A 57,671-nucleotide genomic window follows, 5' to 3' on the forward strand; every position below is an offset into this window, starting at 1 on the left:
GGCAAGAAAATCGGCGATACGGTGAGCTTTGCCGCCAACGATGCGAGCTCGTCGAACCAAAGCGCCAAGGACCAGTTTGCCGATGGGGACTACACCATCACGGCAGAGGTTCTCGATCCCACCGACGTGAGCTCCGACTCGACGGTCAACGCCTTCCGTGCTGCTTCGACTGCGGACTACAAGTTCTACGTGAGCGAGGATGCCGCGACATCTTCTTCCTACTCCGCTGTCCACGTGGTCGTCGAGGGAGCCAAGAGCCTCAACTCCTATTCGGATGCCTACTCGGCAAAGATCAATGAGGTCAAGGGCAATATCGAGAAGATCCGCGAGGAGCGTGAGAAGGCGCGCACTCAGGAGCTGACGGTCGACACACCGGCGAGCTTGGACGCGGCTGAGCGTCAGGCGAATATGGTCTTTGGGATCGAGCAGGACAACATCAATCGCATGGCCGAGGGCAGCGACGAGCGTGCGCAGGCGCAAGCCGACCTGGACCAGCGCCGCGCCGCCGCCGACCAGCAGTTTGCCGATGCCCGCGCCGAGCTCTCTGACCTGGGCGAATGCACCTGGTACATCCAGGACCGCGGCAATATCGCAAGCTACTCGAGCGTCGAGAGCGATAGTTCTTCGATCGAGGCCATCGCCACGGTGTTCCCGTTCATCTTCTTTATCGTCGCCGTGCTTATCAGCCTCACCACCGCCACCCGCATGGTCGAGGAGGAGCGCACGCTTATTGGCCTGTACAAGGCGCTCGGCTATTCACGCGGGCGTATCCTGTCCAAATATGTGGACTACTCGCTGTGGGCGTGTCTGATCGGTGGCGTGCTCGGCAATATCATCGGATTTGTGGGTCTGCCGCTGTTCTTGTTTACGGTGTTCGACGACATGTACTCGCTGCCCCAGATGCTACTTTCGTACGACATCGTGTCCTCGATCGTTTCGGTGGCGCTGTTTGCCGTGGGCGTGGTGGGAGCCACGATTATCGCCTGCCGCCACGAGATGGCCGAGACCCCTGCCTCGCTCATGCGTCCCAAGGCTCCGCCCGCCGGCTCGCGCATCCTGCTCGAGCGTATCGGATTTATCTGGCGCCGCATGGGCTTCTTAAACAAGGTGGCGGCGCGTAACCTGTTCCGCTACAAAAAGCGCGCCTTTATGACCATCTTTGGCATTGCGGGCTGCACGGCGCTTGTGATTTGCGGTATGGGCATCCGTGATACGTCGGTCGCGCTGTCGCCCAAGCAGTACGGGCACATCACACGCTACGATTTGCTGGCGGTCGCCAATCCCGATGATTTTTCGCAGACGTGCGCGGCGTTGGATGAGCGCAGTGCAGCCAAGGATTCCAACGTGACCGTGACTTCGACGCTGCCGATTATGACCGACAACGTTACCTTTACATTCGGCGGAAAGAGCGAGACCGTGCAGCTGATCGTGGTGCCCGATGACCGCACGAACGACCTGGATGACTACGTGCGCCTAGAGGACGAGTCCAAAGAGCCGCTGTCTTTGCGTGACGGAGACGTGTATCTGAGTAAGAGTTCACAGCTGGTGCTGGGGATTCAGCCGGGCGATACGGCATACGTCCAGGATTCGTCGCTCAATGTTGCCAAGGTCAAAGTCAGTGACATTTCGCTTAACTATCTTGGCAACACGCTTTACATGACGCAGGGCACCTATGAGCGCGCGTTCGGTCGAAGCGCACGCCTCAACGGCGTCTTTGTGCTGCTTAAGGGCTCGTCGGCCGACCAGATTGCGTTTAGCAAGAAGCTTAAGAGCGACGGTTGGCTCACCATCTCGAGCACGGCCGAACATTGGCAGAACTACGAGGCGAACTTTGCGATCATCAATTCGGTCGTGGTGCTCGTGACTTTTATGGCGGCATGCCTGTCGTTTGTGGTGGTGTTTACGCTGTCCAACACGAATATCTCCGAGCGCGAACGCGAGCTGGCGACCATCAAGGTGCTGGGCTTCCGCCGTGGCGAGGTGCACCATTACGTCAACAAGGAGACGTTGATCCTCACGGCAATTGGCGCCGCGCTGGGCGTGCCACTGGGCGGCTTGCTGGCCGAGAGTTTTACGTACATTTTGCAGATGCCGTCGCTGTACTTTGACGTCGAAGTCGAGCCGCTAAGCTACGTGCTCGCCGTGGTGCTTTCCTTTGGCTTTACGTTTATCGTCAACCTAGCCACCAATCGTACCCTCAACAAGATCGACATGGTCGGCGCCCTCAAGAGCGCCGAGTGACCTGCCAAAAAGGGACAGGTTTATTTTGGCAGGTTTTATCTGCGCAAACGCCGGGCACCTACGAGCGACCCGGCGTTTGTTGCTTTGCTATCTTTTGCCCGCAGGCGTGGATGAGAGGCTTTCTTTAGCCTTCGAGATTGGGCTTGAATGGGTCGTATGCCACAAAACGGGCCTATCTACTACGTTTAATTGGACACCCTCAACCATGCCGGGAAAACGAAAAATAAAACCGCAGGTAGAAGGCCTGTCGATTTTCGAAAAAGGCGGTCATGGTTGGCCCCATCGAGTTAAACGTAGTAGATGGCCCCTTTTCGTGGCGCGCGGTCAGCTCAATGCTAATCTCCGTGCCGGAACTGACCCAGTTGTTTGTAAGTTGCGGTGATATACGGACTGTTTGGCGCTTTGGAGCTTCAAAACAGTCCCTATCTCACCGCAACTTAGGAGAAGGGCGGGGGTGGTTGGGTGCTGGTGGGTCGGAGCGTGTTAGGCCTGTTGGCGGTGCTTCCATTGTTTGCGGCACCAGCGCATGAGCGCTTTGATGACGGGAATCGTGATGAGGATGATCCATGCAGGATGGGGCTGTCCCAAACAGAGCCACATGTAGAGGAACCAAGCGATGGCGGCTGCCGGGTAGATGACCTCGATCAGCTTAGATAAGTGGCGTTGGTCGATAAAGTCGCCAAGAGCGTAATAGACGGGAATCAGAAAGACGAGGAAGAGTCCCGTAGCCCATGTGCCGTAGACAATGCCGAGCACCAGATAGGCGAGGGCGACAAGCGCAGGGAAGGGGAATTTGTTCCATGCACGTCCGACCTTGGTGTGGAAATGCTTGCCGTGATGGTCGAGCTTGTCGTGTGCTTCCTTCCAGCTGGAAAACGTCTCGCCGTCGATGGTGACGGTGCCGTCGTCATTGGTATGCACACTATGTCCATCGTCCTCAAGCGTATCGATATGCAATCCGCCTGGCCCCACATGGACCTCTTCACCCTTGCGCTCGTTAGCCACATGGATGCCATTCCAGCCAACATGAACCTCTTCGCCTTTGTTGGGGTCAATAACGTGGATGCCGCGCGCGAGGGAAATATCGACAAGTGGCTTATCGCTGCAATCAGCGTGTTCAGTAGAAGCCTCAGCCTCCTCAGCCTTATCTGAAGCTTTGGTGCCGGCGTTGCTGTTCTGCGCCTCATCATCAGCCTGCGAGTCGTCAGTGCTATCCACCGCCTCCCCATACAGCAGCTCATCCAGCGACACGCCATACAGCGCGGCGAGCGCAATAAGGTTATCGGTATCGGGAGAGGATTCGCTGCGCTCCCATTTACTGACAGCCTGACGACTCACACCCAGCTGGGCGGCAAGCGCCTCCTGAGAAAGCCCGGCAGCCTTGCGGCGATCGACGAGCCGCTGTGCCATCGCAAGATCCATGACAGTTCCTTTCATGTGGTGACCGTAATCGAATGAGCCGAGTATGCCGAGAACAACCGGTAGCGACCACCATTTCTAGTTAGAATCTGCCCCAACCCTACCGCAACTACCGGTAGCAACCCCTAACGACCAGCCATTTCAGGACAAATGTCAGTGCAAGTAGCAGCCAAGAGCCCCCACTCAGTAAGTTGCGGTGGAATAGTTTTTGGATTCAGCCATTTGCGGACTAAGCAGGAACTATTTCACCGCAACTGAATTTCAGACCAGGCACCCGCAGCAAGAAGACGAATAGCCTCGGCGAGTATGTAAACGCAGGGCCCTCCGACCCCGCCCGACGATTTCGATTGGCGACCTTTGACGGAGTCAAGGGAGGAGCCAAATCGAAATACGTCGGGCGGGGTCGGAGGGCCCGATGGGGTGGATTCCAGCCGAGGCTATTCGTCGCCGAAGCTGATGCCCAACGCCTTGGCCTCGCGCACCAGATCGCTCTGGGGGTCGACATATTTGAGCTTGCCGGCGACCTCCTCGAGCGGCATGTGGCACATCTTGCCGTCACGCAGGGCAATCATGTAGCCAAACTCGCCGCGTAGGCAGCCGAGCGCTGCCTCGACGCCGCACTGGGTCGCAAAGATGCGGTCCTGGGCGTCGGGCTGGCCGCCGCGCTGCGTGTGGCCGGGGATGGCGACGCGGGTCTCGCGACCGGTCTTGGCCTCGATCTCCTTGGCGATGTCGTACACGATTGACGGGCTCGTACGCTCGGCGAGCTTCTTCTTGTACTCCTTCTTGGACAGTGCCGCGTCATCCTTGGAGATGGCGCCCTCGGCGACGGCTACGATCGTAAAGCGGCTGCCGGTTTCCATGCGATGCTCGATGGTCTTGATGACGTTATCCATGTCGTAAGGGATCTCGGGAATCAGGATGACGTCCGCGCCGCCCGCGACGCCGGCATACAGCGGAATCCAACCGACCTTGTGGCCCATGATCTCGATGACAAACACGCGGCCGTGACTCGAGGCAGTGGTGTGGATGTCGTCGATGCACTTGGTGGCGACGTCGATGGCGCTCGTAAAGCCAAACGTCAACTCGGTGCCCCAGGTGTCGTTGTCGATGGTCTTGGGCAGGGCGATAACGTTGAGGCCCTCTTCGCGCAGGCGGTTGGCGGTCTTGGTGGAGCCGTTGCCGCCCAGCATAAACAGGCAGTCGAGCTGCAACTTGTGATAGGTGTGGACCATCGCGGGCACCTTCTCGACGCCGTCGGCCTCGGGAGTATCCAGGCGCTTGAACGGCGTACGGCTCGTGCCCAGGATGGTGCCGCCGCGGGTGAGGATACCGCTAAAATCGGCGGGCGTCATGACGCGGAACCTGCTGTAGATAAGGCCCTGGTAGCCGTCCTCAAAACCGTAGATCTCGATAGGCTCTTCGCTATTGGTCATGAGTGTTTTGACGATGCCGCGCATGGTGGCGTTGAGCGCCTGGCAGTCGCCGCCACTGGTAAGAAGACCGATCCTGAGCATGATGAATCCTTCCGGGCAAGTTATAACATGCGCATAAGTTTACCCCCGCACACTGTTGATACGGGGGTAAAACGTGTTAGCTCAAGCGTATAGAAATGTAAGCAACGTCAGGCGAGCGTAAGGTCGACGGGCCTGGCTCCTTACAGTGCGAAGGCGTCGGCGTCGCCCCAGTGGCGGCGCAGCGTAATAGCGGCGGCGGGTTCGGTATTGTCAAAGACGACCGACCACTGCGTGTTGCTGGTGATGTCTTCCGGATTGGGCTCTTGCGCTGCAGCGCGTAGGGCCTTCCAAGCGACTGCCTCGTCTTGGGCACCGACATGGGCGTCAAGGACATCGGCGATTGCGACGGCGCGCTCTTTACCATGGCCCAGCTCGCCATTCTTTTGGTTGGGGAGCACCTCGTCGCCATAGCAGGTGTAGAAGTTCGTAACCTGGCGTACGGGAGTCGCTTTGAAAGCGCGGTCCGGATCGTGCGGATCCCACTCTACTACGCGCGCGTCACCGGCGGCGTCGTTGATAAAGAAGTGGTAGTCGCGTCCGGCCATGGCGTGCATGTCATAGGCAGAAAGCAGGTCGACGGCCTCCTGTGTGGTAGCCGCGCGGTCGAGCACCAAGCGGATGGCGAGCGAGGTATTGATGACGGGGCGCTGCGTGTCCTGGTCACAGGGCTTGGAATCCAGAGTGAGTACGGCAATGGACACGCCGCATTCGTTAACACCGTCGAGCTGGGCAAACGGGCCCATCAACGCCGCGGCGCGTCCGGCGATGGAGTCAAGCGGAGTGTTATCGCCCAGGTTATTGAGGGCCGCAAAGCCGATGGAGGCATAGCCGTCACGCGGGTGATTGCGCACCAGCAGCGCCGAGGTGTCGTCCTTAAAGTCGTAATTGCGACCGGTGCGCACGCGGCCTTCGGCATCTACGGCGACAAAAGCGCTGCAGGCAAACTGGGGTGCCTGGACATGTGTCGGCACACCGGGCAGCACCTGCGCCACCACGGCATCGATGTAGGCCTGGTCGTCGCGCACGCCAGCAGCGATGATGCGATCAAGATCGTAGTCGTAGGCGATGTCGATTGCGTACAGGTCATAGCCATCCGCATAGTCGGTCAAGCGTTTGAGCGACGCGGCGGACTTGATTTGCTTGTGATAAACGATACCGGTGGCAGCGGCAAGGCCGACGGCGGCTCCCGCGACACCGTAGGCGATGGCAATGTTACGTGGCTTCATGACGACTCCTCTCGTCCTGTTAGCGTAATTGTCGCAAAAGGAGTGCGGGCATGATGACTCAACTTGGTGAGCGGCGCGGAATTAAGCACGGAATGAAGAGTGCGGCGCTGGCGCGGCGGGGTATGCTGGAAGGGACCATCAACCCAGCGAAAGGGGAGAGCATGACGGATCAGGAAACGCCCGAGCGCGCGCACGTGACGGCCGACGATATCGAGGCCGCCAACGACCTTATCGACTTTATCGAGGCATGCCCCAGCATGTTCCATACGGCGGCGACCATTATGGCTGAGCTCGACGAGGCAGGCTTTACCTATCTGCCCGAGAACGCGGCATGGGATATCGAACCGGGCGGTCGTTACTACACGCAGCGCAATACTTCGAGCGTTATCGCCTTTAAGGTGGGCGAGGACTTGGCTGCGACGTGGGGCGAGGACGGCGTTGCCGGTGACTATCATTTTCGGCTCACGGCGTCGCACAGCGATTCGCCGACGTTTAAGGTCAAGGCCGTGCCCGAGCTTGACGGCGCAGGCGAGACGTTGCGCCTGAACACCGAGGCCTACGGCGGCATGATCGACTACACCTGGTTCGATCGTCCGTTGGCGCTCGCGGGCCGCGTGTTGGTACGCGAAGGCGACCGTATTGAGAGCCGCCTGCTTGCCACCGAGCGCGAAGTCGCTATTATCCCGAGTCTTGCTATCCACATGAACCGCGGCGTTAACGAGGGCTTTGCTCCCAACCGAGCCGTCGACCTGTGCCCGCTCATCAGCGCTGGCGACCTTAAGCAGGGTGACTTCGATGCCCTGATCGCTGACGAATTGGACGTTGAGCCCGAGCAGATCCTGGGCCGCGATCTGTTCCTGGTCAATCGTCAGGATGCACGCATCTGGGGCTGGGCCGACGAGTTTATCTCGACGCCCAAGCTCGACGACCTGGCCTGCGCCTACACCTCGCTGCAGGCATTTTTGGGTGCCGAGAACGCGCGCGACGTTTCGGTCTTCTGCTGCTTTGATAACGAGGAGGTTGGCTCCGAGACCAAGCAGGGCGCCATGTCGACGTTCTTGGCCGATGCGCTGCGACGCATCAACGGATCGCTGGGCTTTGATGACGAGTCCTACCATCGCGCCCTTGCCGCATCGATGCTCGTGAGCTGCGATAATGCGCATGCCGTGCATCCCAATCATGCCGAAAAGTGTGACGCTCGCAACCAGGTGGTGCTTAACGGCGGCATCGTCATCAAGGAGGCAGCCAACCAGCACTATTGCACCGATGCCTTTAGCCGCGCGGTGTTCCAGGCTATCTGCGATGACGCCGACGTGCCCACGCAGGCTTTCGCCAACAAGAGCGACATGGCCGGCGGTTCTACCCTGGGCAACCTGTCGAACATGCAGGCGAGCATGCATGCCGTGGACGTGGGCCTGCCGCAGCTTGCCATGCACTCGAGCTACGAGACCGGCGGCGTGCGCGACGTAATGTACGCCATCCGCGCCCTCACCGCCTTCTACGAGCGCGACCTAACCATCAACGGAGCCGAAAGCGTGGAGCTCTAAATGCGAGCCGAAGAAATGAAGGCCGAGCGTGGGGCTCAGCTTATTGATCGGGGTTTACAGCTGTTCGTCGCCGCTTGCCATGAGTCAGGGGTCGACGTGTCCAAGGCGCGACCAACGAGTGCTGAAGAACTCAAGCGTAACGCCTATTCGGACCGCTATGACGAGGAGACGGACTGGCTCTAATAAGCGAAGTGTCGAAAACGCTAGATGTATGTTTGATATCACTTTGGCGAGAGTGTCGCAGACAGAACTACCGGTATGGCGCAAGCCAACCTGACCCCATTGCACCAAACCTACCAAAAAGGGACAGGTTTATTTTGGCAGGTTTTATCTGGGCAAATGCCACAACGCCAACGGCAAGACGGAACTGCTAAGGCTTGCAGATGAAGCCGGCGCCAGCGAAACGCCGCAGGTAGAGCGCACGCCAGCGAGAGCCCGCCGTTTGAGCCAAGGTGCCGTGAAATGAAAAGGCGCTGACCTTCTGGTCGCGCCTTTGAAATTGAGCGGCAGATTGGCCAAACGGCGGGCTCGCAGCGTCGGCTCATTACGCCGTTCGTTAGAACGGCGTAATACTTAGTGTTCGATCCAACAACGTAGCGTCTCGCCCGCCTGCAGGTGACGCAGATTCTCCGCGGCGATGTCGACGACGTTGTTGAGCGTGGCTGCCAGGTGGAACCAGCCGGAGACGTGCGGCGTGATGAGCATGTTGGGCGCATCCCACAGGGGGCTTGTCGCGGGCAGCGGTTCGGGGTCGGTGACGTCGACCGCGGCGCCGGCGAGATGTCCCGACTCCAGAGCGGCAACCAAGTCATCGGTGACCACAAGGTCGCCGCGGCCGCCGTTGGCAAAGAAGGCACCTGGTTTCATCGCGGCAAAGAACTCGGCGTTCGCCAGACCGCGGGTCTCGGGCGTGCTCGGCATAAAGGATGCAACGATGTCGGCCTCTGCCAGGCGCTCAGGTAGGGCGTCCATGCCGTCCATGTCCTCAAACACAATGGGGTAGACGAGTGGATGGCGCTTGATGCCGCGGACGTGCGCGCCCATGCCGCGGCAGAGCGTGGCAAAGTGACCGCCGATATCGCCCGCGCCCAGCACCAGCACGTTGGCGTTTTTGAGCGAGGTAACTGGCCCCAAATCCTCCCAGCGATGTTCACGCTGCAAGTCGTGATAGCCGGGCAGGCGCTTCATCATGGAAAGGACCATGGCAAACATGTGCTCGCTCACGGCCTGGCCGTAGGCGCCCACCGAGCAAGACAGTTTGGCGTCGGCTGGCACGGTGCCGGCGGCCAAGTAATCGTCATAGCCCGCGGTCTGTAGTTGCAGCAGCTGGAGGTGCTCGCATGCGGTAAGTAGGGCAGGGTCTATGTTGCCCAAGATCACGTCGGCGTTGGCGACTTGTTCGCGCGTGATAGCGTCGGCGCTCGTGTAGATAAAGTCCTCGCCCGGAGCGCTCGACTCAAGAATTGCGCGATGGTGGTCGTTGACGGGCAGCAAAACCAAGATGTTCACAAGCAGTCCTTTCCGCTTGATCCGCCAAAAAGGGACAGGTTTATTTTGGCGGGTTTTATCAGGCAAAACGTTCAAACAAAAACGCCGGATGCTAGACGAGCGTGCCCGTCAGCATCCGGCGCATCCACGGCTACCAGCTCAGCAGCTCGTAGCCGTCCTCGGTCACCACGAGCTGTACCTCGCACTGGGCCGAATCGCTGCCGTCCTTGGTGCGCACGCACCAACCGTCACCCTTGCTAATCTTGATGTCGGGCGCTCCGGCGTTGACCATGGGCTCGATGGTAAAGACCATGCCCGGAGCCATGATGGTGTCTACATCGGGCGCCTCGGTGGTAAAGCCCACAAACGGGTCCTCGTGGAACTCCTTACCGATGCCGTGTCCGCCGTACTCGCGCACCACGCTAAAGCCGGCGTCCTCGACCGTCTTTTGCACGGCCTCGGCCATCACGGATAGCGGCAGCCACGGCTTGACGGCCGCCAGACCCGCCTCCACGCTGGCGCGGGTGACGTCGACCAGGCGCTGGCGCTCGGCCGAGACTTCGCCGATGCAGAACATACGGCTCGAGTCGCTAAAGTAGCCGTCCAAGATCGTGGAGCAGTCCACGTTGATGATGTCGCCCTCGTGCAGCACGTCCGTATCGCAGGGGATACCGTGGCAGACCACGTCGTTGATCGAGGTGCACACGCTCTTGGGGTAGCCCTCGTAGTTGAGGTCGGCCGGCGTGCCACCGTGCTCGACGGTGTAGTCGTAGATCATCTGGTCGATCTGGTTGGTGGTCATGCCCGCGGCGATGTGCTCGCCCACGTAGTCGAGCACGCCTACGTTGATGGCGGCCGAACACTTGATGCCCTCGATATCGGCGGGCGTCTTGTAGAGCGTGCGGGGCAGAACCTCCCAGCCCTCTTCCCACAGGCGCTCGAGGCGCTCGTCGAAGGCGCTGTGGCATTTCTTATATTTTTTGCCGCTGCCGCACCAGCAAGCGTCGTTGCGGCCGGGCACGGGTCCATTGTCAAACATGGCTAACTTCCTTTCATTCGCAGCTAGTATAGCCCACCCCATCAGCCAAGTACCGGGTAGTCTGTGCGGTTCTGCTAGTAGCTCACCTGGCAGGGGATGCCGAGCGCGCGCACGCGTGCGGCGATTGTGTCGAGCACCACGGGCGCTGCTTTGGCAAGGCCGGCGACCGGTGTCTCGCGCGCCACCGTGTAGATGGTCGCCTCCTGCGGGCGAATGCGCTCGAGTGCCGCGAGCCAAGGGCCGACGTACGCTTCACCAGTGTTATCGAGGGACTTGCCCTGGTACTCGCCGTTCAAAAAGATCGTCTGGATAATAACGTGGCCGTTAAAGCTCGCGAACGTCTCGATCTGGTGCTCGACGTCGTAGGGGCCAACGGGCTGGTCGAGCAGCTGGATAAAAGCCGGGTCGACCGTATCGAGCTTGAGGATGTTGTCGTCGACCATCATGAGCGCATCGTGCACAGCGGGCTGGTCAGCGCGCGTGCCATTGGAGAGCACGGCGATCTTGGTGTTCGGGGCCAGCTGGTCGCGAAGTGCGATGGCGCCGGCGATAGCCTGCGGAAACTCCGGTGCGGCGGTGGGCTCGCCATTGCCGGCGAAGGTGATTACATCGGGTAGCTCGCCCTCGGCTGCCATCTCGCGCAGCTTGGCCTCGAGTGCGTCGAGCACCCCGGCGGCCGTGTTATACGGCTCATGGCAGGGGCGCTCGGCGTTAAGGCCGTTCTCGCAGTAGATGCAGTCGAACGTGCAGATCTTGCCCGACGCCGGCATCATGTTGACACCGAGCGAAAGGCCCAGGCGGCGACTGCGCACCGGTCCAAAGATGGGGCTGGCATTTAAAAACGTAGACATAGGCATATGCTCCTTGGGACAGTTGTGCCTAAGCATAGCATCGGTGCCAAAGTCTGATTCGGGCTTGTGCTTTTCAGATTTCGTTTTTTCACGCTGCCCTCGATGTCCGCGCTATGAGAGGTTTCCGGTTGGGTACAGTTAATGCGTTAACAAGGTGCAAGACGATGGGGCACAACATGGATTTTACGGTCGAGAATGCGGGCACCACGATTGCCTGTCGCGAGTTTGCCGAGCCGGGCGTGCCGTCGGATGCGCCTGCCTTGGTGTGCGTGCACGGCGCTTGCGTCGACGGCACATTTTTCGACGGCATCGCTTGTGAGCTCAGTCGCAACTACCGCGTAATTGCCTACGACCGCCGCGGCTGTGGTGGCAGCAGCGATGCGGCAGACGGCAGCTATGATCTTGCCGCTCAGGCCGCCGATCTGCAAGCCGTGATCGAACACGTTGGCGCTCCGACAAATGTGCTTGCGCACAGCGCCGGTATGTTGGTGGCGCTGGAGCTTCTTCGTACCGAACCCCATCTCGTCGCCCGTGCGATTCTGCATGAGCCGGCTGTGTCGGCCGAAGGCGTCGGCATGGGCGCAGCCCCGGTTTTGCTCGATATGATTGCGGCTGGAAAGGTTTCAAGGGCGCTCCGGCTTTTCTTGGGAGCCCTCGGCGACTTGGACCCCGAGGCTCCTGGAACGACCGAAGCGGAAGCCAAACATGCCCTGCGCAATGGTCGTTGCTTCATGGCCAATGAATACGGGATTACTATGACCTGCGTTCCCGATTGGGATAGCGTTCGCGCGTCAAAAACGGTGGCCGCCGTGCTCCTGGGCGAGCTCTCGATTGGCACGCCCCGCGAGGCTGGCACGCGAGCGGCTGCCGAATATCTCGATTGCCCTCTCGTGACGATCCCGGGCGCGCACAACGGCCTGCGCGATCGTCCGGCAGCGGCTGCCCGGGCTGTCCGTGGCATCCTGGGGTTCTAGCACCCGCAATAGTCAAAGCAGGCTCCATCCGCAAACGTTTCGGCCGTGTTAACAAATGTGCTCAAAACCTCACGTCTGCGGCTTCAATCGCGCCGTCTGCCAACTCATAAAAATGTAACAGCATTCACGTGCCCACCTGCATCGGCAAGGTGTTACTCTTGTAACATTTGGAACCCACCGCTACCATGCGAAACTATCGAAAGGGCCCCATATGCTCAATAATCACGAGGTCAATCTAACCGACGAGGAGGCTGCCGCTGAGGTCGCCCGTGTCGCGAAGAACTACCCCGTGGTGCGTTTGCTGTCGGCCGATCAGATTAAGAGCGAGCCTAACTGCTTGCTCGCCGGCGATCGCTGCCCTTGTCTGCGTCAGTCGAGTCTTGAGGCTTTGGCAGACTCCGATGAGGTGTCGGAGCAACTGCTCAATGATGGCACTGAGTACCGCGCCCGTCTACGCCCTCTGAAGGTCGAGGGCGAGCCTCACGTCTTGCTGATGGTGCGTCCGATTGATGAGCAAGAGGCCGCGGAAGAGGACCTTGTCTACACCGACGTGCTGACGAGCGTGCGCAATCGCCGATATTACGAGGAAAAGCTTCGCAGCGCCCGCATGAATGCCGGCGTTGCGATGATCGACGTTGATGATTTTAGGGCCTTCAACGATACGTGTGGCCGTCATGCCGGCGACCTTGCGCTCGGTGCTGTGGCGACAGCCATACGCAGCGGAATTCGTTCGACTGACGAGCTTGTGCGCTATGGCTGCGACAAGTTTGTGGTTGTCATGCCCAATATTCCCTCCGATGACTTCACCCGTCGCCTGCATCAGGTGTCCGATGCCGTTCATTCCACGATTATTCCGGGCCATGAGTACGTGAGCTTGACGGCATGTGTTGGTGGCGTTCGCATTCATGGCGAGACGGTCGATGAGGGCGTTGGCCGCGCTGCTCAGTTACTGAGCCGCGCTAAGGCAAAAGCCGGTACGGTCGTGACCGATGCCGATTCCATCGAGGCCTTCCAAAGCGAAAAGCCTTTGGTGCTTATCGCCGATGACTCCGAGATGAACCGAGCCATTCTCAGCGAGATGCTCAAGGACGAGCATTGCATCCTCGAGGCCGATAACGGTCGTGCGGCGCTCGACATGGTCGACCGCTATGGCGATGAGTTGTCGCTCGTGCTGTTGGACATTGTGATGCCGGGCATAAGCGGCTTTGAGGTGCTGGCCGATCTGCCGCGCCGATCGGGTATCGATAATCTGCCTGTCATCATGATTTCGAGCGAAGATTCCGATGATGCGGTTCTGCGCGCGTACGAGCTGGGCGCCTCGGACTATATCAACCGCCCGTTTGACTCCCGTGTCGTGCGCCGCCGCGTAAGCAACACCATCCGCCTGTACGCCAAACAGCGCCGCCTGACGAACCTGCTGTCCCAACAGTACAACGAGCGCGTCAAGAACAGTCGCATGCTCATCGACATCATGGCCGGCGTCATGGAGCTTCGCAACGGCGAGAGCGGCAGGCACGTTACGAACATCGAAAAGCTGACCGAGCTGCTGCTTGGCTATCTGGTCCAGCGTAGCGGCACGATCTCCCTCGACAATGAGGAACGCTCCACGATCGCCCTGGCTTCGGCGCTGCACGATATCGGCAAGATGTCGATTGACGATGCGATCCTCAACAAGCCCGGACGCCTTACGCCCGATGAGTTCGAGATTATGAAGACGCATACCACGATCGGCGCCGACATGCTGCTTGAGCTGGGTAGCCATCACGCCGGTAATGCGCTTATGGAATATGCGTACCAGATTGCGCGTTGGCATCACGAGCGCTGGGACGGCAAGGGTTATCCCGATGGCCTTAAGGGCGACGAAATTCCCATCGCCGCGCAGGTGGTTTCGGTGGCTGACGTGTACGATGCACTGACGAGCGTGCGCGTGTACAAGGACGCTATCCCGCACAAGGAGGCGATCCAGATGATCCTGGACGGTAAGTGCGGCACCTTTAACCCGCTGCTGCTCGATTGCCTGCTCGAGGTGCAAGACCAAATTGCCGAGACGTTGGCACGCCCCGCCGACGTCGTCGCGTTTCCCACGATTTAGTTTGACCAAAGGAGTTTTTAATCCATGATTTCCATGCGTGAGGCGTATGAGAAGATCGGCGCTAATTATGACGACGCGTGCGCTCGGCTGATGGGCGGGGAAATGCTTGCCCGCTTTGCCCTCAAGTTTTTGGATGACGAGAGCATGGGCAAGCTGGAGGCCGCCATGGCGGCAGGAGACGCCGAAGGTGCGTTTATGGCAGCGCACACGCTCAAGGGCGTGAGCCAGAACCTGGGATTCGATAATCTGTACGAGCCGGCGGTTGTGGTGACCGAAGCGCTGCGCGGCGCCGATGCCGTTGACGGCGCTCGCGAGGGAATGCATGCGCTGCAGCAGCAATATGCGGCAACGATGTCGGCCTTGCGCGAGGCGGCCGAGTAAGAGCTCGCGAGCTTTGATGACTATGAGAGTTGATAATCTCCCGTTTTAGGCCCGGTGGCGGCCTCAAAGTGGGAGATTGTCCACTCTCGTTCGATACATGTCCAAAAATCCACTCTCACCCCTTCTGATTAGTGAATGGCCCATGCGCACTGGCGGGGCTTTCCGCATGCAATCCATATCGTTGTTCGATAAACTGTTCGAATAACGATAGAGTCGATGAGGGTGAGTGTATGTCCAACAGCGTTCAGCGTATGGCCAAGGCGGGCGAAAATATCAGGAAGCTTGGTTTTTGCATGGCAGCCGTTTTTGCAGGGATGCTCGTCGCTTTTGCCGCGTTGGTTGTTTACGTGATCTGGTATGCGGTTGCAAACGTTGTTTCTGTCGATTCTTTCGGTGTCGTGACGCTTCTCGATGGCGGGAGCATCGTTATCCCAAGCGGGCTGTGCCTGGCACTCGTCGTGGGTGTTTCGCTTGTCGTTTTGTGCGGAATCAGCCATAACATCTCTCGGGGCGTCTCGCCCTTTACCAAGGCGCATGTGCGGCTTATCCGTGTTCTCGCGCTTGCCTTTGCTGTTAACGCCGCGGTTTCGCTTGTTGGTGCCTATGGATCGGTCAATCTCACCATTGGCGGACTGGAGCTTTACATTGTGCCTCATTCCTTCGTTATTGAGATTTGCCAAGGCGCTACCTTTGATGCGGGGTCGTTTATCGGCGCAGTTGTCTGTTTGTTTATCTCGGCGATCTGGAGTTATGCCTCGCTGCTCCAAGAGCAGTCTGACGAGCTTGTGTAGGAGGAAACATGAGCTATCTCATCATCGAGCTTGAGACGCAGCTGCTTAAGACCGGAAAGACCAGTGCTGATCTGATTCGAGCGACGGGGCATACTCCGGCTAATATTTCAAAGCTTAGAAACGGAAAGATAAAAGCTATTCGCCTAAAGACGCTCCTCGATATCTGTGATGAGCTTGATTGTCAACCGGGAGATATTATTCAGCGCGTGAGCGAGAAAGAGCTTGAGGAGCTTATTGTCGAGCGTGCAAAAAACGTTGTGAGGCAGATGCGGGACGGCGGAGGCAACGAGGCGTCGCTTCCGACATCAGTCTTTGCTGTCGATTTGAGCGACGAGTAGCTTAAGGCGAACAACTAAAACGAAATATCAGCGTGAAAGAACCCGTGTCTAACACGGGTTCTTTCTTTTAGATTATCTTGACAAATATGAGTTATCAAAAAACAATAACAACTATGGAAAACGATAAAGTAAAGAAGGAACGATATGAGCGGTTTTGCTATCAAGCGGAACGGGAGGCCAATGAACGCATCAACGATAAGGCTATCAAGGGTGTCAAAGCGCTACGGGAAACGGCGCGTTTTGCATGACGTTTCCTTCGAGGTGGATCAGTCTGAGCTTTGCGCCCTTGTTGGTGCAAACGGGGCGGGCAAAAGCACGCTTATTAAAATAGTGCTGGGCCTCTGTGAGCCATCGTCGGGGAGCGTGGAGCTCTTTGGAGGCAAGTCGAAAAAAGAGCTGAGCCTGATGCGGACGCGTGTCGGCTATGTGCCAGATTCCTGCGGAGCATACCAATCTCTCAGTGCGGCTGAGAATCTTCGGATCCGATGTGCGGAATGGGGGCTCGATGAGAAACGTGAGGTTCCTCGCGTCTTGGGCCTGGTCGGGCTGGACGTCGATGAGAAAAAGAGCGTGAGCAGTTTTTCTCTGGGAATGAAACGGCGACTGGATATAGCTACGGCTTTATTGGGCGACACCGACGTACTAATTTTCGATGAGCCGGCAAATGGATTGGATCCGTTGGGCATCGAGAGTATATGGGCCCTTATCGGTCGATTGAATCGGGAGCAGGGCAAAACCATGCTTATCTCTAGCCACGACTTGGATGAGCTGGCATCGGTTGCAACAAGCTGCCTGTTTCTTCATGACGGCGAACTGCTGAAAAAGGAATCGATGGACGTCATAAGGGATGAGGCGCCATCCCTAAAAGAGTATTACAGGCGCTTGATGAAGGCGGTCTCGCTATGAAGCGGGCGATCCATCCCATAAAAGCAGATATGATGCGTTTGTACAGGATATTTCCGGCGAAGTTTGGTCTTGCGCTTATGTTGGCGTTCGGCCTTCTCTTCGGCATCTTTCTAAAAAACGGAACAACGTTGCTCGCCTTTGGCAATAGCGTTTTTGGGGAGGATATTGGCTTCTGCTGGAATGTAATCGATCCTTCTGCACCCGATGAGTCCCTTGTGCGCAGCGCTTTTGCCGGTACGTCTCTGTTCGTACCGCTCATCGTTTGCCTGGTGATTTTACAGGAGCGCGGCTATGAAGAGGGATACCGAATTTCTATGGCAAGAGGTCTCGCCCGCTTTAATGGCGCTCTAGCACATGCATTTTCGTCTGCTTTAATAATTGGCGCAGCATATAGTGCGCTTTGCCTTCTTCTTTTTGCAATAGCCATAATACGTGGAGGGCATAACTACTCGCACGACATGCTAACTGCATTTTTGCCTGCAATGATGATCAACGCCGTATTGGTGATATCGGTTGCGCTGGAGACGGTGACCATCTATCGGATCACAGGCAGCGCTGTATTGAGCGGGGCTGTGCTAATAGTTGGATTTGTCATGAGCTTGACGCTCTACGGAACCTTCCTTCAGGCGCCCATACCATCCTTGCGATGGATCTTCCTCCTTCCGGGGCCGTACCTTGGAGTCGGATGTGCCCTTGGGTATAGCGATATGGGTCAGCTGACACTTCTGGAATATGGCGTGGCAGCCAGCTGTCTATCGGTATTGATTTACGCTCTCGTGAGCTTTCGCGCTGGAGGTGTGCTCAATGGTTCGTCAGATTAAAAGACTTCTCCAGTCAGAATTGAAGCATGTGAGCAAATGGACGTACGCCTTAATCCTGGTTATTTATGCGTGCATGGTGGTATTGCAGCTTAAGTCTTTCCCGATGTGGTTCTGTAGCCTCCGTGAGAACAGTTTCTTGGGCTTTTTCCCAGACCCGACGCTTCGGCTATCGGCAGAGGATGTCCTTCTATTTGGTAATGCAGAGGTTTTTCGCGGTCTGCTGTTCAACGTAGCCCCGTTGGCTCATGCATTGTTCTTTCCGTTCATCGCGGCTTGCATTGTGCCGCGCTTTGTCAGTTCGGGCTTTATTGAGGAACCGTGGGGGTTGACGGAGGCTCGGGGAGGGAAGCGGGCGTGCGCTATCGTTGCGCGAACGGTGCTGTCTTCTTTCGCCCTATTGGGCGCGTTTATCCTGTCAAGTGTCGTTTTGTACTGTCTTAACTGTGTAATCGTTTTGGATGCTCAACAGTGTTTCAACCTGAATATGTTTTGCTATCGACTTCTTCTGGCGAGTGCCGTCTGCCTTGCATATGTGGTCTCTTGCGTGATCGTTGTTTCCTATTTTGGGTCCGGCTTCGGTCCTATTGGCATGCTGTTGCTTGTCAATGTCGTAACGCTCTACATACAGGTCGGAGCCAATTCCATGCTTCCGTTTCCGTCCTCGATGCTCATGTGGATTTGCGGCGTGACCCCGTTGGGGGATGGTCAATGCACCTCGATTTTAATTGACTGCCTCATAAACGTAGCAAGCGTTTTTGCCATCTGCTTTACCGTCGACCGATTGCGGTCGAGATTTCTTTGATTGTTTGTGAGGGATGAACATACCGAGCATATCAAATACAGGGGGGCGGGCACCGTAGTTGGTGTCCGCCCCCCCTAGTATGTGAGGCTTTAGCCTGTGTGGTTCGTAAACTAGCGGGCCTGCTTAACCTTTGCCGCCGCCTCGACAAACGACTTCCACAGGTTAAAGTCGGTCTCGAGCGTCTTCCACGTGTACTCGGGATGCCATTGCACGCCCAAGCAGAATGGCTGGCCTTCGACCTCGATGCACTCGGGAACGCCGTCAGTTGCCTTGGCGACCAAGCGCGTGCTCTTACCCAGACGGTCGACGCAACAGTGATGTGCCGAGTTGGTCTGGATCAGCCTGTGCCCGCCAAGCGCGCGCTCCAGCAGCGAGCCCGGCACGACCTCGACGGGATGCACGGGGTCGTTGAGCACGTGGGTATGGCGCCACTGCGTGCGGCCCTCGCGAGCGCCCAGGCTCGGCACGTCCATGCACAGGGTGCCGCCCGTGGCGACATTGAGCAACTGCGTGCCGCGGCAGGTGGTAAAGAGCGGCTTTTTGGCGCGGAGCACCTCGCCGACCAGCTTAAACTCAAAGCTATCGCGGATCTCGCAACAGAGGGTGGGGTCGTAGGGTCGATCATCGCCCCAACGTTTGGGATTGACATCGGGGCCGCCGGGAATGGCGATGCCGTCGGCGATATCGACGTAATGACGGATGACCTCAATGTCCTCGGTGATGGACATCTGCAGCGGCAGGCCGCCGGCGGCAAGGATGGCATCGACAAAGACACTTGCGATTTCCTCGTTGGGGGAGAGCGTCTCGCTTAAAAACGGCTTCGCCTCTTCCCAGCGCGGCGCGACGAGGATGAGCGGGCGGTCGGCGGGATCGACGTCGACGTGCGGGGTGTATGACGATGAAGTGCGAGTTCCGATCATGGGCGTGGCTTTCGAATCCGGGTGGACATGGCGCAGGGCGGCGCGGGGCAAACGCTGCAGATGAATGTGTCCCGCGTGGCAATTGGGTTAGTGGCCCTTGATGGAGTTGAGGAAGTCTTGGGCGCGCTTGGTCTGGGGATGGTCGAAGAACTCGTCGGGCGTGCCGGTCTCTACGATCTGGCCGTCGGCCATAAACACGACGCGGTCGGCCACGCGGCGGGCAAAGTTCATCTCGTGCGTAATCACGATCATCGTCATGCCCTGCTGGGCCAGGCGGACCATGACCTCGAGCACCTCGTTAATCATCTCGGGGTCAAGGGCGCTTGTGGGCTCGTCAAAGAGCATGGCCTTGGGCTGCATGGCAAGCGAGCGGGCGATGGCTACGCGCTGCTGTTGGCCGCCCGAGAGCTGTGCGGGCACCTTGTCGGCCTGCTCGGCAACGCCCACGCGGCTCAACAGATCCATGGCGCGCTCGCGGGCCTCGTCCTTGGAGACGCCCAGCACATCGACCGGTCCCAGCATGACGTTCTGCAACACGGTCATATGCGCGAACAGGTTGAACTGCTGAAACACCATGCCCAGCTCGGCACGCATGCGGGCAAGATCCTTGCCTTCCTGCGGCAGGGGCTCGCCCTCGATGAGAATCTCGCCCGAGTCGATGGTCTCCAAGCGGTTGATGGTGCGGCACATGGTCGATTTGCCCGAGCCCGAGGGGCCGATCACGACGACAACCTCGCCGCGATCGACCGAGAGATTAATGTCGTTGAGGACGTGCAGATCGCCATAGTGCTTATCGACGTGCTTGAGCTCAATCAGCGGCTGATTGCCGGTGGAAGAAGTGCTCTGTGCCATGGTGCTCGGCTCCTTATGACTCGAAATGGTAAATCGTTAGCGAATGATGGTCGCGCCGGTCTTGTGCGAGACGTAGACGGCGGCCTTGTTGATTGCAACGTTGATGAGGATGTAGATGACCGCGATCACCAGATAGACCGACACGAGGGCGTCGTAGTTGGTAATGAGTACGCGGGCGTTTTGCATGAGGTCGGGGTAGCTCACCACGTAGGCGACGGTGGTGTCTTTGACGACGACTACAAGCTGCGAAATCAACGACGGAATGATAAAGCGAATCGCCTGCGGCAGCACGATTTTAAAGGTGATTTTAGCTTTGGCGAGACCGAGCGCCTGGGCGGCCTCGACCTGGCCGCGCGGCACGGCATTGACGCCGGCGCGGAAGATCTCGGCAAGCACACCGGCTGCAGCGAGCGCGACGGGAAGCGTGAGCATCCAAAACGACGGCAGCGCGATCTTGTACTGGGGCAGCACCAAAAAGAAGAAGTAGATGAACAGTAGGCTCGGCACGCCACGGAAGAAATCGGTGAGCACGCGGCAGACCAGCTGCAGCGGCTTGATGTCGCTGGTGCGGCCGAGCATGAGGGCCAGACCCAGTACCAGCGCGATGGCGCCAGCGGTGAGCGCGACCTTTACCGTGCCCTCAAAACCGGCAAGTAAGAACTTCCAGGTAGTGAGGTGCGTAAAGAAATACCAATAGTGGACTGAAAGCTGACCGGTCACATAAAAGCGCTGCAGTACCAGAGCGATGAGCGCGGCCACGGCAACAAGTGAGATGGCGGTGCCGACGCGAATCTTGGCGCGCATCTTGGGGCCGGGAGCCTCGTAGAGCGCATCGCGCATGGTGAGCGCGGAGGTGGAGTGCTTGCTCATCGGAGGATCCTCACCTTCTTATCGATATAGTTGCCAATGTGGCTCACCACAAAGGCTGTGCCCAGGTAGCCGAGCGCCGAGATAAAGAACGCGGCGACGCCGCCGAGCGAGCGCGTGTTGATGTAGCTCACCACGCCGGTGAGCTCCTGCGGTTTCAGCGGCACCTGACTGCCGAGCGCGGTGGTGAGCATGACGGCGATAAAGAGGTTGGTCATGGGCAGCACGCTCGAGCGCAGCGCCTGCGGAATCACGATCTTGGCGAGGATACGGCTGAAGCTCATGCCCAGCGAGCGGGCGGCTTCCACCTGGCCGACACCGACGGTGTTGATGCCGCTCATAAAGTTCTCGGAGCCAAAGGCAGAACCCAAGAGCACTGTGGCGACGATGACGCAGGTGCGGTAGGGCAGGACGACCTTGAGCGGCGGCAGCGCGTAGACGACGATAATGAGCAGCGCGATGCCGGGGATGTTACGGAAGACCTGAACATACAGGTCGCCAAAGACGCGCAGCGGCTTGAGCGGCGACACGCGCATCACGGTGACGGCGACGGCCAGCACCATGGCGATGACAAACGACTCAAGCGTCATACCCCAGGTTGCTAGCAGCGCGTCGATATAGTTCTGGCCATAGAGCGACCAGAGCTCGGAGAGACTCATGCGGACCTCCCGCCGATAAGGAAAGGGGCTCCCGTGTGTACGGAAGCCCCGACAACTCAGTGAGGAAACAGTTTACCGCAATAAAGCGCATCATGCGTTTCCGTATGGTTTCGTTGCGGTCGTTACCAGGCTCGCTGCCTAGGCGCCGATCTCGGGCAGCTCGGGAACATTGGTGTCGCCCGTACGGTCACCGATGCAGATCTGCCACAGCTCGGTCCAGGTGCCGTCGTCCTCGATCTTCTTAAGGAAGTCGTTGACAAAGGCGACGCCGTCGGAATCGAGTGGCAGACCGATGCCATAGGGCTCCTTGCTGCCGAAGGGCTTGCCGGCGATCTTGTACTTGCCGGGCTCGCGGACCAGGGCGCTCTGCTGCATATTGTTATCGATGACGTAGGCGTCAACGCGGCCCTGCTGGAGTGCCTGGCGGGCCTCCTCGTCGGTCTTGAACTCCTGCTGGCTGGCCTTGGGAGCGAACTCCTCCAGGATGGCGGGGCCATTGGAGCCGGACTGGACGGCGACGTTCTTGTCGGCCAGATCGTCGACGCTCTTGATGTCGTCGTTATCGGCGAGCACCAGGATAGCCTGCTGGGTGTAGTAGTAGGGACCGGCAAAGGAGACGAGCTTCTTACGCTCGTCAGTGATGGTGTAGGTGGCAAAGACGGCGTCGACCTGGCCGTTCTGCAGGACGGACTCGCGCGTGTCCGAGGTCACCTGGGTGATCTCGACCTTGTTCTCGCCCAGAATGTAGTTGGACAGAAGCTGTGCGATACCGGCATCGAAGCCGCGGGTCTGACCGTCTTTCTCGTTGAGGAGGGAGAAGAGCGTGGAGGTCTGAACGCCACCGATCTTAAAGACACCGGCATCCTTGACGGCCGTGGCCCAGGTGCTGGCGGCGATGGCGTCGTCATCGGCCTTGGGGCCGTCGTTGACGAGCTTGTCGAATGCCTTGGCATCGAGCGTGGCGGAAACCTCGGTATCCTCGGAGCTCTTGGAGGAGGCGGCGGAACCCTTGTCGGCCTCGGTGCTGGTGTCGGAGCAGCCGGCAAGACCAAGGCCGGCGACGGTTGCGAAGGTGGCGGCAACGAAGCCGCGGCGGTCGAGAACGACCTGCTGGGAGAGGTTCTTGCTCATGGGAGAACACCTTTCTCAATAAAATCCCTAGCGGTTGAGTAGAGTTATACCCTATCCCGCTCAAATGGGTCAACACGAAATAACTCAGAAACATACTTGCCTTATGGGTAATTCTACCTACCAAAAAGAGACAGGCACCTTTGTGGTGGTTCTTGCAGATGTGGTGGCCTGTCTCGCTGCTTTGTCTCAATCTGTAACAGTTAGACGAGGAAATGGGTTCTACCTGTTACAGATCGAGATTTTCTCTTTAGGGGAATTCGAATGTCTCAATCTGTAACATCTGGACGGACAAAAGGTCCCTATCTGTTACAGATTGAGACAAAGGTCAGGGACTAAGACGTCTTGTCTCGATCTGTAACAGTTAGACGGGAATTCGGGTCCTAGATGTTACAGATCGAGATAATCGCGTCGCGAAAATATAAACCTCCGCAGGGGTGCTTTCCTTGCGGAGGTTTTCTTACTCGTTCAGTAGCCTTACGGCTTCGGCGGCCATGTTCTCGACCGTCATGCCGTTCTGAGCGAGCAGCTCGTTGGGGTCGTAGCGGTCGGGGAATCCCTTGGCGATACCAAAAGTGCGCGTGCGCAGCGGCGTGCAGGCCAGGTAGCACGCCACGCGCTCGCCCCAGCCGCCGTCCAAGATGCCGTCCTCGAGGGTGACGACAACGCGATGCTCGGCGGCAAGGCTGTCGAGGAACTCGCGGTCGAGCTCGGTCGCAAAGCGCGGGTTGACGAGCGTGGCCTCGATGCCGTACTCGGCAGCCAAGCGGTTTGCCACGCGCTCGCCCAGCTCAAAGAAATCGCCAAGCGCGAGCACGGCAACGTCGCGGCCCTGGCGCACGACGTTGTAGCGCGCGACGCCGTAATCGTCGCCCTCGGCAGGCGCCAGATCGGGGCGGCTTACCAGGCCAATGCCCGGCACGCGAATCGCCACGGGATGCTCGCGGTGATCGAGCGACCAGCTCAGCATGGACAGGTATTCCTCCATACAGGAAGGCGCCAGGCAACGCATATTGGGGAGAGCGCCCAGCATGGAAATATCAAAGAACGAGAGGTGCGTCTCGGACGTGGTGCCAAAGATCGACGCACCAAACACCAAAATGGTCGCGGGGGCGTCGTTGAGGCACAGGTCGTGCCACAGTTCGTCGTAGGCACGCTGCAAGAACGTACCGTACACGCCAAAGACCGGCTTGGCACCCGAGCGGGCGAGTGCGGTGGCAAAGGTCACGGCGTGCTCCTCGGCAATGCCCACGTCGACAAACTGCTTGCCTGCCGCGGCGCGAAGCTCGGGTGTAAAGCCCATGATGTAGGGCGTGGCGGCCGTGATGCCCACGACCTGCGGATCGCGCTCGATGGCGGCGCTGAGCGCCTCGCCCGTAATGTCGGCATAGGTGCGCGGCGCAGGCTCGCTCGGATGGCCCGGGCAGAGCTTGCGCCCAGTCGCCATGTCAAACGGACCCACATGATGCCAGCGCTCGGGGTCGCTCTGGGCTGGCTCAAAGCCCTTGCCCTTTGCGGTGGAGACGTGCAGCACGATGGGATGATCGATATCGCGCAGCTCCTGCAACGCGTCGACCAGGGCCAACACATCGTTACCGGCGTCCAGATAGCGGTAGTCGAGCCCCATCGCGCGGAAAACGTTGCGCTCGCAGGTGCCGTTGCTGGCGCGCAGCTCGGCCAGATTGCGATACAGGCCACCGTGGTTTTCGGCGATGGACTGGTCGTTGTCATTGACGATGATGATCAGGTTGCTGTCGAGCTCGGCGGCATTGTTAAAGCCCTCAAACGCCAGACCGCCCGAAAGCGAACCGTCGCCAATGATGGTGATGACGTTGTAGCTGTCGCCCGCCAGATCGCGGGCGTGTGCCAAGCCGCAGCCCAGGCTCACCGATGTGGAGGTGTGGCCCATGGCGAACAGGTCGTGTTCGGACTCGTCGGGATTGGCAAAGCCAGAGGCCTCGCCGTAGCGTGCCGGGTCGATATAAGTGTACGCGCGCCCAGTCAGCGCCTTGTGGGCATAGGTCTGGTGCGACACGTCAAAGACAATTTTGTCGGTGGGGGAGTTAAACACGCGATGGAGCGCAACCGTAAGCTCAACGACGCCCAGGTTGGGGGCAACGTGCCCGCCGACGGCGGCGGAGCTTTCGAGGATGGCGTGGCGGATCTCGCCGCAGAGCAGCGGAAGCTCGGCGCGATCGAGAGCCTTGACGTCCTCGGGCGTTGTCGTTTGCGTAAGCAGCATCGTTGTGGGTTACTCCATGCGAATCGTGCGCCGGCACTCCCTCGGCCGGCACAATTGCACAAGACAGTCTCGCACATTTTGGCGTTTGATATGTGACGGCGGCGCGGTAATTCGCCAACTGGTGGGGCAAAACGTTTTGTCCGATGCCATACTGGTAAATTCGATGATGATTTTATTCATTGCGTGCAGGCTGCGGCTTGCCGCCGAGCGCCGCCGGAAGGAGGCCGCATGTCCGATACCGTTCGTGCCGAGAAAATCGCGCGCGAGGTCGACGATGCCGCCCGTCAGCTTGCCCAGGCGGGCCGCTTGGACCTGATGCATGAGTTTATCCAACATGGCGATGTGACGGTGTATACGCATGTGACCTCGGTGGCGCGGGCAAGTCTGTCCTTTGCCGAGCGCCTGGGCCGCGTCGGTGTTTCGGTCGACCGCGCCTCGTTGCTGCGCGGAGCCTTGTTACACGATTACTTTCTCTACGATTGGCACGACCCCGACCCAAGCCATCGACTGCACGGATTCCGGCATCCATTTTTTGCTCTGGCGCGTGCCGAGGAAGATTTTGAGCTGACGTCGCGCGAGCGGAATATCATCGCGCGCCATATGTTTCCGCTGGTGCCGGTGCCGCCGACGTGTCGTGAGGCATGGATTGTGTGCCTGGCGGATAAATGGTGCGCGCTGCGCGAGACGATTGCCGGCCGTCTGCCGCGCAAAGGCGGCGCGAACGATTTGAACGAGGGTTCGAGCGACGGCTCGAGCAAAGAATCGAACGAAAAGAGGAGTGGGTAGACGGTGGGAACCGCGATCGGCATGGCATTTGACGGCGCGACGCTTGCCGCTTGTCCGCTCTCGGCGCTGGTACTCTCGTTTGCCTTCTACGGTTTTTGCGGCTGGGTATGGGAGTCGACAGTCTGCGCCATGCTCAACCACGGACGCTTTGCCAACAGCGGCTTTTTGCTAGGGCCGTGTTGTCCCATCTACGGTGCGGGCGGCATCGCGTGCTGGTTGCTGCTGCGTGGAATCCCAGACGCCTCGAGCCAGTTTGTCGCTGCCGCGCTCGTATGCAGCGTAATCGAGTACAGCGTGGGCGTGTTACTCGAAAAAACGACGGGCGCTCGCTTTTGGGACTATTCGCATCTGCCGTTTAACCTACATGGGCGTATTTGCCTGTACTGGGCCTGCGCGTTTGGCTTGGGCGCGTTGTGCATTTGTCGCGTGGTGGAGCCGGCGGTGTTGGGCCTGCTTGCCCACCTGCCGGTTTTCATGGTGCGGCTGGCGGCTTTTGCCGTCGCGGTTGTGATGATCGTCGATGCGATTTGCTCACTGGCGAGCTGGCGCCGCCTGTCCGATGAGCTGGAGCGTGTGCGCGCCGACCTTGCCGACCGCATCAATGAGTCGCTTGCCGATGCCTCCGACTCTATGCTCGAACGTATTCCCGATTCTACGATTGACTCGGTGGCACAGACGCACATCCGTAGCCGTGCCGTTAACGCGTGGCTGGCGGAGCTGGGCGACGCGGCACTCGATGCCCTGCGTGAGAAGGCTTCGATGCCGACGTTTATCTCGGATGGTGCTCGCGGCCTGGCGCTTGCTGCCCGCCGCGTTGCCGATGCCGCGCCGAGCATGCCGCGTCCGTCGCTCAGTCGTCGCCTTGCCGGCAAGCACATGAGCCGTCCGGTGCCGAGCGTGTCGCTCAGCCGTCGTGACCTGCGCTTCTTCAATGCTTTCCCGCGCTTGCGCATCAACCGCTACGAGGGTGTCATCCGAGCCACCAACCTCCGCGACCGAGCCCGTGAGCTGTTCCGGCGCTAGCCGGGACGGGCGCGCTCACGGCTCCCTTGCCCTCGCATTTCCCGTTCGTTTCGCGCCCGTTGCCGCGCCTTTTCCAAGATTGCGGCACCGTTTCCATTCGACAACGCAGCGTTTAACAACGCCGTATCTGGTCTACACCAGTTGCCCCTCGGCCGCACTATGGGCGCCGACAACGTTCATGCGACCAAGGGGGAGCGAATGTACGATACGGGGTCGACAACGTTTATGCTCATCTGCACCATGCTCGTGTTTTTAATGACACCGGGCCTGGCGTTTTTCTATGGCGGCCTGTCCAGGCGCAAAAATGTCATCAACACCATGCTTATGTGCTTTGGCGCCATTGGCCTAGTTGGTGTGCTGTGGATTGTTGCCGGCTGGTCGCTGGCCTACGGCGGCGACGGCTCCAGTCCGTTTATTGGAGGCCTTGACCAGCTGCTGTGCCTGCCGGTGCTCAACCAGGTGCTGCAGGCGGCCGAGGGCAATGCTGCGGACGGTGCCGTCTACCCTCAGATCATCAACATCGCCTTCCAGATGGCGTTTGCCATGATCACCGCCGCTATCATTACGGGCAGCCTGGCCGGTCGCGTTAAGTTTGGTGCCATGACGGCCTTCCTAGGCATTTGGCTGCTTGTGGTCTATGCGCCGCTCGCCCACATGGTTTGGGGCGGCGATGGCTCCTTTATCGGCGACATCATCGGCGCGCTCGACTTTGCCGGTGGCGACGTGGTGCACATTTCGTCCGGTCTTACCGGCCTGGTCCTCTGCTTAATGCTCGGCCGTCGTCGCGGCTTTGGCATGGTGAGCTACCGTCCGCATAACGTACCGTTTGTGGCGCTGGGCGCCGGCCTACTTTGGTTTGGCTGGTTTGGCTTTAACGGCGGCAGCGAGTTTAAGGCCGACGCCGTGGCGGCGCTCGCCATCCTCAACACCGTGACGGCCAGCGCGGCAGGTATGGTCTCGTGGCTTGCCGTCGAGCGCGTGCACACTGGTCGTCCCACGCTGGTGGGTGCCAGCACCGGTCTGGTCGCGGGCCTCGTGGTGGTCACGCCGGGCGCGGGCTTTGTCGGGCCGTGGGCGGCGCTGGTCATGGGCCTGATCGTATCGCCCGTCTGCTACCTGGCCATCAGCCATCTTAAGACCAAGTTCGGCTACGACGATGCGCTCGACGCGTTCGGTTGCCACGGCATCGGCGGCATCTTGGGCGGCGTGCTCACGGGTCTGTTTTGTGTGCCGGAGCTCTCGTGGACCGGTAAGGGCGGCCTGTTCTACACGGGCGACGTGTCGCTGCTCATCTCGCAGATCCTGGGCATTGTGGTGACGGTCGCCATCGTGCTGGTGCTCGACTTGGTGATTGTCGCGGTGGTCAAGGCACTGTTCCGCGGCAGCCTGCGCGTGGACGAGGCCGACGAGGCCCTGGGTCTGGATGCGAGTCAGCACGGCGAGAGCGCATACCCTTCCTTCTCGGGACTCGATTAGCGGCACGGCTTTCCCAGGCACCCGACCTTGCCCCTCAAACCGTCGCTTGCGTACCGAAGTACGCGGCGCTCCTCTTTCGGGGCAATCTCGGGCACCTGGAAAACCCGTGCCATGTGAAGGACAATTCATTTCTTTTATTGAGGAGAGGAATTCATTATGAAAAAGATCACGGCTATCGTGCGTCAGGAAAAGCTTGAGGTTCTCAAAGATGCGCTGTTCGCTGCCGATGTTCGCGGCATGACTATCAACCAGGTGCAGGGCTGCGGCGCGCAGCATGGCTGGAAGGAATACGTGCGCGGCAACGAGTTGCTTGTCAACACGATCCCTAAGGTGCAGTTCACCCTCATCTGCGCCGATGAACATGTCGACGGAATTGTCGACATCATCTGCAATGCCGCCCGCACCGGCGCCGTCGGCGACGGCAAGATCTGGGTCGAGCCGGTCGAGGAAGTCATCCGCATTCGCACCGGCGAACATGGCCCCGCCGCGGTGTAGAATCGACCGTCTGCCATCCGCAACGTTAAAATGCTGCAATGAGGCACAAGGCTTGCGTTGCGGATGGGCGGATTATGGGTCGCAATAAATATCCCGAGGAGACGGTCGCGAAGATTCTCGACGCGGCACTGGAGCTATTCTGCGCACAGGGTTATGAGGGGACGAGTATTCAAGATATCGTTGACCGTCTCGACGGCATGACCAAGGGCGCTGTCTATCATCACTTCAAGAGCAAAGAAGAGATTTTCAACGCCGCGTTTGATCGGGCGATGACTCCGATTGTTGAGCACCGCCGCTCGATGCTTGGCGTCGGTAATATGACCGGAGCCCAAAAGCTCAAGCGACTGTACGCTCCCGAGTCCGTTGTTCCACAAATTGAGCTATGGGCACGTATGCGTCCTGCAGCAGATCCGGTAAAAAGCTCGCGCCTACTGGCGATGCAGTACCAGGGCTCATTTGACGAGTCGGCCGATGGCTGTCTCTTGCCAGTGATCGAGGAGGGCATCGCCGACGGCTCCATTGCGTGCGAATGCCCGCGCGAAGCGGCGGAGGCCGTATCGTTGTTGGCGAATCTTTGGCTGCTGCCATTGTTCCGTCCGCTCGAGCCCAAGGAGCGAATGCTCGCTCGCGCACAATGTTTGGCGCAGATGGCTGCCGCGGTGGGGCTCGATTTGGGTAATGAAGTGCTTCAGACAACGGCGCAGATTTGGGACGTATGGGACCGCGCCGGGTGGTAATATAGATACCAACGGTATGTAATTGATTTGTGAGGGTAGCCACGGCTGCCCTTTTCAAGTCATTAAATACATACTAGTGGTATGTATAGGGGGTGGGCTTATGGCTGGGCTGAGAGACGTCGGTGTCTCGTTGAAATCAAAAACAGTGCGGTCAATCAGGCTCGCGGAGCTTCTGGTTGCGCAGCTGTGCACGTATTCGATGCTGTCGGCGCTGTGCTTTGCGTATCCACTTTACTTGTTCGATCGCAGTGGATCGTCAACGTTATATGGCGTCGTCGCGGCGATAGCGTTCATACCCGGCGTACTTGCAACTCCGGCTGGCGGAATCTTGGCGGATAGGGGAAGACATCGCGAGGTCCTCGTGTCCCTCGGCATTGCTCTGATGACTGCATCACTGCTGTCTATCCCCATGAAGCACTCATTGCCTCTTGCGGTCGTCGTAGTAGCGATACTTTGTGTTCAATATGGTTCTCAATCGCTGCTGAAGCCAATGCTCCAAATTGAGACGGTGCGCATGGCGGGTGAAGAGAAGGTTGAGCGGGCCACTGCATTGGTTTCGCAGATGACCATGGTGAGCAATATCTTGGGCCCTGTGGTCGGGACGGCAGTCTATGGGTACTTTGGCATCGATGCTCTTTGCACAACCGCGTCGGTGGCGTTTGCGATTTCAGCTCTCTTGTTTGGGGGCGCGCTCAAGCAAAATGCCTCATTTGAAACGATGGGAGACGGCGCGACTCGTACGACATGCCGAAACGATTTTCGGGAGTCGATTCGGTATCTGTTGCAAAATGCATTATTGGTCGCTGTGATTTTGCTTGCGGCCGTTTTGAACCTTGCGTTGGTTGGGCTAACGATTGGCGCTCCCATTATTGTTACAAAGCATCTCGGCATGCAATCGTCCTGCGTTGGGATAGTTGAGGTTGCTCTGGGCTTGGGTGGTCTTACTGGCAGCGGCTTGGTCGGCATTTGGCCGCATCGCTTTTCTCTCAATGGCATATGTCGATATGTTGCGATGATCTGTTTTGGAGTCGCGCCGATTATTGTTACGCTGCTGTTCGGCGTAGATGTATGCGTGTTCACCGTGTTTGCGGTTGGTTCGGCATGGGTCATGGTGTGGGCGAGCATTACGTCGGTTGAAATCATCGCGTTTGTTCAGCGGGTAGCGCCGACTGAGCTCTGCGGAAAAGTGCTTTCGGTCGTTTACGTGGTCCTTTCCTGCGCAACACCTATCGGCCAATTGACGTACGGGGTTGCATATGATCGATGGGCACCGGCGATTGTATTCGCAGCCATGTTGGCGGTGCTGACGTTGACGACGGCGCTGTTTTATCGTCTGAAAAATCGCCTGCGGCGATTGTCTTGACGCGCTGGGGCACCGTGAATTTGCGGAGGCAGTGGCCCGCCGCGCCGGGACGGCATTGTTTGGGCATGCCTCTCCTTCGTCTACAATATCGTGCAGACGAAGGAGAGGCATGCACATGATCAAGATGTTCGCGAGTGACCTAGACGGAACGCTGCTGAACGCCCTGCATGAGGCGGATGGGACCATCCGCCGCGCCATTCGCGAGCTGACTGAGGCTGGCCTGCACGTGGTTCCCGCGACTGGACGCTCGACGTTGCCGATCGGCGAGCATGGCTTTACGGGCCTGGCACTTGACGCCTGCTGCTCCAATGGATCCATCGTGCGCGACAGCCATGGCGAGGTGCTCAAGACTTGGACCATCGATCCGCAGGTCACTGAGGAACTGCTCAAGGCGTTCCCGGACATTTGCTTTGATTGTTCCACGCCCGATGGCATGTACTCGAGCGGTTCGTTCGAGATGCATCAGGCGGGCTTTAAAAAGGACAGCCCCATCAAGCGTATTGTGATGCGCGGCATGCGTGCACGCGGCGGGTATCACGAGGAACAGTATTTCGACCAGTCGATCGGCGATATCTTGCGTCACGATGTATGCAAGATCAATTGTCGCGTGACCTCGCCCGAGCTGGAGCGTGACCTTAAGTCGTATCTTGCCGAGCGATCGGACCGCGTGGTCAACGCGCCGTTCGATCCGGTGATGTTCGAGATCACGGACGTGGCGTGTAACAAGGGCGAGAGTGTGGCCTGGCTGGCGGGCTACTACGGCATTGCCGAGGACGAGGTTGCGGTCTACGGCGACGGCGGCAACGACATCGCCATGCTCAAGCGTTTCCGCCACAGCTATGCGACCAAAAACGCTAGCGATACAGCTAAGGCTGCCGCGAGCGCGACCATCGGCAACTGCATGGTCCACGCCGTCCCCAAACACATGCTCGCCACCATGCATAAGCAGAGCTCCCGCACCATCATCGAATAAGGGACAAAGGGACAGTCCCTTTGCCACAATCTAAATATTGCCTTTACGTGTTGATGCACACGGTGTGCAATAATACTCGCACTGTGCAATAGCGCACAGGCTGAGTAACAAGGAGGACGCTTGTCCCAGCTCGAGAAATGCGATCGCCGGTCCCTTCGCTCGCAGCGTGCCCTTCGCCAGGCACTTGCCAGCGAGCTTGCCGAAAGCGGCGACCTTTCGCGCATTAATGTCGCGTCGCTCACCGAGCGCGCTGGCCTTACGCGTCGCACGTTCTATTCGCACTACCGCGATATCCCCGACTTTATCAATCAAATCGAGGACGGCTTGCTGGCCGAGATCCGTGAGCGCATTGAGCTCATCACCGCAGCTCAGCTGCCTGATCTCTATCACAACATCGATGAGCTCGAGCCGGCGCCCGGTTCGGTTGAGCTGCTGCGTTATCTTGCGGCCAACCGCGACTTAATCGGTGCGCTGCTGGGTCCGGGCGGCGACCAGGCCTTCATTAAAAGGATTATCGACACCGCGCGTGAGGCTGTGGTGCCGCGTGCGCAGACGGGCATTTTGGGCCTGGCGCTGGGCACGTTCTTTGACTACTACGTCACCTACGTCGTGAGCGCCGAGGTCGGCATGATTCAGCGCTGGTTTGAGCGCGGACTCACCGAATCGCCCGAGGCCATGGCGCGCATTATGACGGTGCTCGCTTTTGTGCGCCCCGGCGACCTGTATGGCCAACCCATCGATATCAACGTGCCGGAATACGGCATGAAGCTATTGAACTTGCAGCTCGAGGACGCGGCCGACACCGCTGCAACCGTCGAGTCCAACAACTAAGAGGAGAGACAGATGAGCAAACTCGTCGAGGGCATCAAGGACCGCATGGTTGCTGCCGCACGCGAGGCCGCGCCCGCCGTGGTGGACGCTGCACAGAAGGCGGCGACCGCGGCAGCCGAGAAAGTCGCCGAGGCAGTTGCCGATGCCAAGAACGCGGCAGGGGAGGCGTCCGTCACTGGCGAGCCCGCTACCGCCGCTGAGCCCGTAGCCGCCGCCCAGGCCCCCGAAGGCGCGATCTTCAACCCCGAGGCCGCCCGCGGCAACCTGCACCTGGGCATCGACGTGGGCTCCACCACCGTTAAGCTCGCCGTGCTCAACGACGACAACCAGATCGTCTACGCCAAGTACCAGCGCCATCACACCGACGTCCGTGCCTGCGCCCGCGACCTGTTCGAGGGTGCCGCGACCGTGTTGCCGACGGCTCAAATGACCTGCGCCATCACCGGCTCGGGCGGTCTGCTGCTCTCGCAGTGGCTCGACCTGGAGTTTGTCCAGGAGGTCATCGCCAGCAAACGCGCCGTCGAGACCCTCATCCCTGCCACCGACGTCGCCATCGAGCTGGGCGGCGAGGACGCCAAGATCATCTACTTTGACAACGGTATCGAGCAGCGCATGAACGGCACCTGCGCCGGCGGTACGGGCGCGTTCATCGACCAGATGGCAACCTTGCTGCACACCGACGCGAGCGGCCTTAACGAGCTCGCGGCCAACGCCACCACCATCTATCCCATCGCCAGTCGGTGCGGCGTATTTGCCAAGACCGACGTGCAGCCGCTCCTCAACGAGGGCGCCCGCCCCGAGGACGTCGCCGCTTCCATCTTCCAGGCCGTCGTGACCCAGACCATCTCGGGCCTGGCGTGCGGCCGTCCCATTCGCGGTAACGTCGCCTTCCTGGGCGGCCCGCTGCAGTATCTCTCCGAGTTGCGCCATCGCTTCTACCTCACGCTCAACCTGGACGAGGAGCACCGCATTGTGCCCCAAAACGCCCACCTGTTTGTGGCGAGCGGCGCTGCCATGGCGCACGAGTCCAACAAGCTCAGCACGTTCCCGCAGCTTATCGAGGCCATCGACAGCCTGGGTGACACACAGGGTGCCGAGGTCGAGCGCCTGGATCCGCTCTTTGCCACCGACGAGGACTTTGCCGAGTTCAAAACCCGCCACGACCAGGAAGTCGTCCCCAAGGGCAAGCTCGACGGCTACACCGGCCGCGTGTTCATCGGCATCGACGCCGGTTCCACCACCATGAAGGCCGCACTCGTGGGCGAGGACGGTCAGCTGCTGCACACCTGGTACGGCAACAACAACGGCGACATCCTGGGCACGGCCAAGGTCATCATGGCCGATTTCTACAACCACATCCCCGCGGGCTGCACCATCGGCCACGTGACCACCACGGGCTACGGCGAGGCGCTGCTCATCGAGGCTCTCAAGGCCGATTCCGGCGAGATCGAGACCGTCGCGCACCTGCGCGGCGCCAAGGCGTTCCTGCCCGGCGTCGAGTTCATTCTGGACATTGGCGGCCAGGACATGAAGTGCCTGCGCGTCAAGGACGGCGTCATCGAGCACATCATGCTCAATGAGGCCTGCTCGTCGGGCTGCGGCAGCTTTATCGAGAGCTTCGCCGTCTCTATGAACATGGACGTGCGCGCGTTTGCCGATGCCGCCATCCATGCCAAGGCCCCCGTCGACCTGGGCAGTCGCTGCACGGTCTTTATGAACTCGCGCGTCAAGCAGGCGCAAAAGGAAGGTGCCACGGTGGGCGACATCGCGGCCGGCCTGTCCTATTCCGTCATCAAGAATGCCCTGTTCAAGGTCATTAAGCTGCGCGACCCCAAGGAGATCGGCAGCCAGGTGATCGTTCAGGGCGGCACCTTTATGTCCGACGCCACGTTGCGCGCGTTTGAGCAGCTCACCGGCGTTCATGCCGTGCGTCCCGACATCGCCGGCTGCATGGGCGCCTATGGTGCGGCCCTGCTCGCCCGCGATCGCGCCGGCGCCGACGGCACCTCGACCATCCTTTCGGCCGAGGACATCGCGCACCTCACCGTGACGCAAAAGCATGTCCGCTGCGGCCGCTGCTCCAACAACTGCCAGCTCACCGTCAATGACTTTGGCGGCGGCAGGCGCTTCATTACCGGTAACCGCTGCGAGAAGGGTGCCGGCCACAAAAAGCAAAAGACCGAGGCGCCCAACCTCTTCAAAAAGAAGAACGATCTGCTCTTTAACCGCGAGGTGCTGAGCCCCGACGAGGCCCCGCGCGGCACCGTCGGCATCCCGCGCGCGCTCAACATGTACGAGAACTACCCCTTCTGGCACGCGTTCTTTACGCGCTTGGGCTTTAGCGTGCAGCTGTCCGACCAGTCGAGCAAAAAGACCTACCAGGCGGGCATCGAGTCCATGCCGTCCGAGAGCGTGTGCTACCCGGCAAAGATGAGCCACGGCCACGTTATGAACCTCATCGACCGCGATGTCGACTTTATCTGGATGCCGTGCGTGCGCTGGGAGCGCAAGGAGGACCCGACGGCCGGTAACTGCTACAACTGCCCCATCGTCATGAGCTACCCCACGGCGTTGGCGCTCAATATCGATGAGATTCGCGAGCAGAATATCGAGTTCCTGTACCCGTTTGTGCCCTATCATGACAAGACCGAGCTCAAGCGCCGTCTGTACCAGGTGCTCGCCGTCGACCGTGTGGCCGATGCGCAAGCCGGTCGCGGTCGCGTGCGTGGGCCCAAGATCACGCGTTCCGAGGTCGATGCCGCCGTCAACGCCGCCTTTGAGGCCGATGCGCGTTTCCACGAGGACATCCAGACCATGGGCGAGGAGGCTCTTAAGTGGGTCGAGGACCACGGCGGTCACGGCATCGTGCTCGCCGGTCGTCCCTACCATAACGACCCCGAGATCAACCACGCCCTGCCCGAGCTTATCTCGAGCTTTGGCTTTGCGGTCTTTACCGAGGATTCGCTCGCGCATCTGGTAAAGCCCGAGCGCCCCATCCGCGTGGTCGACCAGTGGATGTACCACAGCCGCCTGTACGCCGTCGCCCGTTTTGTGACGATGCGCAACGACCTGGACCTGATTCAGCTCAACTCCTTCGGCTGCGGCTTGGACGCCCTGACCACCGATCAGGTGCAGGAAATCCTTGAGGCCAGCGGCAAGATTTACACCGTGCTCAAGATCGACGAGGTGTCCAACCTGGGCGCCGCGCGCATCCGCATCCGCTCGCTCATGGCTGCCCTCAAGGACCAGGAGGCCGAACGTCTGGCCGAGGCAACCGCCGCGGGCGAGGCTTACGAGCAGGGCGATGCCGCGCCGGTGGCGCCTTCCACGGATGCTCCCGCGTTTGCGAGCCGCAAGTACACGTTCGAGGCGCAACGCGAGAGCGCCTCGACCGCGTGGCCCAAGGTGCCCTTTACCGAGCAGATGCGCGAGGAGGGCTACACCATCCTATGCCCGCAGATGGCACCGATCCACTTTGACCTGGTCAAAGAGGTGTTCCGTGGTGCCGGCTACAACCTGGAGCTGCTTCCCTCGACCGATCACGACGCCGTCGAGGCAGGCCTGCGCTACGTGAACAACGACATCTGCTACCCGTCGATTTTGGTAACGGGCCAGATTATGGAGGCTATCGAGAGCGGCCGGTACGACCTGTCCAAGACGGCCGTGGTCATCAGCCAGACCGGCGGCGGCTGCCGTGCCACCAACTACATCGCGCTCATCCGCAAGGCCCTGCGCGAGAGCGGCCACCCCGAGATTCCGGTGATCTCGCTTTCGGCAGTGGCGCTCGGCGAGGACAACCCCGGCTTTAAGATTACGCCGGCGCTGCTTAAGCAGGCAGTCTACGCGGTGCTCTTTGGCGACGTGATGATGCAGATGCTCTACCGCTGCCGTCCGTACGAGGCCACGCCCGGTGCGGCGAACGCACTCTACGAGGAGTACATGGCGCGTGCTCGCAAGCTGGCGCCTAAGTTCAACCGCCACAACTACACCAAGCTGTGCCGCGAGGCCATCCGCGCGTTCGACACCATGCCGCTCGTGGGCGAGGGCACCAAGCCGCGCGTGGGCGTAGTTGGCGAGATCTTGGTCAAGTTCCACCCTACGGCCAACAACCACGTGGTCGACGTGATCGAGCGCGAGGGCTGCGAGGCCGTGGTGCCGGGTCTGCTCGACTTCTTCCTGTACTCCATGAGCAACGCCGAGCTGCAGAAGGACGAGTTGGGAAGCTCTGCTACCACGCGCGCTGGTATGCAGGCGCTCATCAAGCTTGTGGACTGGATGCGCACGCCGGTGGAAGAGCTGCTCGAGAAGTCCCGCCGCTTTGAGGCGCCCGAGCGCATCGGCACCATGGCCGACAAGGCCCGCACGGTGCTTTCGGTGTGCAACAACATGGGCGAGGGCTGGTTGCTCACGGCCGAGATGCTCGACCTGATTGACCATGGCGCGCCCAACATCATCTGCACGCAGCCCTTCGCGTGCCTGCCTAACCATGTGGTGGGTAAGGCCGTGATCAAGGAGCTGCGCCGTCAGCACCCCGAGAGCAACATCGTCGCGGTGGACTACGACCCCGGCGCGTCCGAGGTCAACCAGCTCAACCGCATTAAGCTCATGATCAGTGTGGCCAAGGAGAACATGCGCGCCGGTAAGGGCTTTAAGCTCGAGAAGGTGGCGCCGCTCGCGATGGACGAGGTCACCGGCCAGATGCGCGCCCACGACGGCTGCGTGAGCTGCGAGCCGGCCAGCGAGGAAGCCGTTGCGTCGGTCGCCGAGCGTCTGGGACGCGGCATTAAGAAGTAGCTTGCCCGCTATGGGCTAGATATGAGACAAACGGGTGGCAGCCGTGCCGGCTACCACCCGTTTTTGCTGGACATATGTTGCGTAAACGCCCCAACTATCACCCTTTGCGAACTTAGATTTCGGAAGTATGCGGCAAAATCTGAATAGGCCGAGCACACCGGATATGACAAAGCTCTGTACCTGCGGTTTTATTGGCGAAAATCAGGACGTGCTCAAGAGTTTCGGAATTTGCCGCATACTTCCGAAAACGACGTCTCGGTGGCACCAAAAACTGCCCTCGGAACCCCTGAGATAATGAACATATGTAGCCGTTTGCCGCGAAATACCGCCCGTTTATAGAACCCACCCCCAGCGCGCGTCATCCTTACGGTTGAATAAATACACATCTATGGAATTACGTAAGAGAGGGCCGTTCCATGAGCTACAAGACCGTTTGTGTTGCCGGCGGCGGCGTGTTGGGAAGCCAGATTGCCTTTCAGGCTGCCTACTGCGGCTTTGATGTAACGATTTGGCTGCGCAGCGAGGGCAGCATCGGCCGCACCCAGCCCAAGATCGATCACGTGCGCAAGGAGTACATCGCGGCAATCGAGGGCATGGCGGACGGCACGGGCGAGTGGTGCGCCGGTATCGCCGATGGCACCCAGCCCTTCGACAAGGAAGTGGCGCTCGCCGCCGTCGAGCGTGCCTACTCCACACTCAAGCTGGAGCTCGATCTTGCCAAGGCCGTGGCCGACGCCGACCTGGTCATCGAGTCTATGGCCGAGGACACTCAGGCAAAAATCGACTTCTACAAGAAGCTCGCCCCGGTTCTGCCGCAAAAGACCGTCATCGTGACCAACTCATCCACGCTGCTGCCGAGCACCTTTGCCAAGTACACCGGCCGTCCCGAGAAGTACCTGTCGCTGCACTTTGCCAACTCCATCTGGAAGAACAACATGACCGAGGTCATGGCACAGGACCAAACCGACAAGCGCTACTTCGACGAGCTCGTCGACTTTGCCAACGATATCCGTATGCTTGCCCTGCCCGTCAACAAGGAAAAGAACGGCTACCTGCTCAATTCCATGTTGGTGCCGTGGCTGCTTTCGGGCCTTGACCTGTATGTTTCGGGTGTGAGTGACCCCAAGAGCATCGACCTTGCATGGACGCGGGGCACCGGCGCCCCCAAGGGCCCGTTCCGCGTATTCGACACGGTGGGTATCCAGACGGCCTACAACATCGTCATGCAGTATCAGAAGGTCCCGGGCCTGGTGAGCCCGCTGCTCAAGAAGATGATGATGCCCTACAACTTTAAGGCTATGGCATCCGTCCTCAAGAAAATGCTCGACGAAGGTAAGCTGGGCGAAAGCTCGGGCGAGGGCTTCTTCAAGTACTAAAAATGATCTCTTGGGGGCGGAAGCGTTGAGGATCTACGGTAGTATGCGACAAGATCTGAATAGGTCGAGCAAGAGCTGTAGCGCGCGTTGACGTTTGCCCAATAGAACGCAAAAATGCACCGTTCGCCGATACTCCTCTCGCGAGTGGTTGCCATATGGTTTGATGTTGGAAACATATGATTGCCGACAGGCCGTAGGTGACATTCGCCATGATATCGGAGGTACCAAGTATGTTTCGTGCTCCGTTAAACAAGTATCGGGCTGGCTGACATGAGCCGCCGTTTTGTCTCGATAACCGTTGCAGTGGTTTGCCTGGCAGTGCTTCTGGGCGCTATAGGGCAGTTCGCTATAAGTCGAGAAACATCCTATATGCAGGAATGTGCTTCCGAAGGCTTTGCCATTGACGGTTACTATCGGGATGACGAAACAAGTCGGGAAACCCTGGCTTTTCTTGAGGAGGACAACTGTCGATGGCAGCTGGTCGACCAAGACGGAATCTGCGCAGACGGGCAGTTTAAGCGTACGGATGACCCCAACATCCTGATATTAAAGAAGGAAAACGGCGAAGAATTCGGTACGGTCCACGTGGCGTATATTTCGCGCCGACGCGATCAGGGCTTGCTCTACCTATTTAGAGATACCAGGGTGACCCGTTTTTATCTGGTGAGTACCGGCCCGGCGTTTACAGTGGAGTCTGGCGATGTCGATGCGGACAGCTGATTCACGGCAATAAAACAGCGAGCGGGGCGCAGTCGTGATCTGCGCCCTACATCACGTTACTTCACATCGAACTCCACGCGATCGAGTTCGGGCACATTGAGGTCGATGAGCTTGCGGGCTACACGGCGGTCGTGTGCCCCAAGCGCCTCGCTTGTCGTCACATGGGCGACAACCTCGCGCTCGACAAGGCCCTCCTCCTCGTCTTCGGTGGCCGAGGTCTCGACGGCAACGGTGTAATCCTTAAAGCCCGGCAGCACCGCGGCAAGCTCGCGCGTGGTTTCGGTGACGCCGTAACCGTCCTGCACGCCGGCCTGCGCCGAGCCAATAGACCCCGCCGTCATAACGATGCAGGGGATGGCAAAGACCACCGTGCCCACGATGATGCGGCGGCGCACCTTGTGTGACAGCTCATCGACCTCGGCGTTTTCCTCGGCGGTCACAATGCCGTCGCCGTTGAGGTCGCGCTTGAGCGGCACGCGCAAAAGAAGCAGCACGGCTTCGGCAGCCAGTGCGATAAAGACCACGTTGATGCCAAACTCGTAGAGGGCTGAAAGAAACAGCGACCCGCTTGCGATGGCGATGCCATAGCCCGCCGCGCACAGGGGCGGCATGAGCGCGGTCGCCACGGCCACGCCGGCGATGAGCGTGGCGGGTTCCTGGTCGCGCGAGTTGCCCAGGCCACCCGCAAAGCCGCCCGCGAGCGCGACGGCAAGGTCCCATACGGTGGGTGTCGAGTTATCGATGATGGCGGCCGTGGTGGTGCCAAGGGGCGAGAGCTTAAAGTACAGCGTGGACGTGATTAGACAAAAGACCATCTGCAGCGCGAGGCCGGCAATTGCCTCGACGGCAATCTCGCGGTCGAGCGTGGCAATGCCGTATGCCATGGCAAGGACCGAGCCCATGAGCGGGCAGATGAGCATGGCACCTACAATGGCGATATCCGAGTTGATATCGAGGCCGATGCTCGCGATCAACATGGCAATGATCAGGATGCATAAGTGCGAGCCAGTCAGGCGCGCCCCGTTTACAAAGCGCTTGCGAATCACGTGATAGGGCGCGCGTCCCTCGCGTATGTTGAACGCCTGCTTAAGGAAACGGGTGGCATTCTCCATGGCCTCGCTGTGTGCAGGGCGTATACCGTGACGACGATGATGACGCTCGCGCAGCCGCTTGATCTGTTGTTTGTCGAGTTCCATGCTTACCTCGTTTAGCTTCTGAGCCGCTTCTTGCGTCTGTCGTCTTTACTCTACACCGCGTTAGGCGAGGTGTCAGACAAGGTTTGTTGACCTGGAAGTCAGGCCAATCGACATGGCTAAAACGCCGCGAGGATCATAAGAGTCAAATAGACAAAAAAGCGCGGGGCCGGTTTGATTCCGACTCCGCGCTCTGCGCTGGTGCGTTGTTGTTCGGCCTACCCCAGCAGGCTCAGACCAACAGAGACAAACGCCAGGATAACGCCGACGATGGACTCGCCGCCGAGCAGGCCGCTGGCGACGACCAGGCCCTGCTCCTGGAAGGCGGCATCCTTGGAGGCCTTCTCCTCGTCCGAAAGACCGGCAGCGGCGTCGCGGCGTGCGGCCCACTTGTCGTAGGCGAGCTTGACGCAGGAGCCCAGGAATGCCGTGAGTGACATGTAGAACGGCAGGTACACGCCCAGGCCGATCATCATGGCCGGAATGCCGAGCCAGTACATGACGATGCCGGCGATAAAGCCGCCAACGAACCACGGGACGCTCGGGATGCCCGAGACCATGGTGGCGACGACGCTTGCCTGCGCGGCAACAAAGCTCTTGTCGGGGCCAAAGGCGTCCGGGCCATAGGCGGTGACGAGCGCGACCATGACGGCTGCGGCGACCAGGGCGCCCACGATGCCGCCAATGGCTTGGCCGATCCACTGCGCACGCGGGTTGGTGCCCAGCACGGCGCCAGCCTTAAAGTCGTTCATGACGTCGCCCGCAAGGCCGCACGCTACGGCCACGATGCCGGCGATAAAGAACAGCTTGACCTGAGCGAGCTGCGCGAAGGCTGCCACGATGAGCATGACGATGAGGCCGAAGATCTCCATGGGGTCGATGCCCGTCTGGCCGCAGCTCTGCGCGCTCATGATGGTGGTGACAAAGGTGAACAGCGTGACGATGACGGCTGGAACGGGGCCAAGGTCGAGCACGATGGCGATGATCACGGCGATGGCGGCAGCGCCCAGGCCGATGATACCGGCGTCGAGCTTAAGGGAGCCCGAGATGAGCGACTGCTCGTCGGTGTCGGTGGAGCTGTCGGCGGCGAGGCCGCGGACGATACCGGCGACCTGCGGCAGGATGTCCTTGAGGACGACGGCGACACCAAAGCCCATCATGAGGCCCATACCCAGGGACTTAACAATGCCCTGTGCGGTCATAACGTCAAACAGACCGGCAGTAGTGCCGCCGACAATGATGCCAAAATTGCCCAGCAGGGCGCCGGCAAACCAGAAGGCGACCGGGGCGAAGCCCACGAGGAAGCCGACGGAGAGCAGCATGGGCGAGTTGTAGATGGCAAAGGTCACGCCGGGGATATTGAGCGTGCACAGCATGCTGGGCACCACGCCCAGGGCGTCGCGAAGCACGCTGTAGATGCCTGCGATGGCCATGGAGCCAAAGAGCTGCTTGCCGGTCTTGCCGCCGGCCTCGGTGGCGCGCAGGGTCTGAGCTGCGGCGTTGCCGGTGGGGAACTCCAGCGCGGCGTCCACGATAAAGTGACGATGGATGAGCGCGGTGGCCAGCAGGCCCAGGATAGTGCCGGCGAGTGCCACGATAAACATGTCGAGCCAGCTGATCTGGTCGGCATAGCCCAGCATCCAGGCGCCCGGGATGGTAAACGCCAGACCGCCGGCGACCATGGCGCCTGCGGACATGATGGTGTGGGTGACGTTTGCCTCGTTGAGGCTAGCGTTGCCCATGAGCTTAAGGAAGAACAGCGAGATGACGGCAGCGAAGACGATCGGCCAGGGGAGTGCGCCCATCTTGAGGGCAGTGTAGGCCGAGCTTGCCGTGATGATCACGCAGCCAAGGACGCCGATGACGACGCCGCGCAGCGTGAGTTGCCCGCGCATCGAAGCGCGGTTCGAGGGATTGCTCATATAAAACTCCTTTGCGTATATCCGCTTCCCCGGGAGCGCCGTTACGGATACGGCGCGGGAAGTCGGGTTACCAAGGGCCGCCGCGTGAGCTCGCGCGCGGCCGCGCATCAGTATAACCGCAAGCCAGTCATTTTGGGATGACTGGTTTAGGTAGGCGATATACTGCTGGGCAGACGAAAGGAGCGCCGACGATGCTTAATGGGTGCGCATATATATTGACGGTCGACGTGGGCAACACGTTCATTCGCTTTGGCCTGTTTGCCGAGGATTCGGCCGCGGCACAGGAATGCCCGCTTGCGACGTGCGAGATCACGACGCCGTCGAGCATTACGGCCGACGAAGCGCGTATGCGACTCGCTCAAGTCATGGCCGCGCTGGCGGCCGATGCGGGCATGCCCGGCGCGCTCGTTCCCGCAGCTGCAGTCCTGAGTTGCGTGGTGCCGGCGCTCGAGCGTCCGTGGAAGGCGGCACTTTTTCGCACCTGCACGGGACGCGTGCTCACGGTGGGGCCGGGCCTCAAGACCGGCATGCCCGTCCGCTACGACGACCCGGCCGAGATCGGCCCCGACCGCATCGCCGACGCCGTGGCGGCCCGTGCCGTCTACGGCTCTCCGTGCATCGTGATCGACTTGGGTACCACGACCAATATCGAGGTCATCGACGCGCGCGGCACCTTTGTGGGCGGCGTCATCGCGCCGGGTCTGGCGCTTGGCGCCCGCTCGCTTTCGGCTGCTGCGGCGCGTCTGCCGCAGGTCGAGCCCTCGGCACCCACGCATGTGATCGGCCGCAACACGCGCGAGGCCATGCGTTCGGGCGTGGTTCTGGGCGAGGTGGCACGCATCGACGGCATGCTCGACATGGTGCTTGCCGAGATGCGCGCGACCAAGGCCTCGGGGGAGGGCGACGTGCCCATCGTCATTACCGGCGACGATGCCGAGGCGCTCGCGTCGCTGGTCGGCCACAGCCTGACGGTAGATGACGCGCTGACGTTGCGAGGACTCGCCGAGCTCTACCGCATCAACCAAAAGCCCCGCCGCGTGTAAAAGTGAGGGCGCCGGTGGGACAAACGCCCCCACCTTTCACCTGCTACAATGGGTCAAACTATTGCGATTACGGAGGTGTCTGCCATGTCGGACGATCTTCATCAAACTTCGTCAGGCAAGCGCCTGGACGTCATTAGCTGGGACGAGTTCTTTATGAGCGTGGCCATCGCCGCACAGCGCCGCAGCAAGGACCCCAACACGCAGGTGGGTGCGTGCATCGCCAGCACCAACCACCGTATCCTTTCGGTGGGCTACAACGGTACGCCCTCGGCGCTCAACGACGACTTTTTCCCGTGGGGTACGAGCGACGACCCGCTGCAGGACAAGCACAACTACGTGGTCCATGCCGAGGCCAACGCCGTGCTCAACTACCGTGGCTCGCTCAAGGACCTCGAGGGTTCCACGGTCTACGTCACGCTGTTCCCGTGCCACGACTGCGCCAAGATTTTGGCGCAGGTGGGTGTGGGCGAGGTTGTCTACCTGGACAACAAGTACGCCGACACCGACGACGGCCGCATCAGCCGCCGCATTCTCGACTCCTGCGGTATTAGCTACCGCCAGGTTATCGTCGATGTCCAGATTGGTACCGGGGGACAGGCTCGGCAGTAGCGCGTGCCAACGCCAGCTGGTAACAACAGGCAGCTAAAAGATCCCCGTCCCAAATTGACTACTCGTGAAAGTCGCGTCTGCGCGCATGGACGGCTCGTGAGCGGGTACACGGCTGTAGTAACATAGCTTCTGTCCGCGGGCGCGCCCGCGTAATTGTGAGAAAGGAGCCCCTGTGGCTGTTAACGAAGAGCTGCTTAAGAAGGTTCTTGAAGAGATTCGCCCCAACCTGCAGGCCGACGGCGGCGATATGGAGTATGTGGGCGTTGACGACGAGGGCGTCGTCAAACTGGAGCTGCAGGGCGCTTGCGCCGGCTGCCCCATGAGCTCGCTGACCCTGTCCATGGGTATTGAGCGCATCCTGAAGGAGCATGTGCCCGGCGTTACCCGTGTCGAGCAGGTTAATGCCTCCGGCGAGACCGACGACCTGTACGACGAGTACGCGCCGTTCTAAGATGCGAAAGCTGCGGACGGCATACTCCGCATAGACGTTACGCCCAAATATGCGGCTGCGAGCGCAAGGCCCGCGGCCGCATTTGTATGTAGGGAGTAGGAGGGTCGACATGCTCAACGACTTCTACCATATGCTTGATCCCGTCGCGATTTCGGCGGGGCCCATCACGATTTACTGGTATGGTCTGGCCTATGTGGTCGGTGCCCTGCTCACGGCGGTTGTCATGTACCGCACGCAGCGTCGCTGGGGCTTTAGCATCACGATTGACGACCTGACGAGTGTCGTGGTCGGCGTGGTCTTTGGCCTTATCATTGGCGCCCGTCTGTTCTACGTCATCTTTTACGGCGACGGCTACTACTGGGCGCACCCGCTCGAGATCTTTGCCACCAACGAGGGCGGCATGAGCTTCCACGGTGGCCTGGTCGGCGGCATCTTGGGCGGCATCATCGTGTGCCGCATGTATAAGCTCGATGCATGGACGTTGGCCGATCTTGCCGTCATTGGCGCTCCGCTGGCCCTGTGCCTGGGCCGTTGTGCCAACTTTGTCAACGGTGAGCTGTGGGGCAAGCCGACCGATCTGCCCTGGGGCGTGGTCTTCGGTGGCACCGCGGGCGATATGTCGCGTCACCCCTCCCAGCTCTACGAGGCATTTCTTGAGGGCATTGTGCTCTTTTGCATTCTGCAGGTGCTCAGCCGCAAAAAGCCGCTGCTGCCCCAGGGCACGTTTATGGGCGTGTTTGTGATGGGTTACGGCATCGTCCGCTTCCTCGTCGAGTTCGTGCGCGTGCCCGACGCCCAGCTTGGCTATCTGCTGGGCGGCGTCATCACGATGGGTCAGCTGCTGAGCCTTCCGCTCGTTATTGCGGGCCTGGCGCTCATCATCTTCGCCCGACACCGCAATCGCCCCCAGCGCATCTACCTCGACGCTTAACCACCACATACGACCACAAAGGGGGCAGGCACCTTTGTGGTGGTTTGCTGGGCAATGATGACAGAACCGTAACGTTTCCCCAGATAAAACCTGCCAAAATAAACCTGTCCCTTTTTGGCAGGTTTCTAGAAAGGCTTTCGGACTGTGAAGGATTCCGATCTCTCCACAACGGCTGCGCGCGACGCGGCCCGCATCGTCTGGTTTAAGCGCTACCCCGCCAAGCAGACGCTCATCGCATTTCTGCTCGCGCTGTTGGCGACCACGGCGTTTTCCATCGATCCCGCCCCGGTGTCGAGCAACGCAGTCTTGGCGATTGACCCCAAAGCCTCGGGCATGCTGTACGTGTGCTACGAGGTGCTCCTCTCGTTTGCCGGCCATACCGACGCGGTCATGCTGCTTGCGCTTGCCTGCCTGCTCACGCTGCCGTTTCGCTACGTGTTCTTTGGCCGTGGCGACACCTGGCGTCCATCGATCATTCTGCCGTCGCTGTTTTTCGCCATCTGCATGGTGTTCGGCCGCAGCTACGACCTCACCGACTCGGCCGAGATTGTTCTTGGCGACAAGGCCCGCATCATCTGCGCCTGGATTGGCGGCGCGGGCTGGATGCTCCTAGCGATCGTGGCCTTCTATCTGGCTTTTGAGTGTCTGGATTGGCTGAGCTCCCGACGCATCCCGTTTTCCGAGGCGCACTTTGGCCGCATATGGCGTGTGGCTCACGCCGTGCTCTCGGTCCATCCCTTTGCCGGGCCCTTCCTGGTGCTTATGATCGCCTGGGCGCCCACGCTCATCGCTTCGCTGCCCGGCCTTTTTATGGGAGATACGGGTGCGCAGATTCGCCAGTGGTTCAACTATCCCAACGGCACGAGCGACTACCTGCGCCTACTCAACCCCAACGTGCTGCTCAACGGGCATCATCCCGTAGTGCACACGGCCATTATCGGCTCGTGCGTTCAACTGGGGCTTTCGCTGTTCAACAGCGCTAACGCGGGCCTCATCATCTATACCTGCGCTCAATTTGTCATCACGGCTGCCTGCATGGCCTATTCCATTTCGTCGCTGCGCAAACTGGGCGTGAGCCTGCCGGTTCGCGGTGCGATCCTGCTGTTCTTTGCGTTTATGCCGATGTTCTCTAACTACGCGGCGTTGCTCACCAAAGACGTGCTCTTTGCCGACGCGTTTTTGGTGCTGCTGGTACAGACCGTCAAGCTCGTGGCATGTGGCTTGCCCCGTCGTGATGCCAATGCCGAGCGTGCGGGCGAACAGAGGCCCGTGCTCTTTGCGCGCCACGACTGGCTGCTGCTCGCTCTGGGCGCCATCGGTTCCACGTTTCTGCGCAACGGCGGCCTGGTGTTTCCCCTGGCGGCATGCGTAATCGCGGCGGCGTTTTGCGCATGGGACGCGCATGCGGCTCGTCGCGCAGCCAAGCAGGCTGGTACTGCGCCTTCGGGCGGCATCCCGCGCTTCCGCTGGGTGGGAGTTCTTGCGGTGCTTGCACTCTGCCTTGCCTCTAATATGTACTTCACCAAGGTTTTTATGCCGGCGCACGACATCACGCCTGGTTCCAAGCGCGAAATCCTCTCGATTCCGTTCCAACAGACGGCTCGTTTCGTCCAAAAGCACGACGGCCTCAACTCGGGCGTCAACCCCACGGTTAAGGAGGACGGCACCATCGTGGAGGCTCCTTGCGACGGCTTGGTGACCGACGAAGAGCGTGCCGTGATCGACCGTGTGCTCAAGTACGAGAATCTGGGCCGCCGTTACAACCCGGATAAGTCGGATGCCGTCAAGAACTGCTTTAACGAGTACGCCTCGCAGGAGGACATCGATGCCTATTTTGAGGTCTGGGCGCAGATGTTCAAAAAGGATCCCGAGTGCTATATCTCGGCGCTCATCAATAACTATTACGGCTACTTTTATCCGAGCGCGCGCGATGCCTGGGTCTACAGCACGGCGCGTAGTGCCGAGATCATGGCGCGTCCCGACAACCTCAAGTACTTCGACTTCCATCCGGTTGACAGCAACGTGGTGCGCTGGTGCGACCACCTGATCAATCTGTACCGTGTGGCGGTGCAGCGCATCCCGTTTATTTCGCTCACCATGAGCTCGGCCACCTATGTGTGGATTATGATCGCCGTGGTGGTCTACCTGCTGCGTCGTCATTCATGGCGTGCGCTGGCGATCTGGGTGCCGCTGTTGGGCGTGCTCGCCGTGTGCCTGATTGGTCCGTGCAACGGCTCGACCTACATGCGCTACCTGTATCCGGTCATCGCCTGCATGCCCTTCGCCATCGGCGCCACCGTCACCCGCAGTGACTTCCTCTGGTCCTAACCTGGTGCATTGGGGTCAGGTTTCTTTGCTGCACCAAAGGGGCCATCATCACGACGCCTTCATTTTGGGGTTTATCTTGCAGGCCAGTAGGTATATCATAACGACGTTTGTTTATATTGCCCGAGCATCTGCGCTGGGCTTTAGGTCGAAACCGATAGGAGACACGTATGTCCGGACACTCTAAGTGGGCCACAACCAAGCATCGTAAGGGCGCGCAGGACGCCAAGCGTTCCGCCCTCTTCTCCAAGCTCAGCCGCAACATCACCGTTGCTGCCCGTCTCGGCGGTGACCCGCTGCCCGAGAACAACGCCAGCCTCGCCGCTGCCGTTGCCAAGGCCAAGGCTCAGTCCATGCCTAAGGACAAGATCAAGTCCGCTATCGACAAGGCTTTTGGTTCGGGTGCCGATGCCGCCGTCTACGAGAACATCGTGTACGAGGGCTACGGTCCCGCCGGTGTCGCCGTCTACGTCGACTGCCTGACCGACAACCGCAACCGTACCGCCGCTGATGTCCGTTCCGCCTTCTCCCACGCTGGTGGCAACCTGGGCACCTCCGGCTCCGTCGCCTTCCAGTTTGAGCGTAAGGGCCAGATCGTCGTCGCCAAGGAGATCCTGGACGAGAACGCCAAGAAGGAGACCATGATCGCCAACGGTGCTGCCGGTGACGAGGATGAGTTCATGATGGCCATCGCCGAGGCCGGTGGCGAGGACTACGAGGATGCCGGCGAGGAGTGGATTGTCTGGACTACTGCCAACGAGGTCATGGCTGTCTCCAAGGCGCTCGAGGAGCAGGGCGTCCAGGTCAAGGGCTCCGAGACCACCATGGTCCCGACCACCCCGACCGAGGTCTCTGGTACCGACGCCAAGAAGGTCCAGCGCCTCATCGACCGTCTTGAGGAGCTCGACGACGTCCAGGACGTCTACAGCACCATGGACATGACCGACGAGGTCATCGCTGCCCTCGAGGAGGAGTAGCGCCAGCACGGATTGAGCCGTGCATATCTGGGCATAATGAAGCGAGCATGCAAGCCTCGTGGAATAGATGAGCCGGATCCGCGTGCGTAGAGCACCGGACCCGGCTCTTTTATAATGATGCGAACCGTTCTGCATTTCGAGAGCCGAGATTTGAAGGGAGCGCCGCGTGCGCGTACTCAAACGAGCCCTAGCGATCGTGTATCTTGCCGCCACCATCGTGGCACTGGGTACGCTTGTCTGCCAGTTTTGGGGGCCGTATACGTATCGCTTTATGCTGCTGATGCGCGACCCCATGCCGCGCATCGTCGTGACGGCGTGCGCCGGCGTCGTGGCGATCGGCGTACTGCTGAGCTTTTTTCGCCTGATGTTCGCCCGTCGCGAACCGTCCTGCGTGCATCCGGCGGGGGAGCGCAATATCGAGGTTACCCTTGCGGCGCTTTCTTCGTGCGCCAGGGTTGCTGCCGAGCGCGACGACCGCGTGATGGTCGAGCATGTCGAGGCTCGCGTCCAAGGCCCCGACGATTCGCACGTCCGTTTTAAGGTCGAGGCTATCGCGCTTGACGATAAGGACGTGGCATCTCTGGCTACCGCGATGCAGCAGCGCATCGAAGAAGCCTGCGATACCATGCTCGGCGCGCCGGGTACGACCGCGCGCGTCCGTTTTTTGCCGTCCAAGACTACCGTCCAGACCGTGGAGGTTTCCGGTGAGTGATACCAATCAAGATAAGACCGCTCGTACGCCGCGCCTGACGATTGACCAGAGCGCCACGTCGGCGAGCGAACCTGTTGATTCCAAAGCAGAGGCAACCGAGTTACAAGACGCGGCAGCCGCGGATTTTGACGAGGCTATGGGTCTCATCAAGGGTACGGGCGCTGCCGTCTGGAGCTATGCTGTGCGTCATCCCAACACCACGCTCGGCGCCGTCGCCGGCTTTATCCTCGCCGTGTTGGTGCTCACGTTGGGCCTGTGGGACACGCTCGTCATTGCATTCTTCGTGCTGATCGGCGCTGTGATCGGCCAAATTCGCGACGGCGAGAACGGGATCGTCAACTTCTTCGGCCGTCTGTTTAGCGGCCGCTAATATGTATTCGACTGTCGCATCCGCGGCAGGCATAAGGAGGAACCATGGCTTTTAATACGAAGGTCGATGTAGCCGATACCGAGCTCGAGGAGAACGAGGCGGTCGTCGCCGAAGCTGAGGATGTGACGCTCGAGGATGAGGCTCTCGTCGAGGCCGAGTCCGATACGGATGAGGACGACGAGGAAGCGGATGAGTCCGAGGACTCGCTGACCTATTCCAACGGCGTGATCGAGAAGATCGTTGCCATGGCCACCCGCGAGGTTCCGCACGTTCTGGGCATGAAGGGTAACCTCATGCACTTTGTGCAGGAGCAGTTTGGTGCCGAGAATCTGACCAAGGGCGTGACGGTCGAGGTCACCGACGATAATCGCGTGGTCGTCAACATCTCCGTCATCATCGAGTACGGCGCCTATGCGCCCGCGATCTTCGACGATGTTAAGGCACGTGTCACCGAGCGCCTTGCCGCGATGACTGGCCTTGAGGTGGCGGGCGTCAACCTGCGCATCGAGGATGTCATCACCCCCGAGGAGTACGAGCACCGCACCAGCCAGCACGAATAACCTTCCAAAAAGGGACAGGTTTGTTTTGGCAGGTTTTATCTGCGAAAACATTAAACGGCCGACCGCGCAAGCAAAAGCGTGGCCGGCCGTTTTTGTACGCTCCCGATATAGTCATACCGCTCGTCTAACTAAGGGTTGCAATCCCCACGTTCCGCGTTACTCTAATGGGCGCATTGTTTCCAAATTGTTAACGAGGGGTTGCCGTAATGGCCGACGAGCACGAAACAGAAAGCAAGGCATGGGCAATTGAGGCCGCTGCGGCAGAGGCGGCGTCGCGTGCTGCCGAGGAGGTGCATCGTCCTCCCGTAGTGCCGATGGAACGCGTGGTCGATCGCGATGTTATCGAGCGGGGCGAGCGCGCTGGTCGCAAGCGCAGCCAGGAGCCGGGCTTTCCGCGCTTTTTTGCCGAGCTCAATTTGGGCCTGATCCTCACGGCCTTTGCCATCGTCGCGTTTAAAACCCCTAATCACTTTGCTTTTGGCGGCACCTCGGGCGTGTCGGTCATTCTGTCCACGCTGTTCCCGACCCTGCCCGTCGGCGTCTTTATGTGGATTATCAATGCGGTCCTGGTCGTTCTGGGCTTTATCTTTTTGGAGCGCAAGGCAATCCTGTGGAGTGTCTTTGCCTCGTTTGCGCTGTCCGCCTATGTTTCGCTGTTTGAGCTCTTTATTCCGACCGATGTCTCGATGACGGGCGATATGTGGCTCGACCTGTGCTTTGCCGTGATTCTGCCGGCGCTCGGCAGCGCCATCGTCTTTGATATTGGTGCCTCGACGGGCGGCACGGACATCCTCGCCATGATTCTCAAACGCCGCACGACGCTTGAGATCGGCCGTGCGCTGCTGCTGGTCGATATCGGCATCGTGACCATCGCGGCCTTCTTGTACGGCCCGCGCGTCGGTCTGTATTGCGTGCTCGGCCTGTTTGCCAAGACGCTTGTGGTCGACAAAGCCATCGAGAGCATCCACCTGCGTAAAGTCTGCACGGTCATTTGCTCCGAGCCCCTTAAGGTCGAGGAGTTTATCGTCAAGCATCTCAACCGTACGGCGACTATCAGCCGCGGCTACGGTGCTTTCTCGGGCAAGTGCGTGACGGTGATCATGAGCGTGCTAAGCCGTCGCGAGGCCGTGCAACTGCGCCGCTATGCGCGCGAAGTCGATCCGGGTGCCTTTATCACGATCGTCGACAGCTCCGAGATCGTCGGCAAGGGTTTTCGCGGAACGAACTAACGCGGTCGAGCTCATCAAACAATCGAATAGCGCCCTGCGCATTGCAAATGCGTCATGTTGGAGTATTTGTCCCCACATTGGGTGATAATGATGCCAAAGACATCGTTTGCGATCCAGATGATTCGCTCAAGATACGAAGGGATGATCTCGATGTTCTGTTCGCAGTGTGGTGCCCCCATGGGCGACAACGATAAGTTCTGTGGTGCGTGTGGTGCCCCCAATGCCGGTGCCGCAGCCTCCAATCCTCAGGGGCAGCCTCAGCAGTTTGAGCCTCAGCCTGTCATGAACGTGCCCAAGGGCTGCACGGCTCAGGCGTTCGAGGATATGACCAAGACGCCGGGCGTGCTGCAGCGCGTGTGCCAGATCGCCTTTTTGCCGGCGCTTATCTGCGTCGTGTCGGTGCTCGTGCTGTTCATTCCCGTTATTGGCGGCATTGCAGCTGCCATCGGCTTTTTGGCAGCTTGCATTGCGAGCGTGTGTGGTTCCGGCTTTGGTATTGAGTGGGGTCGCGATCTGTCGCTCAAGGTTGATGGCGGTATGGATCGTCCACTCATGCGTTCCACGTCGTTTGGCCTCGGAGTCTTTTCGAGCGTTATCTCGGTCGTGCTCGAGGTTATCGCTGCCATTCCCGTTATCGGTGTAGTGCTTTCGCTAGTGGAGAGCGTGGTAATTGGCGCCGCGGGCTCGTATTCGTATTACGGCTCCTATGCACTCGAGGCAGCGCTGTTTGGCTCGCTTGGCCTGCTTGTCCTGGCTATGATTGCCACGGCGGTCTTGGGGGTCTTCTTTAAGATGTTCGCCGACATTGCCGTGATGCACTTTGCGGTGACCGGTCGTGTCGAGAGCGCGTTTTCGCTCGACAAGGTCTGGGCGGCGTTTAAGCACAACAAGACCAAGCTGTTCTGCGCTTCGTTCTTTCCCGAGTTTTTGACGGGTCTGGTCGCCAACGTTGTCACATGGATCCTGACGCTCGTCTTCGGCGCCATTGCCTCTGTCGGTATGTATAGCTACTACTACCGTCCTTCGGCTATTGAGGCGCTTGTTACCGGCGGTGGCATCACGCTCGTATTGTTCTTGGTGCTGACGGCGTTTGTCACGGTATTCCTCACGGTCTTTGGCAAGATGCTCAAGCATCGTGCCGTTGGCTACTGGGTAGCGCGCTATGCAGCTGAATGGGCTGATGAGGATAAGGATGACGTCCTGACCTTTGTGCTGCCGTTTGAGAAGAAGTCTGCTCCGGCTGGTTTTAGCACCGACGCAGCGCCCGTATCCGATTCCGCTGCGGCGCCTGCGCCCGAGCCTGAGCCTGAGCCTGAGCCTGAGCCCGCGCCCGTGCCTGAGCCCGACCCCGCGCCCATGTCGGAACCGGAGCCCGAGCCTGCGCCTGAGCCCGACCCCGCGCCAAGCTCCGACGAGGACCCGCAGGACGAGTAACCCTGCCACCTGCCATTTGGGGACGGGGTAGAAACGGTAGAAATAGCGCTTGACAAATAAGCGGGGGCGGACGTGCCGAAGCGTCCGCCCCCGCTTTGATATCGCGATGCGGCTATGACTGCGAGATGGTCGTGGATCGACTACTCGTCGTGCTTCTCCTCGCGGCGAGCGGCGGCACGTGCATCATGGATGCCCTTGATGGCGGCATGGCGCGCCGTGCGGGCATCATGGATAGCATCGCGAGCCTCGGCGGACGTGGCCTTGGCAGAGCGCAACTTGGCGGCCAAGTCGGGGTTGGTTTCGGCGACCGCGGTGATCGCGGGGCCGTCGAGCTCCTCTTGGGTGGGCTCGGCCAAAAAGTCGATGGCATACTGGGCGGCCACCATGGAGCCCTTTGCCAGCACAGTCTCGTCGATCTTGTAGAAGCAGGAATGTTGGGCGTACGTGGCGCCAATCTTGGGGTTGCGCGTACCTACAAAGGCGAGCACGCCCGGTACGCGGCGCAGGTACTCCGAAAAATCCTCGCCCGAAAGCGTGCCGCGGTAATGGCCTTGGCCGGTGGGGCCCAAGCATTTGATTACTGCCTGGCGGCAGCGCTCGCTCGAGGCGGCATCGTTTTCGACCTTGTAATTGGCGATGGTGTAGTCGGTGAGCTCTGCCTCGGCGCCCAAGGCGGCCGCGGTATGCTCCACGATGCGGCGCATGAGCTCCGGCATTTCCTCGTGGGTCGAATCTCCGTAGGTGCGCACCGTGCCGGCGAGGTAGGCCGTGCCGGCGATAACGTTGCGCGCGGTGCCGCCGTGCAGCTCGCCGACGGTAATGACGGCCGGCTCGTAGGGACTGATCTCGCGCGAAACGATGGTCTGCAGAGCGTTGACGATCTCGGCGGCAACCATAACGGCGTCGTGACCGCGCTGGGGCATGGCGCCGTGGCACGAGGTGCCGCGGACGTCGATGCGGAACCAGTCGGTATTGGCCATGCGCGGTCCGGGCTCGCAGCTCACGGTGCCGGCGTCGACCTCACTCCAGATGTGCGCGGCGTAGGCGCCATCGACGCCGTCGAGCACGCCCGTGCCGATCATGAGTTTGGCGCCCTGGCCGTTTTCCTCACTGGGCTGGAAGACGATGCGGACTTCGCCGTGGATGTCGTCGGTCATATGGCGCAGGATCTGCAGCGTGCCGAGCATCATGGCGATGTGGCAGTCATGGCCGCAGGCGTGCATGCAGCCCTCGTTGACGCTGGCGAACTCTTCGCCGGTCTGCTCGGTGACGGGCAGGGCGTCGATGTCGGCGCGCAGAAGGATGCGGCGGCGTGGCGTGCCGTCCTCGCGATAGGCATCCGGCGCGGTGCCGCGAAGGGTCGCCACAAGGCCCGTCTTAAGGGGACGCTCGTAGGGGATATTCATGGCGTCGAGCTGGTTGGCGATGTCGGAGGTCGTGCGCTCCTCGGCAAGGCTCAGCTCCGGGTGCTTATGGAAGTGCCGGCGCTGCTTGATGATATAGGGTTCAAACTCGGTAGCGATATCTTTGATGGCTGCGGTGACGTCGTCAGCCGCGCGAGCCTCGGTCGCCGCCATAATCTGCTGTGCCTTGGTCTTCGTCATGGTCGATTTGCTCCTTGCTGGGTTGATCGCAAAATCGTACAGGCTCTCTCCAGTATGCCACCTGCCGCTAGGGCTGGTAAAGTTGCCGTTTGCCGCTTGGGGTTTTGTTACAAGGGCGGGGGAGTACACTCGGGGGTGTTGAATTTCCTGCCAGAGATGGGGATGCCCATGCAACATATCGATCGGATTATCCGCTCCAAGAACGTCTTTACCGCGCAAGACGGCATCGATACCGCCCGCGAGCTGGCGATTGCCATCGCAGGCGACCGTATCGTCGCAGTCGGTGCGCCCGATGACGTGATTGCCGCCGCTCCTGCCGCTACGCCGGTTATCGACTACGGCGAGCAGTTTGTCTGCCCAGGTTTCCATGACGCTCATCTGCACTTCTTCCATACCTCGGTCGGCTCCTCGCCGTACATGCTCATGGATATGGGCACGTCCGAGGCTGCGCTGGTGCAGCACGCGCTCGAGTTTTCCAAGGACCTGCCCGATGACGCTTGGGTTGTGACCCAGGGTTGGCGCGATTACCGCTGGGATCCGCCCGAGCACCCTACCAAGGCCTCCCTCGACGCTGCCTTCCCCGATCGCCCCTGTGTTATGTACTCGGGCGACGGGCATACGCTGTGGCTCAACAGCCGCGCGCTCGAGGCGCTCGGCGTTACGCGCGACAGCGAGCCTCCGGCGGGTGGCAGTTACGACAAAGACTCAAACGGTGAGCTTACGGGTATCGCCCACGAGGCAGCTGCTATGCAGCTGCTGCCGCGCTGCCTGGAGTGGCTGGGCGAGGACCGCATCGCAAGCGCTTACGCCGACCAGATGAAGCGTATGGCCGAGCAAGGCATCACCTCAATCTGCGATATGTCGCTCATGCCCATGCCGGGCTGCGATTTTATCCGCGATGATGTCTACGACAAGCTACAGGCAGCCGGCAAGTTGGGCATCCGAGCCCATCTGTTCCCCACGCTGCTGGATGACCAGTCGCGCTTGGAAGAGCTGCAGGCACGTTACGCGAACAATGTGCTGCTCTCGGCACCGGGCTTTAAGCAGTTCTTCGACGGCGTGTCGAGCGAACACACGGCATATCTCACCGAGCCCTATACCAGTCCGCGCTTCCCGGGCGACCAGGGCCGTCTGACAGTTCCTGCCGAGCGCATGCGTAAGCTGGTTCTGGCGGCTGCGGAGCGCGGCCACACTGTGCGTATCCACGTCATCGGCGACGGTGCGATTCATGCCGCGCTGGATATCTTCGAGGAGGCCGCCGACCTGTACGGCCTGCCCCAGCACGGCCATAATACGCTTGAGCATCTGGAGAATCTCCTGCCCCAGGACATCGATCGCCTGCGCAAGCTCAACGTGATTGCCTCGAGCCAGCCCTGTCACATTACGCTCGACCCGGGCGGCCCCGAGCGCGATTTGGGCATGGAGCGCAGCCGCATCATGTGGCCGTTTGCAACCTATAAGCAGCGCGGCATTCGCCAAGCCTTCGGTACTGACAGCCCTATCACGCCCGTTACCAGCATGAACGTGCTCTACACGGCTATTACGCGCCAAGACCCCAAAAGCCACTGGCCCGAGGGCGGCTGGCTGCCGAGCGAGCGCATCGATGCGGCAACGGCCCTGCGCAACTACACCCTGGGCAGCGCCTACGCGGCAGGCGACGAGCAAAACCTCGGCAGCCTGGAACCCGGCAAATACGCCGACCTGGTAGTCCTGGACCAAAACCCACTCACCATCGACCCCCAAGAACTCCAAGCCACCAAAGTCCAAGCCACCTACCTAGCCGGCAACCTGATCTACGAGCGCTAGCCCCATACCCCACCCATAAGGGGCGCGTTTCTGCAACGTGCCCCTTTCTTGTTCGCACCATCTGCATCGCCATTTTGCTGCACTGACTTTTCTGAATGCCGGGCCCGAATTAGTTAACCTGCCTCCCGTGTGGCTCCGGAGGGGCGGGGCATAAGGTTTATCGCGAGTTCCGCACGAGCCGAAGGCCACTTAATGTGGCCTTCGTGCGAGCAGGACTGCCCGAGCAGGAAACCTTATGCCCCGCCCCTCCGGAGCCACACGGGAGGCATCGCTAAGTTATCCCCCGGCATTCAGAAAATCTAAGTGCCAAAAAATAAGATTTTTTGACTCCGTGTTGTATAACCCGCCATTCGTGGGTACCATTCAACGCGTACGCAAACAAAAAGGGTTAATTCGCGCGGCATAACCGCGCGGCCCAAAAAGGAGGAAACAAGCATGTCGTCTTTGAAGCCGCTTGCAGATCGTGTTCTGGTCAAGCCCGACGAGGCCGAGCAGAAGACCGCTTCTGGTCTGTATATCGCCAGCAACGCCCAGGAGAAGCCGCAGCGCGGCACCATCGTTGCCGTTGGCGCCGGCAAGGTCAACGACAAGGGTGAGCGCATCCCCATGGACGTCAAGGTCGGTGACGTTGTCATCTACGGTAAGTTCGGTGGCAACGAGGTCAAGGTCGACGGCGAGAAGTATCTGCTGATGCGCGCCGACGACATCTACGCTGTTGTCGAGGCCTAGTCTCGTCAGAATCTCTGATTCGTCTTTGAACGCGCCCGCCGCATAGGACTCGGAAGCGGCGACGCGAGTCACGTTTCTTTTGGAGGATTACCTACCATGGC

General features: G+C 59.9%; 51 protein-coding genes (2 of these 51 only partly in view). 36 read left to right on the forward strand and 15 right to left on the reverse strand.

From position 1 onward, the window contains the following. A protein-coding gene (locus DXD56_RS04040) for an FtsX-like permease family protein (protein ID WP_233524927.1) crosses the window boundary here: on the forward strand, window positions 1-2,241 show its 3' portion. 525 nt of this gene lie to the left of the window's left edge; only the last 2,241 of its 2,766 coding nucleotides appear in the window; the start codon falls outside the window, past its left edge; its stop codon occupies window positions 2,239-2,241. 483 nt (window positions 2,242-2,724) lie between these two features. On the opposite strand, the gene DXD56_RS04045 is transcribed toward DXD56_RS04040, so the two are convergent. From DXD56_RS04045 to DXD56_RS04055, 3 genes are all read right to left on the reverse strand, one after another. Next, window positions 2,725-3,663 carry a helix-turn-helix domain-containing protein gene (locus DXD56_RS04045; RefSeq protein WP_117640206.1) on the reverse strand — a complete coding sequence of 313 codons (939 nt, stop codon included), beginning with the start codon at window positions 3,661-3,663 and terminating at the stop codon, window positions 2,725-2,727. A gap of 434 nt (window positions 3,664-4,097) precedes the next feature. Further along, window positions 4,098-5,177, reverse strand: a complete 1,080-nt coding sequence (locus DXD56_RS04050) for a 6-phosphofructokinase (protein ID WP_117640208.1) — start codon at window positions 5,175-5,177, stop codon at window positions 4,098-4,100. A gap of 140 nt (window positions 5,178-5,317) precedes the next feature. Next, window positions 5,318-6,403, reverse strand: coding sequence for a carcinine hydrolase/isopenicillin-N N-acyltransferase family protein (locus tag DXD56_RS04055; RefSeq protein WP_117640210.1), 1,086 nt, complete (start codon window positions 6,401-6,403; stop codon window positions 5,318-5,320). A gap of 161 nt (window positions 6,404-6,564) precedes the next feature. Between DXD56_RS04055 and DXD56_RS04060 the strand changes: the two genes are divergently transcribed. Beyond that, a complete protein-coding gene (locus DXD56_RS04060; RefSeq protein WP_233524928.1) occupies window positions 6,565-7,950 on the forward strand; it encodes a M18 family aminopeptidase in 1,386 nt (461 codons plus the stop codon). Further along, window positions 7,951-8,133, forward strand: coding sequence for a hypothetical protein (locus tag DXD56_RS04065; RefSeq protein ID WP_117640212.1), 183 nt, complete (start codon window positions 7,951-7,953; stop codon window positions 8,131-8,133). A gap of 390 nt (window positions 8,134-8,523) precedes the next feature. Here the strand turns inward: DXD56_RS04065 and DXD56_RS04070 are convergent, their stop codons facing one another. The 3 genes from DXD56_RS04070 to DXD56_RS04080 all read right to left on the reverse strand — a co-directional run bounded on the left by DXD56_RS04070 (window position 8,524) and on the right by DXD56_RS04080 (window position 11,328). Beyond that, window positions 8,524-9,459 carry a D-2-hydroxyacid dehydrogenase gene (locus tag DXD56_RS04070; RefSeq protein WP_117640214.1) on the reverse strand — a complete coding sequence of 312 codons (936 nt, stop codon included), beginning with the start codon at window positions 9,457-9,459 and terminating at the stop codon, window positions 8,524-8,526. A 130-nt stretch (window positions 9,460-9,589) separates the two neighbouring features. Further along, window positions 9,590-10,477, reverse strand: a complete 888-nt coding sequence (gene map, locus DXD56_RS04075; protein WP_117640216.1) for a type I methionyl aminopeptidase — start codon at window positions 10,475-10,477, stop codon at window positions 9,590-9,592. A 74-nt stretch (window positions 10,478-10,551) separates the two neighbouring features. After that, window positions 10,552-11,328, reverse strand: coding sequence for a radical SAM protein (locus DXD56_RS04080; protein WP_117640218.1), 777 nt, complete (start codon window positions 11,326-11,328; stop codon window positions 10,552-10,554). Between the two features lie 176 nt (window positions 11,329-11,504). Between DXD56_RS04080 and DXD56_RS04085 the strand changes: the two genes are divergently transcribed. The 8 genes from DXD56_RS04085 to DXD56_RS04120 all read left to right on the forward strand — a co-directional run bounded on the left by DXD56_RS04085 (window position 11,505) and on the right by DXD56_RS04120 (window position 18,433). Then, window positions 11,505-12,302 (forward strand): alpha/beta fold hydrolase, encoded by a 798-nt coding sequence (locus tag DXD56_RS04085; RefSeq protein ID WP_158549318.1) that lies wholly within the window; start codon window positions 11,505-11,507, stop codon window positions 12,300-12,302. Between the two features lie 211 nt (window positions 12,303-12,513). After that, entirely contained in the window at window positions 12,514-14,394 is a 1,881-nt protein-coding gene (locus DXD56_RS04090) for a diguanylate cyclase (RefSeq protein WP_117640222.1), read from the forward strand. Window positions 14,395-14,418: 24 nt separating this feature from the next. Beyond that, entirely contained in the window at window positions 14,419-14,775 is a 357-nt protein-coding gene (locus DXD56_RS04095; protein ID WP_199407877.1) for an Hpt domain-containing protein, read from the forward strand. Window positions 14,776-15,005: 230 nt separating this feature from the next. Beyond that, a complete protein-coding gene (locus DXD56_RS04100) occupies window positions 15,006-15,566 on the forward strand; it encodes a hypothetical protein (RefSeq protein ID WP_117640224.1) in 561 nt (186 codons plus the stop codon). Window positions 15,567-15,574: 8 nt separating this feature from the next. Further along, window positions 15,575-15,904 carry a helix-turn-helix transcriptional regulator gene (locus DXD56_RS04105; RefSeq protein ID WP_089572320.1) on the forward strand — a complete coding sequence of 110 codons (330 nt, stop codon included), beginning with the start codon at window positions 15,575-15,577 and terminating at the stop codon, window positions 15,902-15,904. A gap of 144 nt (window positions 15,905-16,048) precedes the next feature. After that, window positions 16,049-16,810: an ABC transporter ATP-binding protein gene (locus DXD56_RS04110; RefSeq protein ID WP_117640226.1), complete on the forward strand. Its 762-nt coding sequence runs from the start codon at window positions 16,049-16,051 to the stop codon at window positions 16,808-16,810. Beyond that, on the forward strand, window positions 16,807-17,631 hold the full coding sequence (locus DXD56_RS04115; RefSeq protein WP_117640228.1) for a hypothetical protein: 825 nt from the start codon (window positions 16,807-16,809) through the stop codon (window positions 17,629-17,631). Before DXD56_RS04110 ends, DXD56_RS04115 begins: the two co-directional genes overlap by 4 nt. Beyond that, window positions 17,615-18,433, forward strand: coding sequence for a hypothetical protein (locus DXD56_RS04120; RefSeq protein ID WP_117640230.1), 819 nt, complete (start codon window positions 17,615-17,617; stop codon window positions 18,431-18,433). Before DXD56_RS04115 ends, DXD56_RS04120 begins: the two co-directional genes overlap by 17 nt. 110 nt (window positions 18,434-18,543) lie before the next feature. Here the strand turns inward: DXD56_RS04120 and DXD56_RS04125 are convergent, their stop codons facing one another. The 6 genes from DXD56_RS04125 to DXD56_RS04150 form a co-directional block, all read right to left on the reverse strand. After that, window positions 18,544-19,353 carry a gamma-glutamyl-gamma-aminobutyrate hydrolase family protein gene (locus DXD56_RS04125; protein WP_117640232.1) on the reverse strand — a complete coding sequence of 270 codons (810 nt, stop codon included), beginning with the start codon at window positions 19,351-19,353 and terminating at the stop codon, window positions 18,544-18,546. An 87-nt stretch (window positions 19,354-19,440) separates the two neighbouring features. Further along, window positions 19,441-20,205, reverse strand: a complete 765-nt coding sequence (locus DXD56_RS04130; RefSeq protein WP_035137613.1) for an amino acid ABC transporter ATP-binding protein — start codon at window positions 20,203-20,205, stop codon at window positions 19,441-19,443. 36 nt (window positions 20,206-20,241) lie between these two features. Next, window positions 20,242-21,075, reverse strand: a complete 834-nt coding sequence (locus DXD56_RS04135; RefSeq protein ID WP_117640234.1) for an amino acid ABC transporter permease — start codon at window positions 21,073-21,075, stop codon at window positions 20,242-20,244. After that, window positions 21,072-21,731, reverse strand: a complete 660-nt coding sequence (locus DXD56_RS04140; protein WP_117640236.1) for an amino acid ABC transporter permease — start codon at window positions 21,729-21,731, stop codon at window positions 21,072-21,074. Before DXD56_RS04140 ends, DXD56_RS04135 begins: the two co-directional genes overlap by 4 nt. A gap of 138 nt (window positions 21,732-21,869) precedes the next feature. Continuing rightward, window positions 21,870-22,862: a glutamate ABC transporter substrate-binding protein gene (locus tag DXD56_RS04145; protein WP_117640238.1), complete on the reverse strand. Its 993-nt coding sequence runs from the start codon at window positions 22,860-22,862 to the stop codon at window positions 21,870-21,872. 457 nt (window positions 22,863-23,319) lie between these two features. Further along, a complete protein-coding gene (locus DXD56_RS04150) occupies window positions 23,320-25,101 on the reverse strand; it encodes a 1-deoxy-D-xylulose-5-phosphate synthase (protein WP_117640240.1) in 1,782 nt (593 codons plus the stop codon). A gap of 228 nt (window positions 25,102-25,329) precedes the next feature. Between DXD56_RS04150 and DXD56_RS04155 the strand changes: the two genes are divergently transcribed. From DXD56_RS04155 to DXD56_RS04205, 11 genes are all read left to right on the forward strand, one after another. Beyond that, a complete protein-coding gene (locus tag DXD56_RS04155) occupies window positions 25,330-25,887 on the forward strand; it encodes an HD domain-containing protein (protein ID WP_117640241.1) in 558 nt (185 codons plus the stop codon). 3 nt (window positions 25,888-25,890) lie between these two features. Next, window positions 25,891-26,910, forward strand: a complete 1,020-nt coding sequence (locus tag DXD56_RS04160; protein WP_233524929.1) for a putative ABC transporter permease — start codon at window positions 25,891-25,893, stop codon at window positions 26,908-26,910. Between the two features lie 198 nt (window positions 26,911-27,108). Next, window positions 27,109-28,386 (forward strand): ammonium transporter, encoded by a 1,278-nt coding sequence (locus DXD56_RS04165; protein ID WP_117640242.1) that lies wholly within the window; start codon window positions 27,109-27,111, stop codon window positions 28,384-28,386. 156 nt (window positions 28,387-28,542) lie between these two features. Beyond that, window positions 28,543-28,881, forward strand: a complete 339-nt coding sequence (locus DXD56_RS04170; protein WP_099432138.1) for a P-II family nitrogen regulator — start codon at window positions 28,543-28,545, stop codon at window positions 28,879-28,881. Between the two features lie 74 nt (window positions 28,882-28,955). Then, complete coding sequence (locus tag DXD56_RS04175; RefSeq protein ID WP_158549320.1) at window positions 28,956-29,618, forward strand: TetR/AcrR family transcriptional regulator; 663 nt, start codon at window positions 28,956-28,958, stop codon at window positions 29,616-29,618. A gap of 100 nt (window positions 29,619-29,718) precedes the next feature. Next, window positions 29,719-30,981 carry an MFS transporter gene (locus DXD56_RS04180; protein WP_117640246.1) on the forward strand — a complete coding sequence of 421 codons (1,263 nt, stop codon included), beginning with the start codon at window positions 29,719-29,721 and terminating at the stop codon, window positions 30,979-30,981. 115 nt (window positions 30,982-31,096) lie between these two features. Continuing rightward, window positions 31,097-31,954 (forward strand): HAD-IIB family hydrolase, encoded by an 858-nt coding sequence (locus DXD56_RS04185; RefSeq protein WP_117640248.1) that lies wholly within the window; start codon window positions 31,097-31,099, stop codon window positions 31,952-31,954. Between the two features lie 120 nt (window positions 31,955-32,074). Next, window positions 32,075-32,785, forward strand: coding sequence for a TetR/AcrR family transcriptional regulator (locus DXD56_RS04190; RefSeq protein WP_040358972.1), 711 nt, complete (start codon window positions 32,075-32,077; stop codon window positions 32,783-32,785). Window positions 32,786-32,797: 12 nt separating this feature from the next. Beyond that, a complete protein-coding gene (locus DXD56_RS04195) occupies window positions 32,798-37,579 on the forward strand; it encodes a 2-hydroxyacyl-CoA dehydratase (RefSeq protein WP_117640250.1) in 4,782 nt (1,593 codons plus the stop codon). Between the two features lie 416 nt (window positions 37,580-37,995). Then, window positions 37,996-38,955: a 3-hydroxyacyl-CoA dehydrogenase gene (locus DXD56_RS04200; RefSeq protein ID WP_117640252.1), complete on the forward strand. Its 960-nt coding sequence runs from the start codon at window positions 37,996-37,998 to the stop codon at window positions 38,953-38,955. Between the two features lie 270 nt (window positions 38,956-39,225). Further along, window positions 39,226-39,675 carry a hypothetical protein gene (locus DXD56_RS04205; RefSeq protein ID WP_117716943.1) on the forward strand — a complete coding sequence of 150 codons (450 nt, stop codon included), beginning with the start codon at window positions 39,226-39,228 and terminating at the stop codon, window positions 39,673-39,675. Window positions 39,676-39,731: 56 nt separating this feature from the next. Here DXD56_RS04205 and DXD56_RS04210 read toward each other — a convergent pair whose 3' ends face one another. Beyond that, complete coding sequence (locus DXD56_RS04210; protein WP_117640256.1) at window positions 39,732-40,871, reverse strand: DUF389 domain-containing protein; 1,140 nt, start codon at window positions 40,869-40,871, stop codon at window positions 39,732-39,734. Between the two features lie 215 nt (window positions 40,872-41,086). Further along, window positions 41,087-42,790 (reverse strand): OPT/YSL family transporter, encoded by a 1,704-nt coding sequence (locus tag DXD56_RS04215; protein ID WP_117640258.1) that lies wholly within the window; start codon window positions 42,788-42,790, stop codon window positions 41,087-41,089. A 191-nt stretch (window positions 42,791-42,981) separates the two neighbouring features. Between DXD56_RS04215 and DXD56_RS04220 the strand changes: the two genes are divergently transcribed. From DXD56_RS04220 to DXD56_RS04270, 11 genes are all read left to right on the forward strand, one after another. Next, entirely contained in the window at window positions 42,982-43,833 is an 852-nt protein-coding gene (locus DXD56_RS04220; RefSeq protein ID WP_117640260.1) for a type III pantothenate kinase, read from the forward strand. Window positions 43,834-43,917: 84 nt separating this feature from the next. Further along, window positions 43,918-44,442 (forward strand): dCMP deaminase family protein, encoded by a 525-nt coding sequence (locus DXD56_RS04225; protein WP_117640262.1) that lies wholly within the window; start codon window positions 43,918-43,920, stop codon window positions 44,440-44,442. A gap of 172 nt (window positions 44,443-44,614) precedes the next feature. After that, complete coding sequence (locus DXD56_RS04230; RefSeq protein WP_099432127.1) at window positions 44,615-44,893, forward strand: NifU family protein; 279 nt, start codon at window positions 44,615-44,617, stop codon at window positions 44,891-44,893. A gap of 109 nt (window positions 44,894-45,002) precedes the next feature. Further along, complete coding sequence (gene lgt, locus DXD56_RS04235; protein ID WP_117640264.1) at window positions 45,003-45,824, forward strand: prolipoprotein diacylglyceryl transferase; 822 nt, start codon at window positions 45,003-45,005, stop codon at window positions 45,822-45,824. 144 nt (window positions 45,825-45,968) lie between these two features. Beyond that, complete coding sequence (locus tag DXD56_RS04240) at window positions 45,969-48,152, forward strand: DUF6020 family protein (RefSeq protein WP_233524930.1); 2,184 nt, start codon at window positions 45,969-45,971, stop codon at window positions 48,150-48,152. A gap of 167 nt (window positions 48,153-48,319) precedes the next feature. Continuing rightward, window positions 48,320-49,126, forward strand: a complete 807-nt coding sequence (locus DXD56_RS04245) for a YebC/PmpR family DNA-binding transcriptional regulator (RefSeq protein WP_117640266.1) — start codon at window positions 48,320-48,322, stop codon at window positions 49,124-49,126. A 166-nt stretch (window positions 49,127-49,292) separates the two neighbouring features. Then, a complete protein-coding gene (locus tag DXD56_RS04250; RefSeq protein WP_117640268.1) occupies window positions 49,293-49,838 on the forward strand; it encodes a hypothetical protein in 546 nt (181 codons plus the stop codon). Then, window positions 49,831-50,208, forward strand: a complete 378-nt coding sequence (locus tag DXD56_RS10185; protein ID WP_233503061.1) for a DUF2273 domain-containing protein — start codon at window positions 49,831-49,833, stop codon at window positions 50,206-50,208. Before DXD56_RS04250 ends, DXD56_RS10185 begins: the two co-directional genes overlap by 8 nt. A 44-nt stretch (window positions 50,209-50,252) precedes the next feature. Further along, the gene (locus DXD56_RS04260) at window positions 50,253-50,768 is read left to right on the forward strand and encodes an Asp23/Gls24 family envelope stress response protein (protein ID WP_055251999.1); all 516 of its coding nucleotides are present in this window, start codon (window positions 50,253-50,255) and stop codon (window positions 50,766-50,768) included. A 206-nt stretch (window positions 50,769-50,974) separates the two neighbouring features. Continuing rightward, window positions 50,975-51,997 carry a YitT family protein gene (locus DXD56_RS04265; RefSeq protein ID WP_117584120.1) on the forward strand — a complete coding sequence of 341 codons (1,023 nt, stop codon included), beginning with the start codon at window positions 50,975-50,977 and terminating at the stop codon, window positions 51,995-51,997. Between the two features lie 150 nt (window positions 51,998-52,147). Further along, window positions 52,148-53,431, forward strand: a complete 1,284-nt coding sequence (locus DXD56_RS04270) for a zinc-ribbon domain-containing protein (RefSeq protein WP_255413179.1) — start codon at window positions 52,148-52,150, stop codon at window positions 53,429-53,431. Window positions 53,432-53,571: 140 nt separating this feature from the next. Here the strand turns inward: DXD56_RS04270 and DXD56_RS04275 are convergent, their stop codons facing one another. After that, entirely contained in the window at window positions 53,572-55,035 is a 1,464-nt protein-coding gene (locus tag DXD56_RS04275) for a M20 family metallopeptidase (protein ID WP_117640272.1), read from the reverse strand. Between the two features lie 168 nt (window positions 55,036-55,203). On the opposite strand from DXD56_RS04275, the gene DXD56_RS04280 reads away from it, so the two are divergent. The 3 genes from DXD56_RS04280 to groL form a co-directional block, all read left to right on the forward strand. Beyond that, a complete protein-coding gene (locus tag DXD56_RS04280; protein WP_233524931.1) occupies window positions 55,204-56,841 on the forward strand; it encodes an amidohydrolase in 1,638 nt (545 codons plus the stop codon). A gap of 435 nt (window positions 56,842-57,276) precedes the next feature. Further along, the gene (gene groES, locus DXD56_RS04285) at window positions 57,277-57,570 is read left to right on the forward strand and encodes a co-chaperone GroES (protein WP_022094351.1); all 294 of its coding nucleotides are present in this window, start codon (window positions 57,277-57,279) and stop codon (window positions 57,568-57,570) included. 96 nt (window positions 57,571-57,666) lie between these two features. Next, window positions 57,667-57,671, forward strand: partial view of a chaperonin GroEL gene (groL, locus tag DXD56_RS04290; RefSeq protein ID WP_022094352.1) — the start only. It continues 1,633 nt past the right edge of the window; only the first 5 of its 1,638 coding nucleotides appear in the window; the start codon lies at window positions 57,667-57,669; its stop codon lies off the right edge, out of view.

The organism is Collinsella sp. TM06-3 (genome assembly GCF_003436395.1).
Taxonomy (GTDB): Bacteria; Actinomycetota; Coriobacteriia; order Coriobacteriales; family Coriobacteriaceae; genus Collinsella.

Bases quoted from the DNA above. Each gene is read 5' to 3' on its own strand.
- DXD56_RS04045 (WP_117640206.1), bottom strand. From the start codon at position 3,663: ATGGATCTTGCGATGGCACAGCGGCTCGTCGATCGCCGCAAGGCTGCC.
- DXD56_RS04050 (WP_117640208.1), bottom strand. From the start codon at position 5,177: ATGCTCAGGATCGGTCTTCTTACCAGTGGCGGCGACTGCCAGGCGCTC.
- DXD56_RS04055 (WP_117640210.1), bottom strand. From the start codon at position 6,403: ATGAAGCCACGTAACATTGCCATCGCCTACGGTGTCGCGGGAGCCGCC.
- DXD56_RS04060 (WP_233524928.1), top strand. From the start codon at position 6,565: ATGACGGATCAGGAAACGCCCGAGCGCGCGCACGTGACGGCCGACGAT.
- DXD56_RS04065 (WP_117640212.1), top strand. From the start codon at position 7,951: ATGCGAGCCGAAGAAATGAAGGCCGAGCGTGGGGCTCAGCTTATTGAT.
- map (WP_117640216.1), bottom strand. From the start codon at position 10,477: ATGTTTGACAATGGACCCGTGCCCGGCCGCAACGACGCTTGCTGGTGC.
- DXD56_RS04080 (WP_117640218.1), bottom strand. From the start codon at position 11,328: ATGTCTACGTTTTTAAATGCCAGCCCCATCTTTGGACCGGTGCGCAGT.
- DXD56_RS04085 (WP_158549318.1), top strand. From the start codon at position 11,505: ATGGATTTTACGGTCGAGAATGCGGGCACCACGATTGCCTGTCGCGAG.
- DXD56_RS04090 (WP_117640222.1), top strand. From the start codon at position 12,514: ATGCTCAATAATCACGAGGTCAATCTAACCGACGAGGAGGCTGCCGCT.
- DXD56_RS04095 (WP_199407877.1), top strand. From the start codon at position 14,419: ATGATTTCCATGCGTGAGGCGTATGAGAAGATCGGCGCTAATTATGAC.
- DXD56_RS04100 (WP_117640224.1), top strand. From the start codon at position 15,006: ATGTCCAACAGCGTTCAGCGTATGGCCAAGGCGGGCGAAAATATCAGG.
- DXD56_RS04105 (WP_089572320.1), top strand. From the start codon at position 15,575: ATGAGCTATCTCATCATCGAGCTTGAGACGCAGCTGCTTAAGACCGGA.
- DXD56_RS04110 (WP_117640226.1), top strand. From the start codon at position 16,049: ATGAGCGGTTTTGCTATCAAGCGGAACGGGAGGCCAATGAACGCATCA.
- DXD56_RS04115 (WP_117640228.1), top strand. From the start codon at position 16,807: ATGAAGCGGGCGATCCATCCCATAAAAGCAGATATGATGCGTTTGTAC.
- DXD56_RS04120 (WP_117640230.1), top strand. From the start codon at position 17,615: ATGGTTCGTCAGATTAAAAGACTTCTCCAGTCAGAATTGAAGCATGTG.
- DXD56_RS04125 (WP_117640232.1), bottom strand. From the start codon at position 19,353: ATGATCGGAACTCGCACTTCATCGTCATACACCCCGCACGTCGACGTC.
- DXD56_RS04130 (WP_035137613.1), bottom strand. From the start codon at position 20,205: ATGGCACAGAGCACTTCTTCCACCGGCAATCAGCCGCTGATTGAGCTC.
- DXD56_RS04135 (WP_117640234.1), bottom strand. From the start codon at position 21,075: ATGAGCAAGCACTCCACCTCCGCGCTCACCATGCGCGATGCGCTCTAC.
- DXD56_RS04140 (WP_117640236.1), bottom strand. From the start codon at position 21,731: ATGAGTCTCTCCGAGCTCTGGTCGCTCTATGGCCAGAACTATATCGAC.
- DXD56_RS04145 (WP_117640238.1), bottom strand. From the start codon at position 22,862: ATGAGCAAGAACCTCTCCCAGCAGGTCGTTCTCGACCGCCGCGGCTTC.
- DXD56_RS04150 (WP_117640240.1), bottom strand. From the start codon at position 25,101: ATGCTGCTTACGCAAACGACAACGCCCGAGGACGTCAAGGCTCTCGAT.
- DXD56_RS04155 (WP_117640241.1), top strand. From the start codon at position 25,330: ATGTCCGATACCGTTCGTGCCGAGAAAATCGCGCGCGAGGTCGACGAT.
- DXD56_RS04165 (WP_117640242.1), top strand. From the start codon at position 27,109: ATGTACGATACGGGGTCGACAACGTTTATGCTCATCTGCACCATGCTC.
- DXD56_RS04170 (WP_099432138.1), top strand. From the start codon at position 28,543: ATGAAAAAGATCACGGCTATCGTGCGTCAGGAAAAGCTTGAGGTTCTC.
- DXD56_RS04175 (WP_158549320.1), top strand. From the start codon at position 28,956: ATGGGTCGCAATAAATATCCCGAGGAGACGGTCGCGAAGATTCTCGAC.
- DXD56_RS04180 (WP_117640246.1), top strand. From the start codon at position 29,719: ATGGCTGGGCTGAGAGACGTCGGTGTCTCGTTGAAATCAAAAACAGTG.
- DXD56_RS04185 (WP_117640248.1), top strand. From the start codon at position 31,097: ATGATCAAGATGTTCGCGAGTGACCTAGACGGAACGCTGCTGAACGCC.
- DXD56_RS04195 (WP_117640250.1), top strand. From the start codon at position 32,798: ATGAGCAAACTCGTCGAGGGCATCAAGGACCGCATGGTTGCTGCCGCA.
- DXD56_RS04200 (WP_117640252.1), top strand. From the start codon at position 37,996: ATGAGCTACAAGACCGTTTGTGTTGCCGGCGGCGGCGTGTTGGGAAGC.
- DXD56_RS04205 (WP_117716943.1), top strand. From the start codon at position 39,226: ATGAGCCGCCGTTTTGTCTCGATAACCGTTGCAGTGGTTTGCCTGGCA.
- DXD56_RS04210 (WP_117640256.1), bottom strand. From the start codon at position 40,871: ATGGAACTCGACAAACAACAGATCAAGCGGCTGCGCGAGCGTCATCAT.
- DXD56_RS04215 (WP_117640258.1), bottom strand. From the start codon at position 42,790: ATGAGCAATCCCTCGAACCGCGCTTCGATGCGCGGGCAACTCACGCTG.
- DXD56_RS04220 (WP_117640260.1), top strand. From the start codon at position 42,982: ATGCTTAATGGGTGCGCATATATATTGACGGTCGACGTGGGCAACACG.
- DXD56_RS04225 (WP_117640262.1), top strand. From the start codon at position 43,918: ATGTCGGACGATCTTCATCAAACTTCGTCAGGCAAGCGCCTGGACGTC.
- lgt (WP_117640264.1), top strand. From the start codon at position 45,003: ATGCTCAACGACTTCTACCATATGCTTGATCCCGTCGCGATTTCGGCG.
- DXD56_RS04245 (WP_117640266.1), top strand. From the start codon at position 48,320: ATGTCCGGACACTCTAAGTGGGCCACAACCAAGCATCGTAAGGGCGCG.
- DXD56_RS04260 (WP_055251999.1), top strand. From the start codon at position 50,253: ATGGCTTTTAATACGAAGGTCGATGTAGCCGATACCGAGCTCGAGGAG.
- DXD56_RS04265 (WP_117584120.1), top strand. From the start codon at position 50,975: ATGGCCGACGAGCACGAAACAGAAAGCAAGGCATGGGCAATTGAGGCC.
- DXD56_RS04270 (WP_255413179.1), top strand. From the start codon at position 52,148: ATGTTCTGTTCGCAGTGTGGTGCCCCCATGGGCGACAACGATAAGTTC.
- DXD56_RS04275 (WP_117640272.1), bottom strand. From the start codon at position 55,035: ATGACGAAGACCAAGGCACAGCAGATTATGGCGGCGACCGAGGCTCGC.
- DXD56_RS04280 (WP_233524931.1), top strand. From the start codon at position 55,204: ATGCAACATATCGATCGGATTATCCGCTCCAAGAACGTCTTTACCGCG.
- groES (WP_022094351.1), top strand. From the start codon at position 57,277: ATGTCGTCTTTGAAGCCGCTTGCAGATCGTGTTCTGGTCAAGCCCGAC.